The organism is Parasphingorhabdus sp. (assembly GCF_041748495.1).
Classification (GTDB): domain Bacteria; phylum Pseudomonadota; class Alphaproteobacteria; order Sphingomonadales; family Sphingomonadaceae; genus Parasphingorhabdus.
In genome coordinates this window covers 1-41,343 of the sequence record NZ_JBGTDD010000122.1, presented here as the reverse complement: position 1 = coordinate 41,343, position 41,343 = coordinate 1, and the positions used below count along the sequence as shown (strand labels likewise).

At 57.6% G+C, this 41,343-nt stretch carries 36 protein-coding genes; 10 read left to right on the top strand and 26 right to left on the bottom strand.

What is annotated here, in order from left to right; genetic code table 11:
• The 6 genes from infB to ACEW8J_RS10950 form a co-directional block, all read right to left on the bottom strand.
• Positions 1 to 2,474 (bottom strand): translation initiation factor IF-2 (infB, locus tag ACEW8J_RS10975; protein WP_373491682.1); only part of this gene is annotated, 2,474 nt, incomplete at its 3' end.
• Positions 2,475 to 2,538: 64 nt separating this feature from the next.
• Positions 2,539 to 3,219 carry a DUF448 domain-containing protein gene (locus ACEW8J_RS10970; protein ID WP_373491681.1) on the bottom strand — a complete coding sequence of 227 codons (681 nt, stop codon included), beginning with the start codon at positions 3,217 to 3,219 and terminating at the stop codon, positions 2,539 to 2,541.
• Positions 3,200 to 4,828 (bottom strand): transcription termination factor NusA, encoded by a 1,629-nt coding sequence (gene nusA / locus ACEW8J_RS10965; RefSeq protein WP_373491680.1) that lies wholly within the window; start codon positions 4,826 to 4,828, stop codon positions 3,200 to 3,202. The genes ACEW8J_RS10970 and nusA overlap by 20 nt, the downstream gene beginning before the upstream one ends.
• 2 nt (positions 4,829 to 4,830) lie before the next feature.
• Positions 4,831 to 5,388, bottom strand: a complete 558-nt coding sequence (rimP, locus tag ACEW8J_RS10960; protein ID WP_373491679.1) for a ribosome maturation protein RimP — start codon at positions 5,386 to 5,388, stop codon at positions 4,831 to 4,833.
• A gap of 124 nt (positions 5,389 to 5,512) precedes the next feature.
• On the bottom strand, positions 5,513 to 6,487 hold the full coding sequence (locus tag ACEW8J_RS10955; protein ID WP_373491678.1) for a calcium/sodium antiporter: 975 nt from the start codon (positions 6,485 to 6,487) through the stop codon (positions 5,513 to 5,515).
• A 90-nt stretch (positions 6,488 to 6,577) separates the two neighbouring features.
• A complete protein-coding gene (locus tag ACEW8J_RS10950) occupies positions 6,578 to 7,795 on the bottom strand; it encodes an argininosuccinate synthase (RefSeq protein ID WP_373491677.1) in 1,218 nt (405 codons plus the stop codon).
• A 103-nt stretch (positions 7,796 to 7,898) separates the two neighbouring features.
• On the opposite strand from ACEW8J_RS10950, the gene ACEW8J_RS10945 reads away from it, so the two are divergent.
• A complete protein-coding gene (locus tag ACEW8J_RS10945; RefSeq protein WP_373491676.1) occupies positions 7,899 to 8,339 on the top strand; it encodes a DUF1801 domain-containing protein in 441 nt (146 codons plus the stop codon).
• 112 nt (positions 8,340 to 8,451) lie between these two features.
• On the opposite strand, the gene ACEW8J_RS10940 is transcribed toward ACEW8J_RS10945, so the two are convergent.
• Genes ACEW8J_RS10940 through ACEW8J_RS10930 form a run of 3 tightly spaced genes read right to left on the bottom strand, consistent with a single transcriptional unit; the run spans position 8,452 to position 11,309 of the window.
• The gene (locus ACEW8J_RS10940) at positions 8,452 to 9,705 is read right to left on the bottom strand and encodes a class I SAM-dependent methyltransferase (RefSeq protein WP_373491675.1); all 1,254 of its coding nucleotides are present in this window, start codon (positions 9,703 to 9,705) and stop codon (positions 8,452 to 8,454) included.
• Between the two features lie 36 nt (positions 9,706 to 9,741).
• Entirely contained in the window at positions 9,742 to 10,500 is a 759-nt protein-coding gene (locus tag ACEW8J_RS10935) for a molybdopterin-dependent oxidoreductase (RefSeq protein WP_373491674.1), read from the bottom strand.
• The gene (locus tag ACEW8J_RS10930; RefSeq protein WP_373491673.1) at positions 10,497 to 11,309 is read right to left on the bottom strand and encodes a cytochrome b/b6 domain-containing protein; all 813 of its coding nucleotides are present in this window, start codon (positions 11,307 to 11,309) and stop codon (positions 10,497 to 10,499) included. The genes ACEW8J_RS10935 and ACEW8J_RS10930 overlap by 4 nt, the downstream gene beginning before the upstream one ends.
• Before the next feature lie 227 nt (positions 11,310 to 11,536).
• Here ACEW8J_RS10930 and ACEW8J_RS10925 point away from each other — a divergent pair, with 227 nt between their 5' ends.
• Together ACEW8J_RS10925 and ACEW8J_RS10920 are read left to right on the top strand one after the other, a co-directional pair.
• Positions 11,537 to 12,076, top strand: a complete 540-nt coding sequence (locus ACEW8J_RS10925; protein ID WP_373491672.1) for an outer membrane protein — start codon at positions 11,537 to 11,539, stop codon at positions 12,074 to 12,076.
• Positions 12,077 to 12,194: 118 nt separating this feature from the next.
• Complete coding sequence (locus ACEW8J_RS10920; protein WP_373491671.1) at positions 12,195 to 12,584, top strand: RidA family protein; 390 nt, start codon at positions 12,195 to 12,197, stop codon at positions 12,582 to 12,584.
• On the opposite strand, the gene rlmN is transcribed toward ACEW8J_RS10920, so the two are convergent.
• The gene (gene rlmN, locus ACEW8J_RS10915; RefSeq protein WP_373491670.1) at positions 12,581 to 13,828 is read right to left on the bottom strand and encodes a 23S rRNA (adenine(2503)-C(2))-methyltransferase RlmN; all 1,248 of its coding nucleotides are present in this window, start codon (positions 13,826 to 13,828) and stop codon (positions 12,581 to 12,583) included. The two genes, ACEW8J_RS10920 and rlmN, sit on opposite strands and share 4 nt — an antisense overlap.
• 67 nt (positions 13,829 to 13,895) lie before the next feature.
• Positions 13,896 to 14,747 (bottom strand): sterol desaturase family protein, encoded by an 852-nt coding sequence (locus tag ACEW8J_RS10910; RefSeq protein ID WP_373491669.1) that lies wholly within the window; start codon positions 14,745 to 14,747, stop codon positions 13,896 to 13,898.
• 199 nt (positions 14,748 to 14,946) lie between these two features.
• Between ACEW8J_RS10910 and ACEW8J_RS10905 the strand changes: the two genes are divergently transcribed.
• Positions 14,947 to 16,527: an alpha/beta fold hydrolase gene (locus ACEW8J_RS10905; protein ID WP_373491668.1), complete on the top strand. Its 1,581-nt coding sequence runs from the start codon at positions 14,947 to 14,949 to the stop codon at positions 16,525 to 16,527.
• 3 nt (positions 16,528 to 16,530) lie between these two features.
• On the opposite strand, the gene ACEW8J_RS10900 is transcribed toward ACEW8J_RS10905, so the two are convergent.
• A complete protein-coding gene (locus ACEW8J_RS10900; RefSeq protein WP_373491667.1) occupies positions 16,531 to 17,025 on the bottom strand; it encodes a hypothetical protein in 495 nt (164 codons plus the stop codon).
• Positions 17,022 to 17,666, bottom strand: coding sequence for a histidine phosphatase family protein (locus ACEW8J_RS10895; RefSeq protein WP_373491666.1), 645 nt, complete (start codon positions 17,664 to 17,666; stop codon positions 17,022 to 17,024). The genes ACEW8J_RS10900 and ACEW8J_RS10895 overlap by 4 nt, the downstream gene beginning before the upstream one ends.
• A gap of 229 nt (positions 17,667 to 17,895) precedes the next feature.
• On the opposite strand from ACEW8J_RS10895, the gene dnaN reads away from it, so the two are divergent.
• The gene (gene dnaN / locus ACEW8J_RS10890; protein ID WP_373491665.1) at positions 17,896 to 19,011 is read left to right on the top strand and encodes a DNA polymerase III subunit beta; all 1,116 of its coding nucleotides are present in this window, start codon (positions 17,896 to 17,898) and stop codon (positions 19,009 to 19,011) included.
• Between the two features lie 79 nt (positions 19,012 to 19,090).
• On the opposite strand, the gene ACEW8J_RS10885 is transcribed toward dnaN, so the two are convergent.
• Complete coding sequence (locus tag ACEW8J_RS10885) at positions 19,091 to 20,833, bottom strand: amidohydrolase family protein (RefSeq protein WP_373491664.1); 1,743 nt, start codon at positions 20,831 to 20,833, stop codon at positions 19,091 to 19,093.
• Positions 20,834 to 20,911: 78 nt separating this feature from the next.
• Here ACEW8J_RS10885 and ACEW8J_RS10880 point away from each other — a divergent pair, with 78 nt between their 5' ends.
• Positions 20,912 to 21,802 carry an alpha/beta fold hydrolase gene (locus tag ACEW8J_RS10880; protein ID WP_373491663.1) on the top strand — a complete coding sequence of 297 codons (891 nt, stop codon included), beginning with the start codon at positions 20,912 to 20,914 and terminating at the stop codon, positions 21,800 to 21,802.
• Here the strand turns inward: ACEW8J_RS10880 and ACEW8J_RS10875 are convergent.
• The 3 genes from ACEW8J_RS10875 to ACEW8J_RS10865 form a co-directional block, all read right to left on the bottom strand.
• Positions 21,799 to 23,106 carry an FAD-dependent oxidoreductase gene (locus ACEW8J_RS10875; RefSeq protein ID WP_373491662.1) on the bottom strand — a complete coding sequence of 436 codons (1,308 nt, stop codon included), beginning with the start codon at positions 23,104 to 23,106 and terminating at the stop codon, positions 21,799 to 21,801. The genes ACEW8J_RS10880 and ACEW8J_RS10875 overlap by 4 nt on opposite strands.
• 105 nt (positions 23,107 to 23,211) lie before the next feature.
• Entirely contained in the window at positions 23,212 to 23,925 is a 714-nt protein-coding gene (locus tag ACEW8J_RS10870) for a hypothetical protein (RefSeq protein WP_373491661.1), read from the bottom strand.
• A 3-nt stretch (positions 23,926 to 23,928) separates the two neighbouring features.
• Complete coding sequence (locus ACEW8J_RS10865) at positions 23,929 to 24,507, bottom strand: hypothetical protein (RefSeq protein ID WP_373491660.1); 579 nt, start codon at positions 24,505 to 24,507, stop codon at positions 23,929 to 23,931.
• 148 nt (positions 24,508 to 24,655) lie between these two features.
• Between ACEW8J_RS10865 and ACEW8J_RS10860 the strand changes: the two genes are divergently transcribed.
• Both ACEW8J_RS10860 and ACEW8J_RS10855 read left to right on the top strand, forming a co-directional pair.
• A complete protein-coding gene (locus ACEW8J_RS10860) occupies positions 24,656 to 25,684 on the top strand; it encodes a beta-propeller fold lactonase family protein (RefSeq protein ID WP_373491659.1) in 1,029 nt (342 codons plus the stop codon).
• A 44-nt stretch (positions 25,685 to 25,728) separates the two neighbouring features.
• Positions 25,729 to 27,750 (top strand): GMC family oxidoreductase N-terminal domain-containing protein, encoded by a 2,022-nt coding sequence (locus ACEW8J_RS10855; protein ID WP_373491658.1) that lies wholly within the window; start codon positions 25,729 to 25,731, stop codon positions 27,748 to 27,750.
• Here the strand turns inward: ACEW8J_RS10855 and ACEW8J_RS10850 are convergent.
• The 5 genes from ACEW8J_RS10850 to ACEW8J_RS10830 form a co-directional block, all read right to left on the bottom strand.
• A complete protein-coding gene (locus ACEW8J_RS10850) occupies positions 27,747 to 28,484 on the bottom strand; it encodes a peptidase (RefSeq protein WP_373491657.1) in 738 nt (245 codons plus the stop codon). The genes ACEW8J_RS10855 and ACEW8J_RS10850 overlap by 4 nt on opposite strands.
• Before the next feature lie 31 nt (positions 28,485 to 28,515).
• Entirely contained in the window at positions 28,516 to 29,316 is an 801-nt protein-coding gene (locus ACEW8J_RS10845; protein ID WP_373491656.1) for a transglutaminase domain-containing protein, read from the bottom strand.
• 2 nt (positions 29,317 to 29,318) lie between these two features.
• The gene (locus ACEW8J_RS10840) at positions 29,319 to 30,269 is read right to left on the bottom strand and encodes an alpha-E domain-containing protein (RefSeq protein WP_373491655.1); all 951 of its coding nucleotides are present in this window, start codon (positions 30,267 to 30,269) and stop codon (positions 29,319 to 29,321) included.
• A 13-nt stretch (positions 30,270 to 30,282) separates the two neighbouring features.
• A complete protein-coding gene (locus ACEW8J_RS10835) occupies positions 30,283 to 31,680 on the bottom strand; it encodes a circularly permuted type 2 ATP-grasp protein (protein WP_373491683.1) in 1,398 nt (465 codons plus the stop codon).
• Positions 31,681 to 31,799: 119 nt separating this feature from the next.
• Positions 31,800 to 32,714 (bottom strand): oxidoreductase, encoded by a 915-nt coding sequence (locus ACEW8J_RS10830; RefSeq protein WP_373491654.1) that lies wholly within the window; start codon positions 32,712 to 32,714, stop codon positions 31,800 to 31,802.
• A gap of 188 nt (positions 32,715 to 32,902) precedes the next feature.
• Here ACEW8J_RS10830 and prfB point away from each other — a divergent pair, with 188 nt between their 5' ends.
• Positions 32,903 to 34,030, top strand: coding sequence for a peptide chain release factor 2 (gene prfB / locus ACEW8J_RS10825; RefSeq protein WP_373491653.1), 1,128 nt, complete (start codon positions 32,903 to 32,905; stop codon positions 34,028 to 34,030).
• A gap of 128 nt (positions 34,031 to 34,158) precedes the next feature.
• On the opposite strand, the gene ACEW8J_RS10820 is transcribed toward prfB, so the two are convergent.
• Positions 34,159 to 35,745, bottom strand: coding sequence for an FAD/NAD(P)-binding protein (locus tag ACEW8J_RS10820; RefSeq protein ID WP_373491652.1), 1,587 nt, complete (start codon positions 35,743 to 35,745; stop codon positions 34,159 to 34,161).
• A 188-nt stretch (positions 35,746 to 35,933) separates the two neighbouring features.
• On the bottom strand, positions 35,934 to 38,126 hold the full coding sequence (locus ACEW8J_RS10815; protein ID WP_373491651.1) for a catalase: 2,193 nt from the start codon (positions 38,124 to 38,126) through the stop codon (positions 35,934 to 35,936).
• 220 nt (positions 38,127 to 38,346) lie between these two features.
• Between ACEW8J_RS10815 and ACEW8J_RS10810 the strand changes: the two genes are divergently transcribed.
• A complete protein-coding gene (locus tag ACEW8J_RS10810; protein ID WP_373491650.1) occupies positions 38,347 to 39,141 on the top strand; it encodes a class I SAM-dependent methyltransferase in 795 nt (264 codons plus the stop codon).
• Position 39,142: 1 nt separating this feature from the next.
• Here ACEW8J_RS10810 and ACEW8J_RS10805 read toward each other — a convergent pair whose 3' ends face one another.
• On the bottom strand, positions 39,143 to 39,358 hold the full coding sequence (locus tag ACEW8J_RS10805) for a hypothetical protein (protein ID WP_373491649.1): 216 nt from the start codon (positions 39,356 to 39,358) through the stop codon (positions 39,143 to 39,145).
• 144 nt (positions 39,359 to 39,502) lie between these two features.
• Entirely contained in the window at positions 39,503 to 41,308 is a 1,806-nt protein-coding gene (gene lepA, locus ACEW8J_RS10800; protein WP_373491648.1) for a translation elongation factor 4, read from the bottom strand.
• Between the last annotated feature and the right edge of the window lie 35 nt (positions 41,309 to 41,343).

Here is a 41,343-nt window from a genome sequence, read left to right as displayed (position 1 = left end):
AGAACGGCACCACATTCCATGCCGGCACGGACTTCCTCGACATCATCCTTGAAGCGGCGCAGCGATGCGATGGTCGTCGCACTGACAATGACGTCGTCGCGGGTAAGGCGAGCGAACAAGCCCTTGCGCAGCGAGCCTTCGGTAACCAGCAAGCCGGCCGCCTTGTCTTTCTTGCCCGACTTGAACACTTCCTTGACTTCCGCACGGCCAACAACATTCTCAATCTTCTCGGGACCGAGTTCACCGGCCATTTCGGCGCGGATATCGTCGGTCAGATCATAGATGATATCGAAATATTTGAAGCGGACACCGTCCCGCTTGGCGATTTCCCGCGCCTTGGCATTGGGCCGGACGTTGAAACCGATGATCGGAGCCTTGCTCGCCCCGGCCAGAGTAACGTCCGACTCCGTGATCGCACCGACACCGCTGTGCAATATGCGCACCTTGATGTCGTCGTTGGAAATCTTGTTCAGTGCCTGAACGATGGCTTCGGTCGAACCCTGCACATCGGCCTTGACCAGTACCGGGAATTCCACGGCACTATTTGCCGCTGCAGAGAACATATTCTCGAGACTGGTTGGCGCCTGCGTGGTACGCTTCAGCTTCTGCTGTTCTGCACGATAGGCAGCCACTTCGCGGGCCCGGCCTTCATTCTCAACCACGGTCAGCTTGTCGCCAGCCGACGGAACGCCGGAGATGCCCAAGACTTCAACTGGCATGGAAGGACCAGCTTCCTTGACCTGCTGACCCTTGTCATCAATCATCGCCCGGACCTTGCCGGTTTGCGAGCCAACAACGAACACATCGCCGCGTTTCAATGTACCGCGTTCGATCAATACGGTGGCAACCGGTCCACGGCCGATATCGAGCTTCGCCTCGACGACCGCGCCTTCCGCAGGACGATCGGGACGCGCTTTCAGTTCCAGCAATTCGGCCTGGACATGGATCTTGTCCATCAATCCCTCGAGCCCCAGTTTCTTGAGCGCAGAAACCTCGGCATCGAGAACGTCACCTGACATTTCCTCGACGACGATTTCATGCTCGAGCAAACGGGTCCGAACGGTAGTCGGATCAGCGCCTTCCTTGTCGATCTTGTTGATCGCGACAATCATCGGCACGCCTGCGGCCTTGGTGTGATTGATCGCTTCGATCGTCTGCGGCATCAGGCCGTCATCAGCGGCGACGACCAGGATCACGATATCCGTGACATTGGCGCCGCGCATCCGCATTTCCGTAAAGGCTTCATGGCCAGGGGTATCGAGGAACGTCACCTTGTCGCCATTTTTCATGGTGACCTGATAGGCGCCGATATGCTGGGTAATACCACCCGCTTCTCCGGCAACCACATCGGTTCCGCGCAGTGCATCGAGCAGCGATGTCTTGCCGTGATCGACATGACCCATGATCGTCACCACCGGCGGACGCGGCCTCAGCGTTTCTTCCGGATCGACATCTGCTTGCGTATTGATTTCGACATCGGCCTCGGACACACGCTGGATATTGTGGCCGAATTCTTCGACCAGCAATTCGGCGGTATCCTGATCGATCGTCTGGTTGACGGTAACCATCGACCCCATGTTGAACAGGGATTTGACCAGATCGGCACCCTTTTCGCCCATGCGCTTGGCCAGTTCCTGGACGGTGATCGCTTCCGGTACGATGACCGAACGAATCTGCTTTTCACGCGGCTCACTTGGTCGGCCAGACCGCTGGGACCGTTTTTCCTTCTCGCGTGCCCGTTTCAGGGCAGCGAGCGAGCGGGCCCGGGCCGCACCATCTTCGCCGCGCAGCGCGCGGTTGACGGTCAGCTTGCCCGATTGACGACGATCGTTGCGATCCTCGCGACCAACCTTCTGCTTTTCCTTTTCCTTTTCCTTCTCCGGCTTGGCGCGTTTCGGCGCTTCGACAGGCGTGAATTTGCGAGCTGGCGGTCGCGCATCGCTCTTCGCAGCAGGGGCATCAGCGGCGGCAGGCTCGACAATGGCCGAAGCATCGGCAACGGCATTTTCTGCAGCGGCAATGTCTTCCTGTGCCTTGCGGGCCTGCTCTTCTTCAGCCTTGCGATTGTCTTCGGCCCGCTTCTTCTCTTCTTCGGTCTGCTCTTTCTTTTCGCGGGTATCGCGCTTGCGCGCTTCCTGCATCGCATCCAGACGCGCTTCTTCTGCTTCGCGCAATAGTTTCGCCTGTTTCTCCTGACGGGTCAGGCCGTCATCCGCTTTAGGCGCAACGGGCGACTTTTTCGGAGCCGGCTTTGGCGCGGGTGCCGGAGCGGGTACAGGGGTTTCCTTGACGATTTCCTTCGCCGCTTCCTGCGCGCCGGGCTTGCCGACAAGTTTCTTGCGTTTGACTTCGACCACAACCTTGTTGGTGCGTCCGTGACTGAACGTCTGTTTGACTTCGCCAGGTTCGACCGACCGCTTCAACCCCAGGGGTTTGCGTTCAGGTTTTGGCGTATTTTTTGTATCTTCACTCATCGAACAGACTTAATCCTTAAAATAGTAACTAATGCAATATGTTATCCAGCTTTTCTCGACCGGATCACGCAACTTTCATTTCGGCATCATCAACCTTACCAGATCCGATAAAGTGAAGCCATCTGCTCAGGCTATGCGAAATCCGCCCCGCTGCGCGCTTGTCGATGATGCCGATATGCACCACATTCTGGCGGCCCAATGCCACAGAAAGCCCCTGCCGGTCCACCGGCAATATCAGACCGCGAATATTTTCGCCTTCCCGGTCGCTGCCAACCCGCCAGGCCTGATCCAGTTTGGCGCAACCATCGCGTCCGGCATCGGACGAATGGAGCAGCATGTTGAGATCTCCCTGCCGCGCGGCGGTTTCAATCTTTTCCGAGCCCGTCAGTAGCGTTCCGCCCCGTGCCTCGAGACCCAGTCGGTCCAGGGTCGATCGTGCCAGCGCTGACTCAAGCAGCTCCGGCAGATTGTCCGGAATCTCGAACTGGCCGGTTTTAAATGCTCTGGCCAATGCGCCTTTGAGCTGACCTTTTGCCTGCGCGCTTTCCAGCACCGGTCGATCAACGCCGATCCATGCTCCGCGACCCGGTGCCTTCGCACGCACATCCGGCGCGATCTGTCCATCGGGACCCATCGCAAGACGCAGCAATTGCTCCTGGGGAAGGCTTTCCCCGGTCAGAATGCATTTACGATATGGCGCTTGATCTAGAGGTTTAGACCGCGTCTCATTGGGTGGATTCCGCATCTGCGTCCTCCCCGGTTTCTTCGCTTGCTGCAGCAGCCGGCTCGTCTTCATCTTCGAACCAGTGCGCACGCGCAGCCATGATGATTTCGTTGCCCTGCTCTTCGGTCAGGCCATATTTGGCCAACACACCATCGGGTTCGGGCTTGCGATTGTCGTTGCGGCGGCGCGGTTCCGATTTCCGTTTCAGGACCAGCTCGTCGGTTGCCAGATCGGCAACGTCATCGAGCGTCTTCAGACCTGCTTCACCCAGCGTCACCAGCATGGCTTCGGTCAGATGCGGCAATTCGGCAATGGCATCCTCGACACCCAGTTCGGTGCGCTGATCTCGAGCCGCCGCTTCGCGCCGTTCCAGCGCCTCCAGCGCACGATTCTGCAATTCGGCCGCCAGTTCTTCGTCAAAGCCCTCGATGCTCGAAATTTCTTCCGGCGCGACATAGGCGACTTCTTCCAGCTCGCTGAAGCCTTCGGCCACCAGCAACTGCGACAATGTTTCATCGACGTCCAGATCTTCCTGGAACATTTCGGTCCGGGCAGCAAATTCGGCCTGCCGCTTCTCGCTCGAATCCGCTTCGGTCATGATGTCGATGGCGAGACCGGTGAGCTGGGACGCTAACCGGACATTCTGGCCGCGACGGCCAATGGCGAGGCTGAGCTGATCGTCGGGAACAACGACTTCGATCCGGCCTTCTTCCTCGTCGATAACCACACGGCTGACCGTAGCAGGCTGCAAGGCATTGACGACGAATGTCGCAATATCTTCCGACCAGGGAATGATATCGATTTTTTCGCCCTGCATTTCCTGCACGACGGCCTGCACACGGCTGCCCTTCATGCCGACGCATGCGCCAACCGGATCGATCGAGCTGTCATGGCTGATCACGCCAATCTTGGCGCGCGAGCCTGGATCCCGGGCCGCCGCCTTGATTTCTATGATGCCGTCATAAATTTCCGGCACTTCCTGCGCGAATAGCAGCCGCATGAAATCGGGATGGGCACGGGACAGGAAAATCTGCGGTCCGCGGTTCTCTCTGCGCACGTCCATGATCAGCGAGCGGACGCGATCGCCAACCCGGGCGGCTTCGCGCGGGATTTGCTGGTCGCGGCGAATGACGCCTTCAGCGCGCCCCAGATCGACGACGACATGGCCGAATTCGACCGATTTCACTACGCCAGTAATGATCTCACCGCTACGGTCCTTGAATTCTTCAAATTGCCGCTCGCGTTCCGCGTCCCGAACCTTCTGGAAAATCACCTGCTTGGCCGATTGCGCATCGATCCGGCCGAGATCGACTTCCGGCAACGGATCAACAATGAAGTCGCCAACCTTGGAACCGGGCTCCAGCTTCTCGGCCTGCTTGATATCGACCTGCTTGAAATAATCCTCGACATCGTCGACAACTTCGACAACCCGCCACAGCCGCAGATCGCCGGTGTTGACATCAAACTTGGCGCGAATGTCATTTTCGGCGCCATAACGGGCGCGAGCGGCCTTCTGGATGGCTTCCTCCAGCGCTTCGATCACGATCGCCTTGTCGATCATCTTTTCCGTCGCAACAGCGGTCGCGATTGCCAGCAACTCGGCTTTATTGGCTGAAATAGCACTGCCCATGATTAGTCTTCCTGTTCTTCCAGAGTCTGTTCATCAATTTCGTCTACCCCGGCAACTGAAACCGGAACGGTCGCAGCGATCAAGGCATCGGTCAGAATTAATTTCGCTTTATGGACATTCGTAAGCGGCGTCTCCTGACTTCCCGTCTTGCGATCGTCAATCTTTATTATATCGCCGGAGATGCCCTCAAGCAGACCGCGAAGTTGTTTCTTGCCGGCCACCGCCTCGACCAAGCTGACCCGAGCTTCATGCCCGGCCCAATTTTCAAAATCCTTCGCCCGTGTTAGCGGCCGGTCAATACCCGGGGAACTGACTTCCAGCCGATAGGCATGGTCGATCGGGTCGCGGCCAGCTTCTTCCAGGTCATCGAATTTTGCCGAAATGCGCCGGGACAGGACCGCACAATCATCGATACCCAGCTGTCCGGTTTCCGGACGCTCGGCCATGATTTGCAAAGTCGGTTCTTCCGCCCCTGACACGAACTGCACCCGCACCAGATCAAAGCCCAAAGCATCTGCTTCGGGTTTTATCAGGTTGGTCAGAGTGGCAATATCGGTCAATATAATTCCATTTCAAAATGCAAGACATTGGCCGCCGGCCCCGTCTGGCGCCAGCCCCTTCAAATCTCACAATGTTGGGATGACTGCTATCTAGGGACAGATTCTGAATATTGCAACGCCTGAATCAGGGGGTCATCACATTATAGGCGAGCTGCGCCAGATAAATTATCAGCAATATCCCGCCTTCCCGGCGTGATATCCGTCGACCGGTTGCCGCAAATATGAACAGCAAAATCGAGGCAGCGATCAGGAATGGCAGGGCGAAATTCGTAATTTCGCCCGGAATAGTTCCGGGAGCGATGATTGCCGTGATGCCGCCGATGAACAGCAAGTTGAAAATATTCGAACCCAGGACATTCCCCAATGCAACCGCGCTTGCACCCTTATAGGCCGCGATAACGGAGGTTACCAGTTCGGGAAGCGAGGTGCCGATGGCGATCACGGTCAAGCCGATCACGGCTTCGCTCATCCCGACCAGTCGCGCCAGATCAACCGCGCCTTCCACCAGCCATCGTCCACCCAACACGATCATGACGAGGCCGAAGACCAATATCACGATTGAACGCCAGAGCGGTTGCACATCGTGCAAATGCGTGTCGGCAATCTCCAGAGATTCGGCTTTTTCGTGCAAGGCACTGGCACCGGCGGGCTGCGTCTGCTCCGCTCGATAAGCATAGATCAGATAGGCCACCAGAACGACCAGGAACGCAACGCCGATCGCGACGGTGATACCCGTGGTGCGGGCGACCAGCCATAAGATTACTGTCGCAACCAAGGCCAGCCCGCCATCGCGCCACAATGGCCCTCTCGGTACCACCACCGGCAGGATCAGAGAGGCGATACCCAGAATGAGCAGGCTGTTGGCCAGATTCGAACCGACAATATTGCCCCAGGCGATGCCGGGCGATCCGGCACGCGCCGCCTCGACGCTGGCGACCAGTTCCGGTGCGGAAGTACCAAAGCCGACAATCGTCAATCCGATCAAAAGCTCGGACATTCCGGCACGCTCTGCGACCCGAACGGCACCGCGCACGAGCAATTCGCCGCCGACAATCAAGATGACGAAGCCGATCAGCAGGAGAAAAATTGGTATCAGCATGAAAAATACGCCATATTGCAGGAGAGCGGGGTCAGACACATGCCCGCACCCTGTCGTTCGCTTTCCGAAAAGCCCGAAGTGCCAGGAATTCTAGCCATTGCGCTTACCCAGCAATTTTAGTCTCAGCGCGTTGAGCTTGATAAAGCCTTCTGCGTCTTTCTGATCATAGGCGCCCGCATCATCTTCAAATGTGACAACTTTTTCGCTGTACAGACTGTCTCTGGACTTGCGTCCGACCACGCCGACCGAGCCTTTGTAGAGTTTCAGCCGGACCGTGCCGTTGACCCGCGCCTGGCTATGGTCGATCGCAGCCTGCAGCATCTCGCGCTCCGGCGAGAACCAGAAGCCGTTGTAGACCAGCTCGGCATAGCGCGGAGCCAGTTCATCCTTCAGATGCGCGGCACCGCGATCGAGCGTGAGTTGCTCGATACCCCGATGCGCGGCATGATAGATCGTGCCGCCAGGTGTTTCGTACATGCCGCGCGATTTCATGCCGATATAGCGATTTTCAACCAGATCAAGACGACCGATGCCGTGTTCCCGGCCATATTCGTTCAACGTCTCGAGCAGCGTAGCCGGGCTCATGCCTTCGCCATTGATTGCAACGCCGTCGCCGCGCTCGAAATCAACCGTGATATATTCGGGTGCGTCCGGCGCATCCTCGGGATTGTTGGTCCGCGAATAGACATAATCCGGTACTTCTTCCCATGGATCTTCCAGCACCTTGCCTTCCGACGAAGTGTGCAGCATGTTGGCATCGCAGGAAAATGGCGATTCTCCGCGCTTGTCCTTGGGAATCGGAATTTGATGTTTCTCGGCAAATTCGATCAGCCGGGTGCGGCTGGTCAGATCCCATTCCCGCCAGGGTGCGATGACTTTCACATCGGGATCAAGGCCATAATAGCCGAGTTCAAAGCGGATCTGGTCATTTCCCTTGCCTGTTGCGCCATGCGCGACAGCGTCCGCTCCGGTCAGCTTGGCAATCTCGATCTGGCGCTTGGAAATCAGCGGCCGGGCGATTGACGTACCGAGTAGGTACAGGCCCTCATACAATGCATTGGCGCGCATCATCGGAAAGACAAAATCCCTGACAAATTCTTCGCGCAGATCGTCGATGAAAATATGCTCGGGCTTGACCCCCAGCGTTTCCGCCACCCGCCGCGCCGGACCCAATTCTTCGCCCTGCCCCAGATCCGCGGTGAAGGTCACCACTTCACATTGATATTCCTGTTGCAGCCATTTCAGGATGACGCTGGTGTCGAGGCCGCCGGAAAATGCCAGAACCACACGCTTAACGGAATCGCTCATTGTTTCGTCTTTCCATGAATGAAGCCCAGATGAGCTTGGCCGCCTAACAGGCTCCAATTTGCCGCGCAATATGATATATGGGCGAGGTACGGAGGGATGGATCATGAAAGCAACCAATAAAACCCGGGAAACCGATGCAGCTGTGGATGCATTCATAGCGACCGTGGTACCAGACAGAAGGCAGGAAGAATCATCGACTCTGATCGATCTATTCAGCCAGATCACTGGCGAACCGCCAAGGATGTGGGGGGCCAATATCATCGGATTCGGCAGTTACGATTATGAATATGAAAGCGGACGCGAGGGAAGCTCGCTGCGGACCGGATTTTCGCCACGCAAGGCCAAGCTCAGCCTCTATCTGATGGGTGCTTATTGCTCACCCGCAGCGCAGGCAGAACAAGATCGTCTGCTCGGCCTGCTGGGCAAGCACAGCCTGGGCAAGTCCTGCCTCTATATCAACCGGCTGGATCAGATCGATCTAGCGATATTGGAACAGCTTATCCGGCACAACTGGAAGCTGATGAACGAACGATATCCGGCTTAGTCAGCCAAGCGCGACAATATATATGCGCAGGCAGGGGCCGATCTCCTGATCGCGAACATTCGCGATCATTGGATATGGGTAACGGAAACGCCAGAATTAGCGCCCGGCCCGATCAATCGCCGCGCACGCTTTTCTCCTTCGCGCCGATATAATCCCGCGTTATCGGCAGCGTATGCCGGTTGCGGCTGAACTGGATCTGGTAATTGCACATCCCGCCATTTTCGAAGGCAGCGGTGGCCCCGGCCAGATAGAAGATCCACATCCGGTAGAACCGCTCGTCATAGAGCGCGATGATCTTTTCCCGATTGTGCACCGTCCGTTTGTACCATTCGCGCAGAGTGAAGGCATAATGCAGCCGCAGGGTCTCGATATCGGTTGCTATCAGACGATATTGCTCGCTCGCCGCCAGAGTCTCGCTCAGCGCCGGAATATAGCCGCCCGGGAAAATATATTTCCGGGTGAAGGCATCGGTCGTCCCGGGTCCGCCCATCCGGCCGATCGTATGCAACAGCATCACGCCATCGTCGGTCATCAGATTGGCGCAGCTGCGGAAAAAAGTACGGAATTGGGGTGTTCCAACATGTTCAAACATTCCGACCGACACGATCCGGTCAAACGAACCGAGCTCGCGCTGTGCCAGATCGCGATAGTCGATCAGCTCAAATTTCACTTTGTCGGCCAAGCCCTCTGCTTCTGCCCGTGCTCGCGCTTTAACCAGCTGCTCCTCGCTCAGCGTGATGCCGAGCACCTCGACCCCGGCCAGGCGGTGCAGATAGAGTGCCATGCCGCCCCATCCACAGCCGATATCCAGTACGCGCTGCCCTGGCTTGAGATCCAGTTTCGCGGCAATATGGGCTTTCTTATCGGCCTGCGCCTGCTCCAGCGTCATATCCGGCCCGTGACGGTCAAAATCCCAATAGGCACAGCTATATTGCAGGTCATCGTCGAGGAACAGTTCGTAAAGCGCGTTGCCAATGTCATAATGGTGCGCGACATTGCTTTTCGATCGGCCAAGACGGTTGACCCGGTCAAGGCTGCCCGCCGCCTGATCGCGGATTTTCTTGATTATCCCCGGCTCTTGCAGCCTGCCGCCGCGTTCAAAAGGCCGGTTGGCACGCAAAAGCTGTACCAGTTGCATGATGTCGCCCTGCTCGACTACCAGGCGGCCGTCCATATATGTTTCGGCCGCGCCGAGACGCGGGTCCAGCAAAATTTGCCGCATGACCCGTTTGTCGGCGAGCCTGATCCCGACATCGGGAAAACCATCGGTCGGCGCCCCGATCTGTTCGCTCGATCCGTCGGGATGGGTGATCCGGATCGAACCTTTTTCGATGACGTTGTGCAGAAATCTGCTCAAAATCGACATAGTCTTGCCCCCGAGAAAGCCCTGCATCGCAATGGATCAGATACCCGCATACCATTCATAATTGGCTACATCCTGCCAATAACCACCTTTGCCTTCACCGATCCCCGCCAGGGATGCAACCGCTTGAATCCCGGTCACATATTTAGCGTGCTTATACCCCAGCTGACGTTCGACCCGCAGCCGCAGCGGCGCGCCATTGGCTATGGGCAACGCGCTCCCGTTCAAACGGTGCGCCAATATTGTCTGAGGATGAAAGCCGTCCAGCAGATCAATGCTTTCATAATAAGGCCGCCCCCCCAGACTGTCGGCACAATCAAAAACCAGAAACCGGGCACTGTCCTGCACGCGTGCGATATCGAGCAGGATTTTAAGCGGTACGCCAGTCCATTGTCCGATCGCGCTCCAGCCCTCGACGCAGTCGTGCCGGGTGATCTGGGTGCGCTGAGGCAGCGATTGCAGCGCGGCTAGGCTGAATTGCTGGGGGCGGTCGAACAATCCGGTCATTCGCAGCTGCCAGTTGGCAAAGCCCTGCGCCGCGCTTGCCGCATATTCCGGCGTTCCCGGATCACGGGTGCCGTTGGCGCGAAACGTCGGCGACAGATCGGTAATCTCATATTCGCTGGCCAGTTCCATCCGGTCGCCAAGCGCGCGCTGCACCGCGAAATTGGCGGTTTCGGCGCTCGCCAGTATATCCTGAAAGGCCGGATTGCGGTTCAGCGCATCGCAGCCAGTTAGCAGGCCTCCGGCACCGATTGCGGCGCTGCCGATCAATTTTCGTCGGGTCAGGATAGTCATCGCCCAATCTCCCTGTCCTGCCCGCCGGTGATCATCGCCGCGGTTTGCCGAAGCGGTCCGGACAGGAATACCATCACGATATGGATCAGGAAAAATACCACCAGCAGAAACGCTGCCAGAAAATGCACCGACCGCGCTGACTGACGGCCTCCGAACAGGTCGGTCAGAAATGGCCAATTGGCATCCATCGCCGGTGACATTGCCAAGCCGGTCAATATCATCAGCGGCAGCAGGATGAAGATCACCATGATATAAGCCAGCTTCTGGATGACGTTATAGCCCTTGTCCGCTGATTTGCGGATCTCCGAGATTTTGGTGTGAGTGCAAAAGGATTGCCAGATATTGGATGGTCGCCACTCCTTCCTGCGCATCTGCAGGTCATTCTGAATATGCCGGTTCCACAGCGATCGGATCATGAACAGCGCAAGACCCAGACTGAATGTCCAGGCAAAGAATAGATGCCAGCGACGACCGTCGGCCAGACTGTAACTGGAAGGAATGGTCGCCCAGCCGGGAAACGCCAATGTCCGGGTCCGGCCCTCGCTATCCTGCCAGTTCCCCAGAAAGCCGGTGGTCTCGATCCGCGCCTGGCCCACCCGAAGATATCCGAATGTTTCCGATGAACCGACGGCCATCCAGGCATAATCGTCATTGGCCCCATATTCTCCCCAATAGAGCCGGGGATGAGCGTTGAAGATGGTCAGACCGCTCATTAGCAAAACCAGCAGACATAGCGCATTGATCCAGTGCCAGAGCCGGGTGGTCAGGCGATGACGGCTTTGTTGGCGGATACGGGATTCCTTTGGCATGATTGCACTCTAGTCGCTGGTTCGCCATTGCCAAGCCTGTCGTTACACCGTCCTACTGACGTATATATGCAACACAGCTTGCGAGATCGTAATTTGTGACAAATTTAATTCAGCCATGCAGTTGTCATTCATCTTTCCAGCCATATATCTGCTGTCGACCACTAAAGAATAAAAGACGTTAAAAACAAGTAGTGGTTGTTTGCTCGTAATTTCAAGGAACTATAATAATGAAAAATGTAACAATAGCAGCTGCTATTGCAGTATCTGCGCTTGCGTCCCCTGTATTGGCGCAGGAAACTGGTGATTTCTCTGGAGTAAAAGCAACCGCAATCGCGGGCTATGACAATATCGATCTTGATATTGCTGGCGTCGATAATGTCGACGGCTTTCTTTACGGCGGCACGCTCGGCTATGATATCCAATCGGGCAATATCGTCTATGGTGCCGAGCTGGAAGCAACCGAATCCACCGGCAAATTTTCCACCGCTGCGGGTCGGATCGAAGCCGGTCGTGACCTCTACGCCGGCGCTCGACTGGGCTTCGTCGTTGGTGATGCCTCGCTCTTGTACGCAAAAGCAGGCTATACCAATGCGCGGGTTTCCATCCCCGGAGTGGGTGGCGAGAATGGCGACGGCTTCCGCGTCGGTGGCGGCATCGAATATAAGCTCAGCGACAAGTTGTTCGCGCGCGGCGAATATCGCTACAGCAACTACGAAGATGGCGTGACCCGCAACCAGGGTCTCGTGAGCTTGGGCGTGAATTTCTAGCCCACAGACTGGCTAGCAAGACGGGGCGGATAGCAATATCCGCCCCATTTTTTATGGCTTCCCAAAATGCGCGCCATTCTCCAGAATATATCCGGATAAGCGAGAGGATGGAAAAAACATGAGCGCATATAAGCAGGTCATCAAACTGGATCCGGATCCGCTCGCTCCTTATGCGATATCACCAGGCTGGCAGGTCGGTGATCTGCTGTTTCTCTCGGGCCAGGCGGCGATCGATGAACAGGGCCATATCGTCGGCGTCGCCGACTTTGATGCGCAACTGCAGCAGGTTTTCACCAATATCGACCGTGTATTGCACGCTGGTGGCAGCAGCAGGGATCAGATTGTCAAGGTAACCATCTATCTGACGGATATGGATAATTTTCCCAAGATCGTGCAAGCGCGCAAAATCTATTTTGAGCATCCCTATCCAGCCGACACGATAATCGAGGTCAAGGCGCTCGCCCTGCCCGACTTGATGGTCGAGATTGATGTGATTGCCGTCGCCTAGCCCAAAGCCGCCTGCTTCTCTTCGGCCAGCCGATCCAACTCGGCCCGGCTTTTCTTTTCGCTGGCGGATTTCAACTGTCCGCAGGCCGCCATGATGTCCCGGCCTCTTGGTGTCCGGATCGGCGCGCTGATCCCCGCATCGAAAATGATCTTCGAGAAGGCCTTGATTCGCTCGGGGCTCGAACATTCATAGTCTGAGCCTGGCCACGGATTGAACGGGATCAGATTGACCTTGGCCGGCAAGTCATAATTGCGAAGCAGATTGACCAGCTCGCGCGCGTCCTGATCGCTGTCATTCTTGTCCCTGAGCATCACATATTCAAAGGTGATCCGCCGCGCGTTATTCGCGCCGGGATAATCGGCGCAGGCCTGCAGCAGCTCTTCGATCGAATATTTGCGGTTGAGCGGGACAATCTCGTCCCGTGTTTCCTTGTTCACCGCATGCAGGGAGATCGCGAGATTGACGTTGATCTCCGCCCCTGCCCGGGCAATCATCGGCACCACACCACTGGTCGACAGCGTGATCCGGCGGCGCGAGAGCGCCAGGCCATCGCCATCCATGACGATCTTCATCGCATCACGGACATTTTCGAAATTATACAAAGGCTCACCCATGCCCATCAGCACGATATTGGTCAGCAGGCGGCCGTCCGATTTATAGGCTTGATTATATTCCCTGGCATTCTCGGTTTCCGCTTCATCCGCAAAATCCATGACGCCTTTCGGCCATTCGCCCAGGGCGTCCCGCGCCAGCATCACCTGACCGACAATTTCTCCGGGAGTCAGATTGCGCACCAGCCGCATCGTGCCGGTGTGGCAGAACCGGCAATTGAGCGTGCAACCGACCTGACTGGAGATGCAGAGCGTCCCGCGATCCTCGTCGGGAATGAAAACCATCTCATAATCCTGACTGTCTGCGGATCGCAACAGCCATTTGCGGGTACCGTCCTCCGACAGATGCGCCTCGACAATTTCCGGTCGGCCGACCACAAAGCGCTCCGCCAGCCAGGGGCGCAGCGTCTTGCCGAGATCGGTCATCTGGTCGAAATCGGTAACACCGCGGTGATAGAGCCAGTGGAACAGCTGCTTGGACCGCAACTTGGCCTGTTTTTCATCCAGCCCGGCATTGTTCATCAGTTCACGAATCTCGGTCTGGCTCAGACCGATGATATCGACGCGGCCATCGGCACGCGGCGTGACCTTTGCGGGCAAGGGAACGGGATCAATATGGCCGGGAATCTGCATGGGGAGGCATATAAGGTGCCCGCCGCAATAAAGCCAGCGGGCACCTCAATCTTCAATGGATCATTTTTCAGATCATGTCTGGCATCATGGTACCGATCATGATGAGCAGCACCGTGCTCGAGCCCATGGCTAGCAAGGCCGTCAGAAACTGACCGGACATCGACCGATCAGACTGGTTTCCCGGTTCTTGGGGCTTTGACACATCGCGAAAACGAAGCATGTCACCGATCCGCGCCGATGCGCCCTCGTAGAAACCCGTCTTGCCATGCCATTCCCCAGGGTTCTGATAGGTTCCGAAAAGCCGGTCCCAGATCACCAGTTCGGCATAATTGTTCGCGTGGTGACCGCGCTGGTGATGGACCGCATGCGCTTCCGGCCGCTGAATCAACCAGCCAATCCAGCGCGGGGTATGGATGTTGGAATGGGTGAACAGAACGAACAACCCGCCCATCACGCCGACAATCGCCGCGGCATAGGGATCCATGCCGAACAGGACCGTCAGCGCAAAACTGCCAGCGAAGGTAAAGCCGACAACATCCAGCGGCGAATGGTATAGTCCGCCCCATCCGTCCATCCGTTCAACCGAATGGTGCATCTGGTGAAAGATTCTCCACAGGATATCGGATGAATGCACTGCCCGGTGCCACCAGTAAGATACGAATTGCAAGGCTGCATAGCCAAGTGGAACCGACGCCCAAAGCGGCAGATTGCTAGCGTCAATCAAACGATATTGCCCGAGCCAGTCACTCCAGAGATAGGGAGAATAGCTCGCACAGAGAAAATAGACCGCCGCCATGACAAGGCCCCGGGTCCGCCACCAGTTGATCTGGGGAAAGGCACGCGCCTGTACGATTGCTCCCAAAAAGATGAAGAAGGCAAAGCCTCCCACAAGGATATAATTATAAATATTGAACATCATGTCACTCCATTGATTGTTTGAAAAATTGGGGGTTAGGGGGAGAGATGAAGGTGACCGCGCCCCGCTTTTTGCAGTTATCGCCTTTATCCGGAGCGAGCCGATAAACGGCTAGCGTTGGAACTAGCGTTGTAATCGGCGCGTAAATTGCGGCAGCGAGCGTTGTAATTGGCTCGGCTTCTGATTTCGGCTATAAGGGTGCATGCCCGAATTCCAGATCAACCTGCTGGGAGAAATGTCGGTTTTGCGCCGCGGGGAGCCGGTATCCCTGCCAGCCTCAAAAAAAACACGGGCGCTTCTCGCTCTTCTGGTACTCACCGGGCGCCCGCATCGGCGTGATCGTCTATGCGAGATTTTCTGGGAACTGCCCGACGATCCCCGCGCTTCCCTGCGCTGGTCACTGAGCAAATTGCGGGCGGTGGTCGACGACAGCGATCGGCCGAGGATCATTGCGGATCGCGAACGGATCCGCATCACACCGGACACATGCCCGACAGATATCGGGCGTCTCCGAGCGATGCAGGATGATGACAATGTGCCGATCGGAAGTCTGATCGAGGCATTTGAAAGCCTCTCGGAGGGGCTGTTGTTGGGTAGCGAGCTTTCCAACCAGCCGGAATTTGACAGCTGGCTGCAAGCAGAGCGTCAGAAAATCGACGAGATGAAGGCCGAATTTGCGGCACGCATTGGCCGGCACCCGGACATCACCCCCGATCGGGCGCTGGCTTACGCCGAGATTCATCGGCAATTAATGCCGTTCAGCCGGGCGGCTGCCGCCTTCCTCATCCGGATTAACCGCCAGTTGGGCAATCAAGAAACCGTGACGCGGTTGCAGCAGCACTTCACTCGCCATTTTGCCGAAGCCGGACTCGACTGGTACAATGATCGAGAAAGCGAAGCGAAATCGGTGCAGCCAGAGCCGCTTGGCGAGCGACGCGATATCATGCTAGAAAAGCAGCTGATCCATTTTTGCCGCAGCGATGACGGCGTCACCATCGCTTATGCCGAAATTGGTCAGGGACCCCCACTGGTGAAGGCTGCCAACTGGCTGAGCCATCTCGAACTGGACTGGAATGCGCCGATCTGGAGTCCGCTGTTTCGCGAGCTTGCCCGCCACCATCGCTTCATTCGCTACGATGAACGGGGCAACGGTCTGTCAGACTGGCTGGTACCGGAAATATCCCTCAACAGTTTCGTTACCGATCTCGAAACAGTGGTCGAAGCTACCGGGCTGACCCGTTTCCCATTGCTCGGCATTTCACAGGGAGCCGCGGTATCAGTAGAATATGCGGTCCGACATCCCGATCGCGTCTCCCATCTGATCCTGTTCGGCGGCTATCCCAGCGGCTGGCGGATCGCGGCTGACGAGCAGACCATCAGGGAACGCGAAGCGGTACTGGCGCTTACCGAAAATGGATGGGGCCAGGAGAATACCGCCTATCGTCACATATTCTCCGCCACTTTCATGCCCGATGCTTCGGTCGAGACGCTGGCCTGGTTTGACGAATTCCAGAGGCGCACCACATCGCCGCAAAATGCGGTGCGGTTTCTTTCCGCCTTTGGCGATATTGATGTTCGCGACAGTCTCGCAAGGATTGCGGTGCCTACGCTGGTGCTGCATTCGCGGGGTGATCTGAGAATTCCATGGACGGTGGGGAGAGATCTCGCCGCGTCGATCCCTGGCGCCCAGTTTGTCTTGCTGGAAAGCAACAACCACTTGCTGCTGGAAGGCGAACCCGCGGCAAGCCAGTTTGTCCAGTCCGTGCGTGATTTTCTTGCGTGACCCTCACCTGATCCGCGAGCAGCCCAAAGACGCGGCATCGATTGCCGTCGCTGCGCCGCGCAACCGGTACGCGTCGACAATCGGCTTTCCGTCTCGTCCGACGCTTTCCACGGTCATGCTGGTGGCAGAACGGATCGCAGCTATGATTGCCGCATCCATGCGTTTGTCCTGCGACCAGCCATCGGAACGGCTGGCGGTAAGCTGGAACCGCCGACCAGCGATGCTGACGATCAAGCGGCTATTGCTTGACCGATCCCGGCTCAATCGCACGTGAAATTGCCGCCGGATCGAGCGCTTCGGCCAGAAACCGACAGAGGCAAAGGATTTGCGTTCAGCCTTGCCGGTGATTTCCTCCGACTCCGCAATCGCATAGCAACGCGGAATTTCCGGATCGCGGAATGCGCCCCAATTGCTGAATATGCCAAGCGAATCCTTTGCGGTCACCGGGCCCGAAATCACGCACGCTGCCAGTGCGAGGAGGATATAGCTCTTTTTCAAGCCTGCTCCCCTTCCCCTCCACCGAGATGAATGACAAGTTCCACCCCATCGCTGATCTGGACGATCGATCCCTGCGGCAAGCCTTCGGCTATCGGCGCATCAAAACGCCGATGGGGGCCTAGGCCGGTCAGCAGACCGCGGAGCACCCGGCTGGTCATGCCATGGCTGATCAGCACCGCGTCGCGGGAAAATTCCTGTTCGCCGATCCAATGCTCTAGCCGCGTTGCAATCGCGCGATAGTCCTCGCCGCCGGGAGCCACTGTTAAAAACAACCGCTCGGCATCATCGATTTCCAGCTTGCCAGCCAGATCGCGATACCAGGCTCCGCCCCATTCACCCATGTCGATTTCGCGCAACCGGGCATCGCTGCGCGCCTGGTGCCAGTCGGCGCCGACATGTTCGGCGATCACTGACAGTGTTTGCAGTGCCCGGTCGGTATCGGAAGCGATCAGATCCAGCACCGGCTGCTCCGCGGCCAGATGGCGCGCCAGAGCCCGACCCATTTCATCAGCTTGCGCAAATCCTGTGCGGGTCAGCGGCGTATGCACATGGTCTCCCTGAATTCGCCCGGCCAGATTGAAAATCGTCTCGCCATGCCGCGCAATGAACAGACGCCGGCCCTTGGTATCGATACCGCTCATATTAACCCTATTCTGTCCCGAAATGGCCAAATCCACTCCCTGCCTTTCCGGCTTTAACCGGCTTGCCGCTTTTTTCCACAGTTTTTCACGGCATTATCGGACAGGGGGCCGCGATCAGGCTTGCCCTGCGGCGCTTTATTGTTAATGAAGCCATGAACTATCCGTGAACCCGTGCAGCGTGCTTGCGCACCTCTGTGTCACGGGCGATTGGGAACAAGAGGGACGGTTTATGAAAGCGACGATTGAACGCGCGGCATTGCTAAAAAGTCTGGGCCATGTCCAGTCCGTTGTCGAGCGGCGCAACACCATTCCAATCCTCTCCAACGTATTGATCGAGGCCAGCGCCGACGGCAGCATCAAGCTGATGGCGACCGATCTTGACCTGCAGGTGGTCGAAACGGTCGAAGCCCAGGTCGAGACCGCTGGCTCTACCACCGTGTCGGCTCATACCCTGTTCGACATTGCCCGCAAGCTGCCCGACGGGTCGCAGGTGCAGCTCGATGCCGCGGACGGCAAGATGAAGGTCAATGCCGGTCGCGCCAGGTTCAATCTGCAAACGCTACCGCGCGACGATTTTCCGGTCATTGCCGAAGGCGAACTGCCGACCAGTTTTGAACTGCCGGCCACTTCGCTAATCCAGATCATTGACAAGACCCGCTTTGCGATCTCGACTGAGGAAACCCGCTATTATCTCAACGGCATTTTCCTGCACGTGCAGGATGAGGACACCCCGGTACTCAAGGCCGCGGCCACCGACGGCCACCGCCTTGCCCGCGTGACCCTGCCTCGTCCCGCCGGTGCAGAAGGCATGCCCGACGTGATCGTGCCGCGCAAATGCGTCAACGAACTGCGCAAATTGCTTGACGAGAATAGCGAAACATCGGTGCAGATCGACCTGTCGGCCAGCAAGATCCGCTTCACCCTCGGCACCGCGATCCTCACCAGCAAGCTGATCGACGGCACCTTCCCCGATTACACGCGCGTCATTCCCACCGGCAATGACAAGCTGCTCAAGATCGACCCCAAAAGCTTCGCCCAGGGTGTCGACCGCGTTTCCACCATCGCCACCGAAAAAACCCGCGCCGTAAAGATGGCGCTGGGCGATGACAAGATCACGCTCTCCGTCACCTCGCCTGAAAATGGCAAGGCCGAGGAAGAAGTGCCGGGTTCCTACAAGGACGAGACGTTTGAAATCGGCTTCAACTCGAAATATCTGATGGATATTCTCGGCGAGATCGAAGGCGACACCGTCGAACTCCACCTCGCCGATGCCAGCGCCCCGACGCTGATCCGCGAGAATGACAAGAGTGCGGCGCTCTATGTGCTGATGCCGATGCGGGTTTGATGGGAGCCTCTCGAATAGAATATCAATAGGTGCAGCCACGGCCATCGCTTTCCCTCTCCCGTGAGGGAGAGGGTTGAATCTATTCCGCCGCTTCGAGCATTTCGACTCGCTGCGGTCCACGGATCAGGCCGCCGGGACGCTTGTCGGTGACAGTGCCGTCCTTGAACGTCACCTGCCCCGACTTGATCGTATAATCATAACCATCGGCCTTTTGCAGCAAGCGCTTGCCGCCTGCCGGCAGGTCGAACGCCAGCCAAGGCTTGCCGAGCTTGATCCGGTCCATGTCGATCACATTGACGTCGGCAAGATAGCCGGGCTTGAGCAGGCCGCGGTCATTCAGACCATAAAGCCGCGCCGTATCCAGACATTGCCGCTTGATCGCATGTTCCAGCTTGATCGTGCCCCGCTTCCGGTTCTTTACCCAATGTTCGAGCATGAAGGTCGGGCTTGCTGCATCGCAGATCGTGCCGCAATGCGCGCCCCCGTCGGACAGGCTGTTTACCGTATCATCAGACTGCTGCAGGGTTTCAAGGAAATCGAGATTGCCGTCCATATAGTTGAGCAAGGGCAGATAGATAAAGCCCTTGCCGTCGTCCGCCATCATCAGGTCATAGGCATATTCCTCGCCGGATTTTCCGGCAGCGGCAGCACGCTGGGCAATGCTTTCATCGGCCTGCGGTTCATAATTGAAATCTTCATCCATTTCGAACTGCATTGGCCAGCCCTGGGTGATCACCATGAACACCGGCATCATGTCGACCTGTTCCGGCGGCGTGCTGGACTCACTCAGCAATTGCGCCTTGAACGCCGGATCCGTCAGCCTGGCATATTTTTCATCCCAGCTCAGATCTTCCATCGCCATCCAGCTGGGGTGACGGACAAACGGATTCACCGTGCCCTGCCAGGCCATGACAATGCCATTGCCGCGCAGCGCGATCTGCGCGACGATATTGGCGCCATTGTCATTTTCCGCCCGCATATTGGCGATCTGCTCGTCGAGCGACTGATCCTTGGCGATCGACTGCAGCGCGGCGAAGGTCACTGGCATTCCGGTTTCGCGGCTGAGATCGCCCATCCAGCCGAATTCGTCCCATTCCTTGTTGAGATCACTGGCCATTTCGAAGACACCATAGCCGACCCGGCCCATGGCGCGGCCAATACCGATCAATTCTTCCTTGGTCGCGGTGGTGCCTGGCACCAGTTCGCCATCGATGCTGCGGTGCAGGATCGTCCGCGAGGTAGAGAATCCGAGCGCACCGGCTTTCAGTCCGTCCTCGACAATTTTCGACATCTGGTCGATTTCGTCTTGCGTCGGGACAGCGCCGGGCTTTTCCCGATCACCGAGTACATAAGCGCGGACCGCGCCGTGCGGGACATGGGTCGCTACATCGACGGTGCGCGGCATTCTTTCCAGCTCGTCGAGATATTCCGGGAATGTTTCCCAGTTCCAGCTCATCCCTTCGGCCAGCGCGGTGCCGGGAATATCCTCGACGCCTTCCATCAGATTGATCAGCCATTCGTGCCGGTCGGGCCGGGCTGGCGCAAAGCCGACTCCGCAATTGCCCATCACAACCGTAGTGATGCCATGCCAGCTGGACGGCGCCATCTCGTCGTCCCATGTGGCTTGCCCGTCATAATGGGTGTGCACATCGACAAAGCCCGGCGTCACATATTTGCCGGTTGCATCGATCTCTTCGCGGCCTTGCGCCGTGACCGTTCCGACCAGGGACACCCGGTCACCGTCAATCGCGACATCGGCGATAAAGGGCTTGCCACCAGTGCCGTCAACCACAGTGCCGCCACGAATTACCAGATCATGCATCGATTCTCTCCTGTACATTTTAGGCCGTCTTACCAGATTTAACTGGATGATTAAAGGCTGCTAATGCTAGGAAAAAATATGCCCGACTCATTCTCTTGGAACCCTGCTCCGCCAAGCGGCATCGCCATGCAATGGGTCGAAGCCAATGGCCAGACATTCGAGGTAGCCATTGCTGGCGAAGGCAAGAAACTTGCCCTTTGCCTGCATGGCTTCCCGGAACTCCATTATTCCTGGCGGCACCAGATTCCGATGCTGGTCGACTTGGGCTACAAGGTCTGGGCACCCAATTTGCGGGGCTATGGCGGCTCGAGCAAGCCGGATGGTATGGAAAACTATCGCCTGAACATCCTGGTGCAGGATGTCGCGGCGCTGATCGACGCCAGCGGCGCGAACGAGGTCACCCTGATTGCGCATGACTGGGGCGCGATCATCGCCTGGCATTTCGCGATATTGAAAATCCGTCCGCTGACCCGATTGGTGATCATGAACGTCCCCCACCCGAAATGCGCGCAACGGGAAATGCGGCATTGGTATCAACTTAGAAAAAGCTGGTATATCTTCTTCTTCCAGCTGCCCGGGCTTCCCGAATGGCTGCTTGGCCGAAACAGGGCGGAGCGGATCAAAAGAGCCTTTTCCCGAATGGCGGTCGACAAGAGCCGCTTTCCGGATGCGGACTTGCAGGTCTATGCCAGTGCCGCCAGCCGCCCCGGCGCCCTGCGGTCAATGATCAACTATTACCGCGCCCTGTTGCGCACGCCGGACGTAAGGGACATCGGCGATGGGATGGTGCATATTCCCACGTTGATGATCTGGGGCGAGGAAGACGCGGCCATCGATATTCGCTGCACCGACGGCACGCAGCAATGGGTCCCCGATCTCGAACTGCACCGCCTGCCCGGCGTCTCGCACTGGGTGCAGCAGGAAGCTCCAGAGACAGTGGATGCGATCTTGCGGGAGTGGTTGCCTTAGCTTTTCCGCGCCGCGATCATCTCGGCAATATCAGTAAATTTCTCGCGGGGGGAGCCCGCTCTTGCCCGGGTAGTTTCCGCGGCCTCGATTTTTTTCCAGTCGCGGAACGTAACCACATCCACATCACGACTTTGCAGCAGACGGTCGAGCCCGGCGCGCCCTTCGAAACGGCCACCCGCACCAATATCCTCCGCCACCACCTCGATGATGGCAAAGCTGTCGGGCCGGTTGGTTCCAATCGTCCCCGAAGGCCCGCGCCGTGCCCATCCGACGCAATAGAGGCCGGGTAATATCCGTCCGTCGCTATTGGCAAATCGTCCGCGCCCATGTTCATAAGGCACACCTTCGATCGGCGGCGTGCGATATCCGATACAGCTGATCACCATCTGACAGTCCAGCGCATAACGCTCGCCGGTCCCGTGTGAGCGCATATATTTGTCCAGTGCGGTTCTCTCGACGATCAGCTTTTCAACTTTGCCATCGCCCTGCACTTCGACCGGCATGGCGAAAAAGTCGAAAATAATCTCGATCGGCTTCTGTTGTGCCTCCGGCGTTATGATCTGGAAATTACGCAAATGCGTGACGGACTTGCGCATGCCGGGCTCGAGCAAAGCATCATCCAATTCATCCGGAAAGTCCTGGGAATCGACAACCGGCCTGGCCCGCTCCAGATGGCCCAGCTCGCCCAGTTCCTTCGGCGTCATCGCGATCTGATGCGGCCCGCGGCGGCCCAGAAAGGTGATTTTCTCGACGTTGCTCTGCTTCAGGCGATCCAGTGCGTGACCGACGATGTCACTGCCGGTAAATTCATTCTCCGTCTTCGCCAATATCCGCGCCACATCAAGCGCAACATTGCCATTGCCGATAATCGCCACCGACCGGGCATCCAGAGGCGGATCCAGATGCCGGTAATCCGGATGCCCATTATACCAACCGACAAAGGCTGCACTGCCGACAACCCCGGGCAGGTAGCTTCCCGGGATCTCGAGCAGTCGATCATCCGGTGCGCCGGTTGCGAGTACGACCGCGTCATAAAGTTTTTGTAATTCAGCGATCGTGACATCTTTGCCGACGGTGACATTGCCGAGGAAACGCACATTGTGGCCGAGGTTGGTTTTTTCGTATCGCAGCGATACCGCCTTGATCGATTGATGATCAGGGGCCACGCCACTGCGGATTAGACCAAAAGGAACCGGCAGACGATCGATGATGTCTACGGCGACTTCGTCACCGAATTTCTTTTGTGCCGCCTCCGCCGAATAATAGCCGGCGGGACCCGACCCGATGATCGCAATATGACGCATTATCCGGCCTCTCCGCTTGTCTGGCTCATGCTAACGCCATAAATTCAAAAGAAAAGCAAAAGCAGGCTGTCATTTTCGCGAGGCAGGCCAGCAATTTGCTGAAAGCTAGCCGCCGACATTGGCGACATTATATTGAAGCGCTTCCTCGTTGGTCAGGCAGCGACGCGTGGCCTGCCCGTCGTCGGTCTTCACCGCGTTGGTCTTGTACATGACTTCGGACAATAATTTGCGGGATACGCCCATTCTGATCAGGAAATCATTATCCTCGGTGGCGAGCAGCGCGCTTTCCTGCTCCACTTCGCCGATCAGGCCGACAGTGGAATCCGTACCCATTTCGACACTGTAATTGATGGCATTGCGATCATTGGTCATGGTAAACATATGGACCATGAAATGGGCACCGGGCTCTACGATCCGAGCCCTCCCTCCCATGAAAACAAAATTGCAGGCGCTGAAACAGGTCCAGCCTGATGGAATGCGGGTGATGATCAGGGCATCAGCCTCGCGGATCACGCGCCCGGCCTCATTGCCAGCCCGAGCGGCACCACCCGGTGACCGCAGCCAGATTTCGCTGATATCCGGATTGTCCGTCAGCATCTTGCGCAACCGGTCGGGCAAACCTGCATCGACGGCTCCCTCGGCAAGCAGCACCTTTGTACCGTCGATCACCTTGGGTGTCAGCGTCATCTCGGAATTGGTCGACCAGTTGGGTGTCAGGGGGCAGGTCGGATTGTCCGGGTCCATGCCGGATTTCTCGGCGGTTGCCCCGATCAGGAAAAGCGCAGTGGTGGCAATTGCGGTTCTGATAATTTTATTCATAATTCAAACCGCGACCACATAGCGGGTCTCTCCGGGATATTTACACATCTGCTTGGAGACGCGCAATTCTTCGCCGTCAGCAATCACGACATCGGTGATCGTCATGCAACTCGTGCCGTCGGCCGTCTGGGTTCTGGCTGTAGCGGTCGAACTGCCCGACACGCCTTTGCGGGTCTGGCTTGTCCATTGCGAACTGGCTCCGACCTCCTCGGACCGGGTCACGCTCCGCGTCGCCTCCGCGGCCTGCAGCTGCTCATCCTCATCGAGCCGGCAAGCGATCGCATTGGTCAGCGTATCGGCCACTTCCGCTCGCGGAATGAAGGAACCGACCGCCCCGATGCCCCGGGTAGCCCGCCGGGTAAAATCTCCGATCACATTACCGAGAATGGACTTGCCGATCGAATTGTTGGAGTCGGTAGCGCAATCCTCACTCTTGTTGTCGCTGTTCGAATCTGTCGCTGCAGATCGCGGCTTTTTGAACAGGCCGCCAAATTGGGCCGATGCCGGCGCAGGCGCTACCAGCACCGCAACCAAAGTTGCAGCGATCAGTTTTGAAGCGGAATGGCGAGTCTTTAAACGCATGACAAACCCTCTGTTATCTTCAGAATGAACATATCCTATCACCGGCGTGATCACAAGCAGTGGCTTGGATCACACTTGCCTCGAATTGCGGGATAGAAAAAACACAATTAGCTGCTATCCTGAAGAAAATAGCAGGAGAAAGTGAAATATGATCGATAAATTCGCAGCCTTCTCGTCGGCTTTGTTGCTATTGGCCGCCGTATTCGGTGTTGGTTCCGATGCGGCCGCTCAACAGTCCGAAACGTCCGGTACCTTGCTGGTCGGCAATAAAGGCGAAAACACCCTCAGCTTCATTGACCTGCAAAGCGGCAACGAAATCGTTCGCCGTTCGACCGGCAACCAACCCCATGAAATCGCCATCTCTCCCGATGGCAAGCTGGCCGCAATTGTTTCCTATGGCGGGCAGACCATCGATATTTTCGACATCGCAGCCAGGGACCGGGTCGAAACCGTCTCGCTGGCACCATCTCGCCGACCGCATGGCATCCTCTGGCTGGACGATGGACGGATCATCGCGACGACCGAAGGCAGCGACAATATAACCATCCTTTCTCCACCAACCGGCGAGGCGCAGCAGCGCGAAATTTCGACGATCGCCACGGAGCAGAAGGGTAGCCATATGCTGGTGGTCACGCCGGACAAGTCGCGTGCCTTTGTCACCAATATGCAATCCGGAACGGTCAGTGTACTGGATCTTGTAAAGATGACCAAGATCGCCGATTTACCGGCGGGAACGGAACCCGAAGGATTAGCGATCACCCCCGATGGCGCAACCGTCTGGGTCGCCGACCGGCAGAGCGACCGGCTCTACATATTCGACGCCGACAACCTTGAAGAACTGGACCAGATCGATACCGGGAAATTTCCGATCCGCGTGGCGATCACCCCCGATGGTACAACCGCGATCACATCCAATCTCGGAGATGGCGGGCTTGGCCTGTTCGATGTCGCGACGCGCCAACCCAAGGGGACGATCGCAATCAGCGGCAACGCAGACTCCCGGCAAGTGACGATCCTCTTTTCCGCCGATGGCAAAATTCTCTATGTTGCAGAAACCGGTCCTGATACTGTTGCCGAAGTGGATCTGGCAGCCGGCAAGGTCATCCGGCGGTTCAAGGTTGGTGCGGACGGAGATGGCCTGGGCATCGGTCTGAACAACCACGCCGAAACGGACTAGGCCAGGACGATAGACACCCCGGGTCGCGCCGTGGGAGACATAAGTTGCAGAAGCCGTTCAATCGCCTGCAGGCGCTGATGATCAAGGCCATGGCGGAAGCCTTGTTTCACAATCGCAAGATGGCCATTTCACCCGATCAGATCGTCGACAATCTGCAGGAGCATTTTTCCAATATCCAAGGCGACAAGCCGCAGGAAATCGGAATGGCGCTCTATGGACTGTTGCTCGTGCTCGGTGGTCCGTTTTTTCTTGTGGCACCCCCCGGAATCCGCAAAAAAATTATCCGCCGCCGGTTGCAGAAATCCAGGATCGATCTGTTTCAGGATATCGCGCGCACCAAGGGAGTGATCCTGGCCGGCTATTATGGCCATTGGCAGCATGGCGACGAAGAGGGCAATTTCGACAATCCCGTCTATGCGGATCTCGAATTCGAACTGCCCGCCCAGCGCGACCGCTCCGCCCCCGGCGAACGTCCGGTCCGCCGCGAACCTCGGCGTGATCTGAAGGCTGGAGTCTTTGTCGGCCATGACGCCGTCCCGGAAGAAACCGACGTCATCGTGATCGGCTCGGGCGCGGGCGGAGCGGTAGCCGCTGCCGCAGTTGCCGACGAGGGACACGAAGCGCTGATCATCGAGGCGGGCAGTCACTATCCCTCGTCGAGGATCACACTGGAAGAAGCGCGCATGACCGCCCGCCTGTTCAAGGACGGTGCCCTGCAGACCACAGCAGACCGGGACATCATCGTGTTCCAGGGCCGTGTCGTCGGCGGTTCCACGGTCATCAACAACGGTATCTGCCTGCGCATGAAGCAGGAGGGTCTGGTCCATCCCGACGCCGAAGATGTTTACGAAACATGGGCGAGACTGGGTGCACCGGTCAGCGAGAGCGAACTGGCGCATAGTTACGAAGCGGTCGAGCAGGCACTGAATGTCGCGGAAATTGATCCGGTCGTCGGCCGCAACAACGGTCCGCACCTGATCGAAGGCTGGCACAAATATGCTGCACAATCGAATGATCCGATGGACCATAAGGCGATCACTGCCTGGTTCCGGAAAAATTATGGCCCGGCAACGCCGGATAGCGAATGCGTCTATTGCGGCTATTGCAACACCGGTTGTCCCTATGGGCGCAAAAAGGCAATGCCGGAGAGTTTTCTCGCCCATGCCACCGATGCTGCGCGCACCAGACCCGCACGAATCTTGGATGAGGCCGAGGCAACCGAAATATTGTGGGATGAAGGCGCAAATGGCAAAAGGATTGCCCGCGCCGTCGAAGTCACTCTCAATGACGGCCGCACGCGCACCATTCGTGCCCGCAAAGGCGTGGTGGTGGCGGCAGGCGCGCTCGCTTCCAGCACCCTGCTTCAGGCCAGCGGTATCATACAATCGGGCACCAATATCTCGCTCAACATAGCCTGTCCGGTGGTGGCGCTGATGCCCGAAGGTACCAAGGCCAATGTCTGGAACGAGGACCAGATGGCGACCTATGTCGACCGCGGCGACTTTCTGATCGAAAGCCATTTCCAGCCGCCGATGAGCATGGCAACCCTAGTCCCCGGCTGGTTCGAGGATCATTATGAACGGATGCAAAATTACAATCGGCTGGTGTCTGCCGGGGTCCTGTTTCCGGCTGATCGCCTCGGTCATATGGACCATGGCAAGCTCAAGCTTAAGATCGGCGAGGACGAACTGGCTTTATTGCGCCGCGCGCTGGCGACGATGACCAAGGTCCATTTTCTGAACGGTGCGATCGAAGTCTATCCCGCCCTGCTCCGTGGCCAGACGTTGACCCGCGACATGAGCCATGCCGAAATCGATGCCTTCTATCAGAGCGCGATCGTCGAACCGGACGACGTGGTCCTGTCGAGTTCCCATCCTCATGGCGGCAACGCGATCAATGTCGATCCGCACAAGGGTGTGGTCGATCTCAACCAGCGCGTGCACAATACCACCAATTGCTACGTCGCCGATGCCAGCGTGATGCCAAGCTGCATTCGCGTAAACGCGCAGCTGACCACCATGGCCATGGCGCACCGGGCTCTAGCGGGAAAACGGCGCTTCGGTTAGCTCTTGAAGTTGAAGTCGGGCAGCGATTGAAACGCATTTTTGAGCGCATCGCCCCATCCCGCCGAAATCGTCTGAAAATAGGGATCATCATCCTCGATCCGCTCCTGCCGTGTGATTGAAAAACTGTCGGCTTCATAGACCTGCAAATCCAGCGGCAGATCCACCGCCAGATTGGCGCGAATGGTTGAATCGAACGAGACCAGCAACAGCTTCACGGCATTTTCGAACGACATGTCCGGATCAAAGGCACGCACCAGAATCGGGCGGCCATATTTGGTTTCGCCGCTCTGAAAAAACGGGCTGTCATCGCTGGCCTCGATAAAATTACCCGCCGGATAGACCAGAAAAAGTCGCGGATCGCTGCCCTTGATCTGACCGCCAACAATCAAAGTGGCGCCAAAGGGAGACTTGGCTTCCTGACCATCGTGGGAATAGGTTTTGACCACTTCACGCAAGGTTTCGCCAATAATCGTGGCGACCTGGAACATGGACGGTGCCTGCAGCATCGACGGATTGCGGTCATCGGGATGCTTGCCGCGCTCATCAAGCAAGCTCACCACCGCCTGCGTGGTCGCCAGATTACCCGCCGACAGCAGAGTGATAACCCGGTCGCCGGGCACTTCCCAACTGGTCAGCTTCTTGACCTGGGCGATATCGTCGACGCCCGCATTGGTGCGGGTATCCGACATGAAAACAAGGCCCCGTTTCATCCGCAGGCCCACACAATAGGTCATATTTTAATCCTGATATTATTCGACAAGGCGATTATTGCTGCACCTGCAAGGTAACAATCATATCTTCGCTCCCTGCACCAAAGCGCAATCCGGAAATGGGTGACGCTTCCCGGTAATCGAGGCCGGTCGCAATGCGCACATAGCGCTCATCGGGAGAATAGCCATTGGAAACATCAAATCCAACCCAGCCCAACCCGTCGATATAAGCCTCGGCCCAGGCATGGGTCGCATCCTGATCAACGCGGTCGCTCATCATAAGGTAACCCGAAACATAGCGGGCTGGAAAATCCAGCAAGCGCGCAGCGGCACAGAAAATATGGCTATGATCCTGACAGACCCCTTCCCCGGTCTTGAGAGCGGTTTCGACATCGGTCTCTGCATCGGTCTGACCCGTTCGATAGGCAACCTTTTCGACCACGGCTGCGGACAGGGCATGAAGCCTGGCAATATCATTTTCAAAATCATCGCCGATCGATTTGGCCAGTCTGCGGGTTTCCTGACCCGGCTTGGTCAGATCGGTTGCCTGCTTGAAATACCAAAGCGGCGCAAAGCCCGAGTGCGACCCCATGATACCGCTGCCGTCGCTATTCTCGACCTCGCCGGTGCACTTGATTGATATTTCTTTGTGACCCTGCTCGATGCTGATCAGGTCGACATGGTTGCAATGCTGGTCCTCGAAGGACAATTCGACCTTGCCACCATCGATTTCGATATTCCAGCTCTTGACCGTTTGCCCGGCACGCTCCTTTGGACGCAGCCGAACTTGCTGCAATCCATATTGCACCGGCGCGTCATATATATAGCGAGTTTCGTGATTGATGTTCAGAAGCATATCTAACCGATCCTGTCCTGAAAGTTGAAATCTGACTCGATCTGCGCAGCCAGACCGTTATTCGCCTTGATAAAGTCAGAAATATATTGGTGCAGACCATATTCGAAAATTGCCTCGATCGGCCGGCTCAACAAATCGTTGCAAATCTCGTTCGCCAGCGTTCCCGATCGGCTTTCGCGGCCATAATTCTGATCGATATAATTAAGATTATCGCTGATCTTGGAGTAACAAAAGGTCAATGACCGCGGCATTTGCTTGTGCAATATCAGATAGTCTGCAACGCCAAGTGCGCTGATATCCGGACCATTGAGCCAGCGATAAGAACGGTGCGCCGATACCGATCGCAAAATCGTTTCCCATTGCACATTGTCGACTGAAGATCCGATCAGCGCGACCGACGGCAGCAGCAGATAATATTTCACATCAAGGATACGCGCCGTGCTGTCGGCCCTTTCCAGAAAACTGCCAAGCCGCAGGAAATTGAAGCCGTCATTGCGCAACATCGTGCCCAGGGTCGCCCCTCTCACCAAAGCGCTTTGCTGTCTGATCAATCCCAGCGTGTCCGGCAGATCCTGTTCCTTGACCGGCTTGGCCAATGCGGCATTCAGGGTGATCCAGCTTTCGTTCGTCGCCTCCCATACTTCCCGAGTCAGTGCCGTTCTGGCGGTCCGCGCGCTGTCCCGGGCCTTCTTCATCAAAGCGAGGACACTGCTCGAATTGTCGCGATCACGGAGCAGAAAGTCGATTACCTTGCTGGATTCATAATCGTTATGCTTTTTCCGATAGGCAGCAATCACGCCGGATGATTTGAGCACGGAAGACCATTCGGCGCTCGCGGATACGGACCGGGTCAGCGCGATACGAAATCCCGCCTCGATGAAACGCGCACTATTTTCGACACGCTCAAGATAACGCGACATCCAGAAAAGGCTTGCAGCTGTTTTCCCCAGCATCAGAGACGACCCTTCATTCTTCCAGCACCCATGTATCCTTGGTGCCTCCGCCTTGACTGCTGTTCACCACCAGTGACCCTTCGGTCATCGCTACCCGGGTCAGTCCGCCGGGCGTGATACTGATACCATTGGGCGAAACCAGCACAAACGGCCGGAGATCCACATGGCGAGGGGACAATCCCTTTTTCGTGAAGATCGGCACAGTGGAAAGCGCCAGCGTTGGCTGGGCAATATAATTGCTCGCATTGTCGATCAGCTTGGCACGAAAGGCGGCAACCTCCTTTTTCGATGCTGCAGGCCCCACCAGCATACCATAGCCGCCAGAGCCGTGGACCTCCTTCACAACCAGTTCGTCCAGATGTTCCAGAACATAGGCCAGCTCATCCTTTTCCGAACAGCGCCAGGTCGGCACATTCTCGAGCAGGGGCTTTTCACCGGTATAGAATTCCACGATGTCGGGCATATAGCTGTATAGCGCCTTGTCATCGCAGATCCCGGTACCGGGCGCGTTGGCTATGGTGATCCCGCCCGCTCGATAGACATCGAAAATTCCCGGTACACCGAGCATCGATTGCGGATTGAAATTGAGCGGGTCGAGATAATCGTCGTCAATCCGGCGATAGAGCACGTCGATCGCTGTATAGCCCTCGGTCGTACGCATGGCGACGCGCCCATCGACGATTTTCAGATCATGCCCCTCGACCAGTTCCACGCCCATCTGGTCGGCAAGAAAGCTGTGCTCGAAATAGGCGCTGTTATGAATGCCCGGCGTGAGCACGGCGACAACCGGTTTTCCCGTGCATTGCGGCGGCGCACAGGCGGCAAGGGACCGGCGCAATTGACCGGGATAATGACTGACTTCCTGCACCTTGATCTTGGCAAACAGTTCCGGGAACATCTGCAGCATGGTTTCCCGATTTTCGAGCATATAGCTGACCCCCGACGGGGTACGGGCATTGTCCTCGAGTACGTAAAATTCTTCATCCCCGGTCCGGACGATATCGGTTCCGATAATATGGGTGTAAATGCCACCCGGCGGATGGACACCAATCATCTGTGGAAGAAAGGCCTCGTTATTTGCGATCAGTTCGACCGGCACACGGCCGGCACGCAAGATTTCTTGCCGATGATAGATATCATAGAGAAAGGCATTGATCGCGCGCACGCGCTGCTCGATTCCTTTCGACAGCTTGCGCCATTCGCGTGCCGATAACACACGTGGCACAACATCGAACGGAATCAGACGTTCGTCCGCCTCATCCTGACCATAGACATTGAAGGTGATCCCGGTTTTCCGAAAGAATGCTTCCGCGTCAGCGGATTTGCGATGGAGCCGTTTGACGTCTTCGCCATCGAGCCAATTTTTATATTCCTGATAGGGCGGACGGACATGGTCCCCGCTGCCCAGCATTTCATCGAACAAGTAATATTCCCCCTAAACGAAACGTTTAAACCTGTCCTCCCGGGCCGTAACTAGCGCAACCCACTCCCGGAAGCAACGGAAATGCCTAAATAACAGGGATGCAGAGATCAGACGGGGTAGGTCACGCCGGTCATTTTTTCGGAAATCGCCCACAAGCTTTTGGCGGGATCAATCCGCCTGGCCTTGCCATGCGGCCGCACCTCTCGGGCCGGTCCAGTCCACTCCGCATTTCGGCTTGGCCCGAAATACTGACCACTCTCCACGCCGGTTCCAGCGGCGGCCGCCAGCGTGGGCCATGCCCCTTGCGCCGCGCTGTTCATGAACAATCCGGTCACCGGCCGCAGTAGCGATATCATCATCGCCGGAAAATGCCGCGCCAGCTCCGTATCCGCTACACCCGGATGGCAGGCGGTCGCAATGATCGGAGAATCGCCTGCGCGCAACCGCCGATCGAGTTCGTACATATGCAGCAAATTGGCCAGCTTGCTCATCGCATAGCGGCCCCAGCGGCTATAGCTCTTGTCTGCATTTATATCGTCAAAATCTATCTGGCCGCTGCGGTGGGCCATGCTCGAAGTGATCACCACCCGCGGCGAATGTCCTGCTGCCAGCTTGTCGAGCAGCAGTCCGGTGAGCGCAAACGTCCCCAGATGATTGACACCAAATTGCGATTCAAACCCGTCGACCGTCTCTTCCCTTGGTGGCATCATGATCCCGGCATTGTTCAGCAGCACATCCAGCCGGGGCTCCTCTGCCACCAATGCGGCTGCGGCCCGCACTGACTGAAGATCTCCCAGGTCCAGTGGGATGAAGCGCAGGTCGGCTTCCGGATAGACCGAGCGAATATCCCCCATCGCTTCCTTCGCCTTTTCCGAGGAGCGACAGCCAAGCAGCACCCGTGCGCCCCTGCCCGCCAGCAGCTTCGCCGCCGCATAGCCTAGCCCGCTATTCGCGCCGGTTACAAAAAACACCCGCCCGCTCTGGTCGGGAACATCCTTGTCGGTAAAATTTCTGATTGTCATGTCCGGCGCCTCCAGAACCTTGTTACCACAGAAATTAACGGCTGAGCAGCAAAACTGTGGCGTACAGCCCCTCCCCTCGCTGCGATCCAAGGCCTTTCCAGCAAGCTGGGCTTCCGGCTACGGCCCACACCACTTTACTTCCCGCCGATATCGTCTAATCGCTGCTGCCATCAGCTTTGGAGAATATCATGCGTGCCGACGCGCAAGCCTATGTCGACCGGATCGACGCCGCCCTCAACCTGATCAGGACCTCGCTCAACTGGGATGTCGCCCTGCGCCGTCTCGACGAGCTCAACGCCCGGGTCGAGGACCCGACCCTGTGGGATGACCAGACCGCCGCCCAGGCGGTCATGACCGAGCGCCGCCGCCTCGATGAATCGATCAGCGCGGCCAGGGAAATCGCGCAGGAACGCAACGACGCGCTCGAATTTATCGAAATGGCCGAGGAAGAAGGCGATGGGGGCCTGGCTGACGAAGGCGTCGCCAGCCTCGAGAAGCTTGCCGCCCGCGCCGACCGGGACAAGGTCAACGCTCTGCTTTCCGGCGAAGCCGACAGTCTCGATACCTATATCGAAATTCACGCCGGCGCCGGCGGCACCGAAAGCCAGGATTGGGCCGAAATGCTGTTGCGCATGTACCAGCGTTGGGCCGAGGCGCGAGGTTATAAAATATCGATGGTCGATTATCAGGCCGGGGATCAGGCGGGCATAAAATCGGCGACGATCGAGGTGAAAGGCGAAAATGCCTATGGCTATGCCAAGACCGAAAGCGGCGTTCACCGGCTGGTCCGTATCTCTCCGTTCGACAGCGCCGCCAAGCGCCACACCAGTTTCTCCAGCGTCTGGGTCTATCCGGTCATCGACGACAGTTTCGAGGTCGAGATCAACGAAAGCGATCTCAAGATCGACACCTATCGCGCCTCCGGTTCCGGCGGGCAGCACGTCAACACCACCGACAGCGCCGTGCGCATCACCCACCAGCCGACCGGAATCGTCGTCGCCAGTCAGAATGACCGTAGCCAGCACAAGAACCGCGCCACTGCCATGGGCATGCTCAAAGCGCGCCTGTTCGAGGCCGAGCTGCAGCGCCGCGAAGCCGAGGCTTCGGGCGAATATGAAGCCAAAACCGAAATCGGCTGGGGCCACCAGATCCGTTCTTATGTGCTGCAACCCTATCAGATGGTCAAGGATCTCCGCACCGGCCACACCAGCAGCGCCCCCAATGCCGTGCTGGACGGCGGTCTCGACGAATTTATCGCCGCGACCCTGGCGCAGAAGGTGACCGGAGAGAAGGTCGATGTCGAGGATGTGGATTAGTAAAACCCTGCGCTAGGGAAGCCACACTCTCTCCCACACCCCGTTCGTCCTGAACCTGTCGAAGGACAATGTAAGATAATCCACCCGTGCCCCTCCTAGCCGTTCGCCAGAACCGCAAATTTGCCCCTCTAACCCGACAATATATCTTCAGCGACGCAGCGAGCCAAGTCACAACATTCAACCAGCCCCTGCGAGAACGGATAGCGTTCCAACAATTGCGGCAATGCGAGACAATAGATCCGGTCGGTGCCGGATCGTGCCAAGTCCAGCGCAAACGGACGGATCACCGGTTCTTCAGGAGCCCGGAGCGCCTTGACCAGTTCCGGAAAGGGCAAGTCTTTTAAACCGGCCGATGCCTGCCCGCGCGCGTCAATCAGAGCGTCAAATTCTATCGTGCCATCTTCGGTATCAACCGCGATCATGCCATCGTCCGTTTCTGAAAATTCCGCCCTCTCCTCGGTGGCAATCAGCGCCAGCACGCCGGCGTCATATAAGGCAACGATCCGAGCGAGTGACAGATGCGGAACCGCAGCATAGCAATCGGCGAAGACCGGCATGAGATGCTCCAGGAACCGAGCATAATCTTCTTCGGACAAGTCTCTCAGGACATGATCGAAGATCTCGTGGCTCCGCAACAGCACATAGCGGTGGGGAATCGTCTCCTTGCGCTTCAGGCTTTCACCAACAACCGTCAAGTCACGCTTCAACGCCTGCAATCCACCCATTTCTCGGCGGTGTGCAAAATAGCCAGGCGCGAACCCCTCCACCGTTCTTGCCGTGGACGGCAATGCAGTCAGATAGTCGGGGTCGGCGGCGTCGAGTTCATCGCACAAAAGCGCAAACACTCGGTCCAGCAGTCCATCGGATCCACCGACGATTTCGTCATCCACGGCTGCCCGTGTCAAGCATGTCAGCGGCTCGTAGGGAAAAGGATAATAGAAATCGCCTTCGGGCATGATCCCCATATGGGATACCATGGTGATCCGCAAATCGTCATCGGCGTCATTCGGCAACCAGCTGATGCGGTCCCCAATCTGGTCGAATACACCGCGCGCGTGACCCAGCGCCATGACACTATCGATTGCCGACAATGACGAGCCCAATATTCCGATATCGGCATGGGTAAGCGCAGTGATATTCGTATAGGGCCAGGGCGAGACCATTGCCACGCCATCGATCTCCGGAACCTCAGGCCAGCTGTGACCGGAAGCAATGGCCACAAAGTCAAACTGTGCGGTCTGAATGTCCTGCCCCGATCCCTCTTGGCCGGACCGATAAGATATGCTCGGCGTTCCGTCCTCGGCCGTCTTGATATCGACAACACAGCTCTGGGTAAACACCCTGATCTGGTGCCCCGCCTCTTGCCCGCTTTTGCACAAATCCTCGAATTGGGATTGGAGATATTCGCCGATTAGTACACGCGGATAGAAGGCCCGTGCGGCCAGGTCATGCGCGGTCAGCTCCCATTGGTTCAGTTCGCGGGCGGGACGGTCCTTCAGCCACCCGAGCAGCGGACGCTCAATCGCAGGGATTTCACGGCTGAATGCGTTGCAGAGCATATAATCTGCATTATACTCGGAATTGTAGGGCATGCCCAAACCGGCTGCTTCAGAGGCTTCAAATATGCTGATCGCCAGTCGGTCATCGCTGACGCTGAGATGCTTCAGCAGGTAAATGGCCATGGGCCCGCTGCCCACGATGCCGATCTGACGCAATGATAATCCCTTTCGGCAATTGACAGGTTGATATTCTAAAGTGGCTTGAATTAGATAGTCAGTGGCATCGCATCAAAAACGCAATGGCGCAGCCCACAATTCCTTTCGTCGGTATCAAACGAACGACCGCCGAATGAAGGATCGCTGATGCCGATCATCCATCCGGCAGATCGCCTTATTGGGTTTCGTTACGCGAGATCACGAACATCGGGTTCCCGCTCGTAGAAGCGCGTTGCCGCGTTATCGACGAAGACCGAGCCGGCCGCCGTCACGCCTTCTGCATCCTGCGGTATATGGCAATGATCCAGCAGCAGCTGCGCCCCGGTATCATGACCAATCGCCTTCAGATGGACCCATGCATCGCAGACAAAATCGACAGCCGCACTGTCCTTGGTCAATTTCTTGGCTGCGTCTTCGCTCAGCACCAGAGCGACTGCATCCAGCAGCACCGATGGAGTCCCCGCGAGCTGACCATCGGCCTCTAGCGTACCGCCCTTGACCTTGATCCCGCCCACCTTGGGCGCGATCAGCATGGCTGTGCCCCCCTTGGACTCGATTGCCTTTTTCATCTCGTCGATGACCTTCTTTTCCGAACCTTCTGCAAACAGAATACCGACCTTGCGACCATTCAGCACGTCCTTGGCGTTTTTCTGGATCGACAGAGCGTCTGAAATACCGAGATCGACGGGTTGGCGCGCCGGCTTTGTAGCCTTGGGCAAATCAATCGCCAGTCCGTCAGCCACGCGTTTCGCTAGATCCGCATCGATATTCCGGAGCTGTGCTACCGTGCGCTGGCGCACATGGTCTATACCGACTTTCGAAAGTTCAAAGACGAGTGCCGACGCGATATGCGCCTGCTCATTGGCTGTCTGCGAAAGATAGAATAAGCGCGCTTGGCTGAAATGATCAGCGAACAACTCGCCGCGGGCCCGCACTTTCTTGGTCGGATCATTGCGCTCACCATTCTCGCGGAAGGAGCTGAAGCCGGTTTCCGGACATTCGCGCGGACCGCCGTCCTCGCCCGCCTCGGCCAGACTGTTCGGCTCATAATTGGCGCGCCCGGTCGGTACCATCGTCTGCATTAGACCATCGCGCTCGAAATTGTGCATCGGGCATTTTGGCGCATTGATCGGGATCTGATGAAAATTGGTCGTGCCAAGCCGCGATTTCTGCGTGTCCAGATAGCTGAACAGGCGCCCCTGCAGCAGCGGATCGTTGGAAAAGTCGATCCCCGGAATGACATTGGTCGGCAGAAAGGCGACCTGTTCGGTTTCGGCAAAGAAATTGTCCGGATTGCGGTTCAGCGTCATCTTGCCCACGATCCGGACCGGAATTTCCTCTTCCGGTATCAATTTGGTCGCGTCGAGCACATCATAAGGCTGCTTGGCCGCCCATTGCTCGTCGAACGTCTGCACGCCCAGCTCCCATTCTGGAAAGTCTCCCGCAGCAATCGCTTCGTGCAGGTCGCGGCGATGATAGTCCGGATCGGCGCCGGAAATCTTGACTGCCTCGTCCCAGGTGGTCGACTGCATGCCGAGCTTTGGCTTCCAGTGGAACTTCACGAACGTGCCCTTGCCCTCGTCATTGACGAAGCGGAACGTGTGAACGCCAAAGCCTTCCATCATCCGCAAGCTGCGCGGCAGCGCCCGGTCCGACATGACCCACATGATCATGTGCATGCTTTCCGGCATCAGGCTGATGAAATCCCAGAATGTATCATGGGCGGAAGCCGCCTGTGGAAATCCCCGGTCGGCTTCCGGCTTGACCGAATGCACCAGATCAGGAAATTTGATCGCGTCCTGGATGAAGAACGGGGCGATATTGTTCCCGACCAGGTCCCAGTTGCCGGTCTCGGTATAAAATTTCACCGCAAAACCGCGCACATCACGCGGCGTGTCCTTCGATCCCTTGGAGCCAGCGACGGTCGAGAACCGCACGAATACGGGACAACCATTGCCCTTCTTCTGGAAAAGCTCCGCCTTGGTCAGCTCCGAAATTGCCTCGGTCACCTCGAACACGCCATGCGCGCCGGAACCCCGGGCATGGACGATCCGCTCCGGAATCCGTTCATGATCAAAGTGAAAGATTTTTTCGCGCAGCACGAAATCTTCGAGCAGGCTGGGCCCGCGCGCGCCTGCCTTCAGACTGTTCTGATTATCGGAAATCCGGTGACCGAAATTGTCGGTCAGATGGGCCACCGCATCCTCGTGATCCCCGTCCGCCTTGATATGCTGATGCGTTTCCCCGCTCTGCTCCCGTTGCGCTTCGGAAACGGCGGTGCGGCCGCTTCCCGGCTGGATATCATGCAGCGCATTGTCGAGCGCCGGGCTGGCGGAAGCGGCTTGCCGTTTCGATTGGGGGGTGGCTTTTTTCTTGGTCATCTAAAATTCCTCTGGCTGGGGTCATCCAAAAACGGTTTTCTCTAAAGCAACGACCGACACGCTTTTCCGTTCCCGAAAATCAGGCCCATTCCCTGCGTCTTGTCCCTGTCGCCGATTCCAGCCCATGCACGACTCCGGATTGCCGTGCGAAAGCATCTTCTGTCGGCCGATGGCCAAACAAGGATTGAACCCTATCGTACGCTCGCCTAGTCTCTTTCCGATGAAGAAACCTGTCGCCAAAACTCGCGGGCTACCGCCGCTCCACCTGATCGCCGGGATGACCGCTCTGCTGCTGATGACCGCGCCGCTGGGTGCGTGCAAGCGACTGCCGGACGCCGATGATCAGCGTGCCGAGACCGCGCGCGCCTATCCGCCGGCATCGCGACCGGTGTCGGAACTCGCCGGCAATCAATGGTCGACCGAGACCGCGCGCGACAATCGCGGCGAGGCCGAGGAGATCATGAAGGCGGCAGGGCTCGAGCCGGGCATGACGGTTGCTGATATCGGCGCTGGCGAGGGCTATTATACCGTGCGGCTTGCTGACAAGGTCGGTGCGACCGGTCGGGTGCTCGCTCAGGATATTGACGAAGCTGCGATCGACCGGCTGGCCGAGCGGGTCAACCGCGAGAGTCTCGACAATGTCTCGATCAAGCTTGGCGCGCCGGACGACCCGCGGCTGCCCGAGAGCAGCTTTGATCGGATATTCCTGGTCCACATGTACCACGAGGTGCGCGAACCTTATGCCTTTCTCTCGCGATTGCGCCCGGCGCTGGTCGACCCGAATGGGCCGAACGGGGCTGGCGAGGTGATCGTGGTCGACGTCAACCGCGATTTTTCGCAGCACGGCATCCCGCCGAAGCAGCTGTTCTGCGAGTTCGAGGCCGTCGGCTACGAGCTGGTCGGTTTCATGGAGCGACCCGAGCTTGGCGGCTATTTTGCGCGCTTCCGGGCGGAAGGCGAGGCGATATTGCCCGGCAAGATCTTACCCTGCCCCTATCAGCGAAGCAGCCAATGAATCACGGGGTGATCGCTTCCTTCTTCCATTCGCTTCGCTGCCGCCGCGCCTTGCGGGCCAGCCGCCGCCAGTGGCGACGGTCGCGCGAAGACAGGCTGTTGTCATTCGCCCATTCCTTGAGCACATCGGCCGTGTCTGCGCCGTATTGGGTGTAAAAATAGCGGATATCCCGCGCGTCCTTGGTGCGGCGATAAGGCGTTTCGAACAGATCAAACATACAGGAGCCCCCCCGTGATAGAATCCGCCCTCTCCTGTACCACTTATGCTTTTTTGTACATTACGCGATCCGGCGATGAACTGCAATCGCAGAAATCATCACCTTGTCAATAAATTATTGTGAAAACACAATTTTTTTGTTGACCTACCCTTCATCGCCCATCTTCAGCGCGGCGATAAAGGCCTCCTGCGGGATGCTGACATTGCCATATTCGCGCATCTTCGCCTTGCCCTTCTTCTGCTTGTCGAGCAGCTTTTTCTTGCGGCTGATGTCGCCGCCATAGCATTTTGCCGTGACGTCCTTGCGCATCGCCGAGATCGTCTCGCGGGCGATCACCTTGCCGCCGATCGCCGCCTGGATCGGAATCTTGAACAGATGGCGCGGGATCAGGTCCTTGAGCCGCTCGCACATATGACGGCCGCGGGCTTCGGCGGCGTCGCGGTGGACGATCATGCTCAGCGCATCGACCGGATCCCCGTTGACCATGATGTTCATCTTGACCAGCTGGCCGGTGCGCAGGCCGATCTGGTGATAGTCGAAGCTGGCATAGCCGCGCGAGATACTCTTCAGCCGGTCGTAAAAGTCGAACACCACCTCGTTGAGCGGCAGTTCGTAGACCACCTGCGCCCGGTCGCTGACATAGGTCAGGTTCTTCTGTACCCCTCGGCGGTCCTGGCAGAGCTTCAATATGCCGCCGAGATATTCGTCCGGGCAATAGATGGTCGCCTCGATCCACGGCTCCTCGATCTCGCGGATCTTGACCACGTCCGGCATGTCCGCCGGGTTGTGCAGGAACATCTCGCTGCCGTCGTTCATCACGATCCGGTAGACCACCGACGGCGCGGTGGTGATCAGGTCGAGATCATATTCGCGGGTCAGCCGTTCCTGGACGATCTCCAGATGCAGCAGCCCCAGAAAACCGCAGCGGAACCCCTGCCCCAATGCTGCGCTGGTCTCCATCTCGAAGGTGAAGCTCGCATCATTCAGCCGCAGCTTGCCAATACTCTCGCGCAGCTTGTCGAAATCCGCCGCGTCGACCGGGAACAGGCCGCAGAACACCACCGACTGCACTTCCTTGAAGCCCGGCAGCGGCTCCGGCGCCGGGTTTTTCACCGTCGTGATCGTGTCGCCGACGGCGGTCTGGCTGACCTCCTTGATCTGCGCCGTGATGAAGCCGATCTCGCCCGCCGCCAGTTCCGGCAGCTGCTCGATCTTCGGCCGCATGCAGCCGACACGGTCGACCAGATGCTCGGTGCCTTGGGCCATGAACTTGATCCTGAGGCCCTTGGTGATCACCCCGTCGATCACCCGCACCAGGATGACCACGCCGAGATAGGGATCATACCAGCTGTCGACCAGCATTGCCTTCAGCGGCTTGCCCCGGTCGCCGCCCGGCGGCGGGATCTTGGTGACGATCTGCTCGAGAATATCCTCGATGCCGATGCCCGCCTTGGCGCTGGCCAGCACCGCCTCCGACGCATCCAGCCCGATGATCTCCTCGATCTCCTTGCGCACGCGCTCCGGCTCGGCCGCCGGCAGGTCGATCTTGTTGAGCACCGGAATGATCTCGTGGTCGTGCTCGATCGACTGGTAGACATTGGCCAACGTCTGCGCTTCGACCCCTTGCGCCGCGTCGACCACCAGCAAAGCGCCCTCGCACGCCGCCAGGCTCCGCGAGACTTCATAGGCAAAATCGACATGGCCCGGCGTGTCCATCAGGCTGAGCTCGTAATCCTCGCCATTTTTCGCCTTGTAATGCAGCCGCACCGTCTGCGCCTTGATGGTGATGCCGCGCTCTTTCTCGATATCCATATTGTCGAGCACCTGCTCGCTCATCTCGCGCTCGGTCAGCCCGCCGGTCTGCTGGATCAGCCGGTCGGCGAGAGTCGATTTGCCATGGTCGATATGGGCGATGATGGCGAAATTGCGGATATGGGAACGTTCGGTCATCCGCGCCCGTTAGCAGGGGCCTGCCCCCTTGTCAG

Bases quoted from the DNA above. Each gene is read 5' to 3' on its own strand.
- ACEW8J_RS10970 (WP_373491681.1), bottom strand. From the start codon at position 3,219: ATGCGGAATCCACCCAATGAGACGCGGTCTAAACCTCTAGATCAAGCG.
- nusA (WP_373491680.1), bottom strand. From the start codon at position 4,828: ATGGGCAGTGCTATTTCAGCCAATAAAGCCGAGTTGCTGGCAATCGCG.
- ACEW8J_RS10955 (WP_373491678.1), bottom strand. From the start codon at position 6,487: ATGCTGATACCAATTTTTCTCCTGCTGATCGGCTTCGTCATCTTGATT.
- ACEW8J_RS10950 (WP_373491677.1), bottom strand. From the start codon at position 7,795: ATGAGCGATTCCGTTAAGCGTGTGGTTCTGGCATTTTCCGGCGGCCTC.
- ACEW8J_RS10945 (WP_373491676.1), top strand. From the start codon at position 7,899: ATGAAAGCAACCAATAAAACCCGGGAAACCGATGCAGCTGTGGATGCA.
- ACEW8J_RS10940 (WP_373491675.1), bottom strand. From the start codon at position 9,705: ATGTCGATTTTGAGCAGATTTCTGCACAACGTCATCGAAAAAGGTTCG.
- ACEW8J_RS10935 (WP_373491674.1), bottom strand. From the start codon at position 10,500: ATGACTATCCTGACCCGACGAAAATTGATCGGCAGCGCCGCAATCGGT.
- ACEW8J_RS10930 (WP_373491673.1), bottom strand. From the start codon at position 11,309: ATGCCAAAGGAATCCCGTATCCGCCAACAAAGCCGTCATCGCCTGACC.
- ACEW8J_RS10925 (WP_373491672.1), top strand. From the start codon at position 11,537: ATGAAAAATGTAACAATAGCAGCTGCTATTGCAGTATCTGCGCTTGCG.
- ACEW8J_RS10920 (WP_373491671.1), top strand. From the start codon at position 12,195: ATGAGCGCATATAAGCAGGTCATCAAACTGGATCCGGATCCGCTCGCT.
- rlmN (WP_373491670.1), bottom strand. From the start codon at position 13,828: ATGCAGATTCCCGGCCATATTGATCCCGTTCCCTTGCCCGCAAAGGTC.
- ACEW8J_RS10910 (WP_373491669.1), bottom strand. From the start codon at position 14,747: ATGATGTTCAATATTTATAATTATATCCTTGTGGGAGGCTTTGCCTTC.
- ACEW8J_RS10905 (WP_373491668.1), top strand. From the start codon at position 14,947: ATGCCCGAATTCCAGATCAACCTGCTGGGAGAAATGTCGGTTTTGCGC.
- ACEW8J_RS10895 (WP_373491666.1), bottom strand. From the start codon at position 17,666: ATGAGCGGTATCGATACCAAGGGCCGGCGTCTGTTCATTGCGCGGCAT.
- dnaN (WP_373491665.1), top strand. From the start codon at position 17,896: ATGAAAGCGACGATTGAACGCGCGGCATTGCTAAAAAGTCTGGGCCAT.
- ACEW8J_RS10885 (WP_373491664.1), bottom strand. From the start codon at position 20,833: ATGCATGATCTGGTAATTCGTGGCGGCACTGTGGTTGACGGCACTGGT.
- ACEW8J_RS10880 (WP_373491663.1), top strand. From the start codon at position 20,912: ATGCCCGACTCATTCTCTTGGAACCCTGCTCCGCCAAGCGGCATCGCC.
- ACEW8J_RS10875 (WP_373491662.1), bottom strand. From the start codon at position 23,106: ATGCGTCATATTGCGATCATCGGGTCGGGTCCCGCCGGCTATTATTCG.
- ACEW8J_RS10870 (WP_373491661.1), bottom strand. From the start codon at position 23,925: ATGAATAAAATTATCAGAACCGCAATTGCCACCACTGCGCTTTTCCTG.
- ACEW8J_RS10865 (WP_373491660.1), bottom strand. From the start codon at position 24,507: ATGCGTTTAAAGACTCGCCATTCCGCTTCAAAACTGATCGCTGCAACT.
- ACEW8J_RS10860 (WP_373491659.1), top strand. From the start codon at position 24,656: ATGATCGATAAATTCGCAGCCTTCTCGTCGGCTTTGTTGCTATTGGCC.
- ACEW8J_RS10850 (WP_373491657.1), bottom strand. From the start codon at position 28,484: ATGACCTATTGTGTGGGCCTGCGGATGAAACGGGGCCTTGTTTTCATG.
- ACEW8J_RS10845 (WP_373491656.1), bottom strand. From the start codon at position 29,316: ATGCTTCTGAACATCAATCACGAAACTCGCTATATATATGACGCGCCG.
- ACEW8J_RS10840 (WP_373491655.1), bottom strand. From the start codon at position 30,269: ATGCTGGGGAAAACAGCTGCAAGCCTTTTCTGGATGTCGCGTTATCTT.
- ACEW8J_RS10835 (WP_373491683.1), bottom strand. From the start codon at position 31,680: ATGCTGGGCAGCGGGGACCATGTCCGTCCGCCCTATCAGGAATATAAA.
- ACEW8J_RS10830 (WP_373491654.1), bottom strand. From the start codon at position 32,714: ATGACAATCAGAAATTTTACCGACAAGGATGTTCCCGACCAGAGCGGG.
- prfB (WP_373491653.1), top strand. From the start codon at position 32,903: ATGCGTGCCGACGCGCAAGCCTATGTCGACCGGATCGACGCCGCCCTC.
- ACEW8J_RS10815 (WP_373491651.1), bottom strand. From the start codon at position 38,126: ATGACCAAGAAAAAAGCCACCCCCCAATCGAAACGGCAAGCCGCTTCC.
- ACEW8J_RS10810 (WP_373491650.1), top strand. From the start codon at position 38,347: ATGAAGAAACCTGTCGCCAAAACTCGCGGGCTACCGCCGCTCCACCTG.
- ACEW8J_RS10805 (WP_373491649.1), bottom strand. From the start codon at position 39,358: ATGTTTGATCTGTTCGAAACGCCTTATCGCCGCACCAAGGACGCGCGG.
- lepA (WP_373491648.1), bottom strand. From the start codon at position 41,308: ATGACCGAACGTTCCCATATCCGCAATTTCGCCATCATCGCCCATATC.